Source organism: Faecalispora sporosphaeroides DSM 1294, assembly GCA_000383295.1.
Classification (GTDB): domain Bacteria; phylum Bacillota; class Clostridia; order Oscillospirales; family Acutalibacteraceae; genus Faecalispora; species Faecalispora sporosphaeroides.
On sequence record KB911066.1, the window covers coordinates 400,919 to 458,589 of the forward strand.

Consider the following 57,671-nt stretch of genomic DNA (forward strand, 5'->3'; position numbering starts at 1 on the left):
GCACCCGCTTTTTTGCGCAGCTTGGCTTGCCCGGATTCGGCTTTTATGACGACCGTTCGGACGATGTCAACAAGCTGACAAAACAAGACTTGATCAAAATCAGAGATTGGTTTATTCGCGGCGCCGAGATCTGCCTGAAGGCTGGCCTTGATGGGATTGAACTGCATGGTGCGCATACCTTTTTTCTGAATATGATGGCTTCGTCCTATTCCAACAAACGAGAGGATGCTTACGGCGGCGACTTGACCGGAAGATTGACTCTGGCAAGGGAAATTACGGAAGCGATCAAAAGCTTCAGCGGAGATGACTTTATTTTGTCGTACCGAATGGGTTGGGGAGGCGACCTGGATATAGATGTTCAGACTGCGCAAGCTCTGGAGCATATGGGAATTGATATGCTGCATGTGTCTACCGGCATACCGAAGGATAGAAAACTGCAGCTGCCTGCGGGTTTTGAGTATAATGACGTAGTTTACACCGGATGCCATGTCAATAAGCATGTGAGCATCCCCGTCATCGCGGTAAACGGTATTCAGACATTGAGCAGAGGAAATGAGTTGATTGAAAATGGCGGCTGTGATTTTGTCGCATATGGAAAGCCCTTTTTCGCCGATTCGGATTTTATAAAACATTCCGCGAAAAACAGCGATTACAAGCCCTGTTTTGAATGCCGCGAATGCAAATGGTTTACAGACGGTGAAAAATGCCCGGCACAAATAATCGCTAAGGCTCATGCCAATTAACCGCGCAAGGCGACGATAGAGGAACGTATTTTTATTAGCTTTATAAAAAACCGCTGTTCGGCCGGTATGTTCCGCAGCAAAATGCTGGAGCGAGAAACAGAGCGTTTTCATTTTGAAAGCGTGCCGGCCCGCATCGGCAGATGAAGCGTTCAAAGAACTGCATTGAAGCAAAAAAAAGCCTGCAACCATTAAGTTACAGGCTTCTCTTATTTGGTGGAGATAAGCGGGATCGAACCGCTGACCTCTTGAATGCCATTCAAGCGCTCTCCCAGCTGAGCTATACCCCCACAAAACAATTCCGTGGAAAATTCGTCGTTTTTCGCTGAACTGCCTGACTATAATATCATGATGTGTCCAAAAAAGCAAGGCTTTTTTTTAAAAAAATAGCTTTTTAGGAATTTGCCCAATCATACAGTTAAATCTTATGAAATCATGATAAAAAACACCCCGATTCCGTGCGGCGGAGCAGGTCTTTTTTCAGCCCGTGCGGATGATACAGATCCGCTTGATATCTCGTTCTGATGTATACTGAGTTTTCTTTTCCGCCGCGCGGATGACAAATTTGCTGCAGTTTGCTATAATGAATAATCGGCTGATTATTGGGGCAAAACTTCATATGAATCAGTGGAAGAAGGAGGTTTTATCTATGGGTATATTCGCTTGGGTCGTTATTGGCGCACTGGCCGGGTGGATTGCAAGCAAATTTATGAATACCGATGCCTCTATGGGCGCGTTTGCAAACATCGTAGTTGGCATCGTCGGCGCATTAATCGGCGGTTTTTTAATGAACGTGCTCGGCGGTGTGGGAATCACCGGATTCAACCTGTGGAGCCTGTTGGTTGCTGTGATTGGCTCTATGATTCTCCTGTGGGTCCTGAGGCTGTTTAAAAATCGTTGAGGAAGGCGGTACCCGCCCCGCTTTTCTGCAGCCAGGAGCGTCGGGCCAATGGCCCGACGCTCCTGGCTGTTATGCAAAACTGTATGGCGTAAACTCTGAGAAATGGTTTTTGCAGCGGGCACTGTCGCCGCTCCGCGCGGCGGTCAGCCCTTCACCGCACCGCTGGTCATGCCGGAAATAATCTGCTTCTGGAAGAACGCATACCCCAGAACGCTGGGCACAATCGCTATGATAATCGCCGCATACATCGATACATAATCCGTTGTAAACTGGTTGGTAAAATAACGGATCCCGATCTGGATCGTTTTATTCTGCGGCGATGAGGTCAGCAGATTGGCGTAAACAAATTCATTCCAACAGGTGATGAACTGAAACGTGGCCGCCGTAATCAGCCCCGTTTTGGAAAGCGGCAGAATGATCTGAAAAAAGCGCCCGAAAAATCCGCAGCCGTCGATGTACGCCGCCTCCTCGATTTCGCGCGGCAGAGAATCCATAAATCCGCGGATAATGATGACCGCAATGGGCAGACCGATCGCCGTGTACAAAATCCGCAGCGCGTTCATGGAATCGAGCAGGCCGATCCTGCTGAAAATCGTAAAATACGGAACCATCAAGGCATTGAGCGGAACCATCACGCCGGCGGAAAAAATGGCGAAGAAGATTTCTTTTCCTTTAAAGTCAAAGCGGGAGATCGCATACGAGGCCATAGCGGCCACAAACACATTCGCCGCGGTGGCAATCACCGCAACCGTTACGGAATTCCAGATCATCTGCCCCAAATTTGCCTGAGAAAACGCGTTGATATAATTCTGAAACTGCGGAACGGCCGGGAAAGAAAACGGATTATTGAAATACTCGGCGTTGGTTTTCAGCGATGTAATCAACAGCCACAGCAGCGGGAACAGCGTGTACACCGCAAACAGAAGGATGATAACCCATTTGAGAATCAGACACAACACGCCACTGGCGCTGTTACCGGCTTTTCCTTTTACAATTCCTTCCATAACGCTCCCCCTATCTTCTCTTTTCCGCAAACAGCCTGCGCACCACAATAATCACCAGCGTGCCGGTCAGAATCAGCATCATGCTCGAAGCATTGGCGCCGCCGTAATTGTTATTGCGCATCTGATTGTACAGGTACAGCACCAAGACCGAGGTACGGTTGGCCGGGCCGCCGTTCGTGAGCAGATACAGCTGCTCGAAGGTGCGCAGCGCGTACACGGCTGCCAGCGTTACGCAGGTCATGATGGAGTACCGAATGAGGGGAATCGTTATATGCCATTCCATCTGCAGGCGGCTCGCGCCGTCGATGGTGGCTGCTTCGTAATAGCTTTCGTCAATATCGCTGATCCCGGCCATCAGGATGACCATAAAATACCCGATGTAGAATAGGCCGTACACCAGCACACAGGGAAATGCCGTTTTGGGGTCTCCCAGCCAATTGCGGGTCGAATCCCCCAGGCCCACCAGCTTGAGCAGGCCGTTCAACAGACCGAATTCACTGTTGTATACCGCCGACCACAGCATGGCAATGGCAATGCCGGAGATCACCTGCGGCAAAAAATAAACGGTCCGAAAGATTTTCCATCCGCGGGGCTTTGTAGAAAGCACCATCGCCATGATCAGTGCCAAGGGAACCTGCACCAGGCAGGCACCTGCTACCCAGATTAAATTATTTCTGGCGCTGCGCCAAAAAACCTTATCTGAAAAAATCTTGGCATAGTTCTGCCATCCGCTGAATTCCGGCGCAGTGATCCCATTCCATTTAAAAAAGCTGGTGACGCCAACGGAAAGGATTGGGACGATAAAAAATACCAGAATCAACAAAAGCGCCGGTGCAAGAAAAAGAACGATGCCGATCCTGTCCTGCTTTGTGATCTTCATAGTAAACTCCCCTGTTTCCTTTTCAAAGAAAGGCCGCGGGCAGCACAAGAAACACGATCCCGCCCGCGGCATAACCGATGTCGCCCGAAAACCGGATTTGTCAGCTGTTGCTGTCCTTTACTTCCTTCAAATGCTGCACAAATTCAGCAGGGGTAATGTCGCCGATCACAAGGGATTCCAGCGCCGCAGGGAACTCATTTGCCACAGCCGTGGGAACAGAGCCCTGAAAATGGCCGATCATGAAAGACGCCGCGGCGCTCTGCTTTACGATCTCGGCCTGCAGCGGGTCTGCGATTTTTGAGGCATCCATTTTAATGGCGAACAAAGCGCCGGAGGAGTTTGCAAGCTCTACCACACGTTCGGGATCGCTGACATAGCGCAGGAACGCTTTGGCCGCCTCGGCCTTCTGCGGATCATCCTGCTTGCCCGCCACCAGATACGCCTGAATGGTGCTGATATACGCGCCGCCGTTTTTGCCGCCGTAGCTCAGGCCGGGTGCAAGCACCAGATTGTCGTACAGGCCCTGCACGCCCTCTTTCTTAATGCGGCCCAAAATCCAGGAGCCGTTGGTGTAAATGGCGGCACGCTCATTGAAGAAGTGGCCGTTTACCACAGTGGCGTCCGCACCGACCGCGTCGGACGAGGTGTTCTGGAACAGTTTCACCATGATCTCCGCCGCTTTTTCAAACGCGGGGTCATCAAAGCCGTTTTTATAAACGTCCGCGCCGCCGCAGGCCGCCAGAGCATAAGAATACCAAAGCATGGAGGTCCACGCGTTGGCGCTCGTCATCTGCGTTGTCGGGAAAATGTTCTTCGCCTTGAGCTTGGCGCAGGCGTCCCAGAATTCATCATATGTAGTGGGAATGGACGTTACGCCGGCTTCTTCCAGCAGCTTTTGATTGTACATGATCGGAACAACCGCGCTCTCATAGGGCATCGCATAGTTTGCGCCGTCGATCTGCGCTCTCTCGACGATCCCGTCTTCAAAACGGGAAGCCATGTCGGATTCCGCCAGTAAATCGGTCAGGTTCATCAGCTTGCCCGATGAGGCGTACAGCTCCAGATCCGGAAAATCCTGCACGGTAAACAGATCCGGTGCAGCCCCGGTGGAAATCAGGGTGCGGATCTTATCGCGGTAGGCGTCGTAGTCCGTCTGCTCCTCCAGTTTAATCTGATACTTCCCGGCATATTCGGTGTTAAAGCCTGCGACCATTTCACCGAACACCTTTGCCTTGCTGTCGGAGCCGACCCAAATACAGGGGAACGTCAGAGTGACCTCCTGCCCCGCCTGACTGCTGCCGGCGCCGGATGCCGTTCCCGTCTGGCCGCTGCAGCCCGTAAAGGAAAGCACTCCAATCGCTGCCGCCAAACTGAAAGCGATCCACTTTTTCATTACACTACCTCCTAATACATTAAAATACGCTCAGATTTCTCGATCGAAACAAATCTGGCCCCGCCGTTGCAGCAAGTTATTTAAGTGCCTAAACTTAATCCTGTTTTTCCTATTCTATTCTGCTTTGGCGGGTGCCTCCCCGATTCAAATTATATCTTAGAATTTGTGTAATGTAAACAATTTTTATTGAAATACTCCAAATTTGTTTACTCTACTATTTTTAAATATCACAATTTGTGCTATATTATTAAATCTTTTAATTAAATTGATTTTTGATTGCTTTTCCCTTTCAAATTATGCTAAGATCAAACCAAAAGAATAATCTGCCCTGTTTCAAATCACGCAGTCTTACGTTCGGCGGACATTTTTTTGCAATTCACTTAACGATTTGAAAATTTAAAATGCAATGAGGGAGGTTGGAATGTGTATACTGATCTGGTAAAGAAAAATCCGGCGCTGTCTCTGCTCCCCGTTACCGACGACTCCTTCCGGCAGTATGGCCGGATTGTAGAGGAATACGATTTTACCCCGTGGCTCAAAACAATGGAGCAAATCGCGGTTCCTGAATCGGGTAACGTTTATGTAGCCGACGACCCCAGGCTTACCGACACAGAGCTGGCCGCCGCCGTAAAAGAAAAGCTGAACGGCTCCATGCCGATCGAGGTCGGCTACTGCATCGGCAACGGCAGCCGCCTGAACGCGTTGGAATACCACAAGATGCCGGAGCTGGATCTGGCCGTGACCGATCTGGTGCTCTTGCTTGCCGACGCCCGCGATATCCGCGACAACACGCTCGACACCTCTTTGGTAAAGGGCTATTATGTTCCCGCCGGAACCGCGTGCGAGCTTTACGGAACCACGCTTCATTTTGCCCCCTGCAGGGTAAGCGACGAAGGATTCAAATGCGTTGTCGTTCTGCCGCAGGGCACAAATTTGCCCTTGGAGCGCCTGCCTGAAAACGCCCGAGGGGAGGAGCGCCTGCTCTGGATGCAGGGAAAATGGCTGATCGCACACCCGGAAAGCGCCCCCGCCAAAAATGGCGCTTACGCCGGGCTCACGGGAGAGAACATTCCGGTTCTCTATTAATTTAAAGCACAGGAAGGAGGGCGTACCGATGCCCAATGCGCGCGAAAACGGAGTCAATATGCTGGCAGTAAAAAAGCAGAACCGCGGCTCCATTCTGCAGCTGATTCACCTGAGCGGCAGCATCTCCAGAAAAGAAATTGCCTTGCGGCTTGGCCTGACGCCCGCCGCCATCACGATGATCACCGGCGAGCTGCTCGACGAGGGCCTGCTCTGCCAGGTGGAAGCGGAACGGGAAAAAAGCACCAACCGAAAAGGGCGGCGCGAGGTGCTGCTTCAGATCAACGGTGCCCATTACGCCGCGCTGGGAGTGTATATTACCCGGCACAAATTCCGGGTACTGTGCACCGACCTGAACAACACCATCCTGTTTGAGGATTTGATCTATACCGGCGACTGCCGCCGCAAGGCCCCGGCCATTCTGGAAAAGCTGACGCATACGATTCAGGCGAAGCTTGCGGAATACAATGTGCTTTCCACCAGAACGATGGTGGGGCTCGGCGTGAGCATCAACGGCATTGTGGACAGCGTGAGCGGGATCAGCGTCAATCCGTTTCAGGTATGGGAGGAGCGCAATATCCCGGTCGCTTCCATTTTATCGGAAAAGCTCCGAATGCCCGTGCTGCTGACCAATAACATCTGCGCACTGGCGCATGGGGAAAGCGTGCTTTCGAGCCACCGCCGGATTCACCCGATGCTGTTCATCAAATACGGCCCGGGCCTTGGCGCGGCCTACACGCTGGGGGACGGACAGTCCAGCGTATTCAACTACCGGGCGATTCAGCTCGGCCACATGATCGCCGACCCGAACGGCGCGCCCTGCGTATGCGGCAATCAGGGCTGCCTTGAGACAATCATCCATTACGATTCGATCGAAAACACGATGAAAAGCATGCTCAGCGAGCAGCGCACGCCGGCGCTGTGGGATCTGACCGGCGGCGACGCTGCGAAGGTGACAATTCAGGAGGTCATCCGCGCCTACAATGCCAAAGACCCCGTCGTGGAGCAAACGCTCGACCGGGTGATTTTCTACCTTTGCCTCGTGATCAAAAATATGCTGACGCTGTTTGACCCCGAAAGCGTGGTGCTGTACGGGGAGCTGTTTGAAAACGAGCGCTTCCGGCAGTCTTTGCAGCAGCAATTGACCCGCTATGCCAATACTGAACGGGTCAGCTTCAGCCATTACAACATGGGGCTGGAAACGCTCGGTCCCGCCGCCACAGTGGAAAGCCTGTTCTTTGAAAACGGCGGCCTGTTGAGCAGCGAAGAAAAGGAGCTCTGACTTTGTTTCCCATTCAAAAATCCCGCGAGCCGAAGTTCGGCTCGCGGGATTTTTGAATGGGAAAACAGGCGCAGACATGGTAACGGGAGTTGCCAAAAGCGATCCGCTTGCAGGGAATCATTGACCCACATGGTAAACAGATTCTTCAATTGCGCTCACCCTCTGTTTTGCGCCTTTCAAAAACGCCTGCCGCCATTCCTCCAGATTCTCGGTAAACCCGGTGGTGAGGAAGGTTTCTGCCATTTCACAGCCCAGAATCCCGGCGATGATCCAGCCGCCCATGGTGAGGATATTCGCGTCGTTGATGGCGCGGCATTTTTCGGCCGCATAGGTGCTTTCGCAGCAGGCTGCGTAAACGCCCTCGAACTTATTGGCGACGATCGCCATGCCCATGCCGGTGCCGCAGATCAAAATGGCGCGCTCGAACTCGCCGTTCTGAATTTTCTGCGCCGCGATCGGCGCCACCTCAAAAAAAGGCTTCGGCTGCTCCGGATCAAGCGTGCCGCAGTCGGTCATTTCGTAGCCTTTGCCGGTGAGATACGCTTTGACCTCTTCTTTCAGGACAAACCCGGATTTATCCGATCCAATCAATACCTTCATCTCAAATTCTTCCTTTCTGTCACTTCATGCGCCGCACGGACGATCTCCTTTGCCGTGAGGCCGAATTTTTCTTTCAGGTAGTCGGTCAGGCCCACCTCGCCAAAGCAGTCGCGCACCCCGACCCGCCGCAGGGGAACCGGGCAGTTCTCCCCAAGGCATTCCGCGGCGGCGCTGCCGAGCCCGCCGATGACGGAAGCGTTTTCCGCCGTAACCACCGCTCCTGTTTTCATCGCGCTGCGAAGAACCGCTTCTTCGTCAAACGGTTTGACGGTATGTACATTCAGCACCTCGGCGCTGATCCCCTCACCGGCCAGCTCCTCAGCCGCCAGAAGCGCCTCGGCCACCATGATTCCCGTCGCAAGGATCGTGACGTCCCCGCCCTCGCGCAGAAGAAACGCCTTGCCGAGCGTGAGCTTATCGTCCTTAGAATAAATCCGTACCGCGGGCCGGCGCAGCAGGCGGATATACACGGGGCCGTCGTGCGCCAGAATCTGCGGGAACGCCGCGCGCAGCTGGGCGCTGTCCACCGGCTCGTAAACCGTCATTCCGGGAATGTTCCGCATGATGGACACATCCTCCAAGCTCATGTGGGTGCCGCCGTTCAGCTCCGCCGTGATTCCCGGGTCGCTGCCGACCATCTTGACGTTCAGTCCCGCGTAGGCGACCGAAAGCGTCACCTGGTCGCACACGCGGCGGCTTGCGAACGCGGTAAAGGAATGCGTGAACGGTATTTTCCCCATGGCGGCGAGTCCCGCCGCAACGCCGATCATATTCGCCTCGGCTACGCCCACATCGATGGCCCGGCCCGGCATCTGCCGGGAGAAGCGTTTCACACTCGAGGCCGCCATTAAATCCGCGTCCAGCGCGACGATCCTGTCATCCTTCCGGGCGTATTCCAGCAGCAGATCCACATAGGTATCCCGCAGCCAATGCTCCTCCAGCTTCCCCTCAAACGGCTGATTCATTTTACGCTCCCTCCTTTTCCAGCTCGGCGACCGCCGCTTTCCACATTTCTTCGGTCAGCTTCATATTGTGGGAGGAGAGTTTTCCCTCTGAAAAAGAAGCCCCCTTGCCCTTGATCGTGTGCAGCAGGATCATGGAGGGTTTCCCCTGCGCGCGCTTGGCCTGCTCCACCGCGCCCACAATCTCATCGGTGTTGTGGCCGTCGATCGACTGCACATGCCAGCCGAAGGCACGCCATTTGTCCTCCAGCGGCTCGAGCGGATTGATCTCCTGCGTATAGCCGTCGATTTGCATTTTATTGTAATCGGTAAAGGCGACGAGAGAATCGAGGCCCCTTCCGCCCGCAAACATGGCGGCCTCCCAAATTTGGCCCTCGTCACTTTCGCCGTCGCCGATGATGGTATAAATCGTATTCGGCAAATGGTCCATCTGAACCGCGAGCGCCATTCCGACCGCGGCGGAAAAGCCCTGCCCCAGCGAACCGGTGGTCATATCGATGCCGACGGTGCGCCGCATATCGCAGTGGCTGGGGAGCATGGTGCCGGGGCGGTTCAGGGTATCGAGAAGCTCTACGGGGAAATAGCCCTTCAGCGCCAGCGCGGCATACAGGGCCGGGCCGCCGTGCCCTTTCGAGAGCACCAGCCGGTCGCGCTCCGGCCAGCCGGGATTTTGCGGATCGATCTTCATCAGCCGAAAATACAGCGCCGCGAGAACCTCGCAAATGGAAAGACTGCCGCCGACATGCCCGACACCGAGCTTCCCAATTTCCTCCAGCGTCAGCCTGCGGATGACATTGGCCTGGTGCTGCAAATCGATTTGTTGTTCGCTCATCTTTCTCCTCCTATTGGAATCACAGTATGGAACGAAGCAGCGCCGTCACCGTCCGCTCGTTCATCTCCGCCGGGGTCAGCCGGATGATCGCCGCCTCCAGCCCGACCCGCGCGATCTGTTCGATATCTTCCTCCCGCACCCCGACCTCGTGCAGTCGTGTGCGCATGCTCATGCTGCGCATCAAATCTTCCACCGCCTGCGCCAGCGCCGGAACGTCGGCAAACCCAAGCCAGCCGCACAGCTCACGCATTTTCTTCTGCTTCTTTTCTTCGCTGACGCGGATAAAAGCAGGCAGCGTGATGGAGCACGCTTCGCCGTGACTCAGCCCGAATTCCACCGTCAGCGGGAAGCTGACCGCGTGAATCCCGGTGGTGCGGGTCTGGCTGAACGCGACGCCCGCGAGCGTACTGGCCAAGCTCATGTTTCGCCGGGCCTGCGCATCCTGCGGGTGATCGTACGCCGTTTTGATATTGTCCAGAATCAGCTTCATTGCGCGCATGGCAAGCATGTCGCACATCGGCTGTGATTCCCGGTTCCAGTACGCTTCAATCGCGTGGCAGAACGCATCCATCCCGGTGGAGGCCGTGACCGCCGCAGGCAGCGTGTGGGTCAGGGTGCTGTCGACCAGAGCGATATCCGGCCAGAAAAGCGGACTGAGCATAGGAACCTTCTTCCCGGTTTTACGGTTGGTGAACACACCGACATTTGTTACCTCGCTGCCGGTGCCCGCCGTGGTGGGAATGCAGATCAGCTGCGCTTTGCGGTGTTCCAGCTGTTTGGTTCCGCCGCCGTAATAGTCGTAAATGCTGCCCGGATTGCTCACAAGACAGGCAACCACCTTTGCTACATCCAGCGAGCTGCCGCCGCCGAGGCCGATCACGCACAGAGCGCCCGTTCCCCGCGCGGCCTGCGCCGCCGCATCCACACTCTCGCAGGAGGGGTTCGGCTCAATTTCACTAAAATACGCCACTTGCCTGCCGCCAAGACCTTCGCCGATTTTTCGGGCAACTCCGCTTTGATATAAAAATGGATCTGAAATCACCAGTACGCTTTCCCCCTTGACCTGATCTCCCGCGTGAAAAGCTGCGCCGTCTTCAAAAATGATTTTGGTCGGCATCGTAAACTGAAAAACCGTATCCATGCTTTCTCCCCTCACATTCAGATAACGCTTTTAACTGAATCGCGTGTTTTGCCGCAATCCCGTCGTTCTACTTTTGATTTTAGATGCCGCCAAAAGAAAAGTCAATTATTTTTTAATTGTTTTAATTAAATAATTTCACCCGCTTTTTGTGCTTTTTTACCTTCTGATTTTTTTGACAGCGATTTGGCCAGACCCTGATGCGGCTTATTTATTGAAACCGTTCCAAAGCACTTCACGCTCCTGAATTCCCGATTCGTTTTCTGATCATCCTTAAAAACCGGCAGTACAGCTGTGCTTTCTTTGGAAAATGAACTTTTGTGGGCCCCTGCGTTCCACCCAGTTCCCACAGGACTGCCGGCAGAAAATTCGTGTTGCCGGAAATGAGACTTCTTCTCATCCAAAAATTTCAGCTTTGATTTAGTCGTTTTATAGATTGACATTGATCCCCGCCTATATTACTATTTAATTAAACTTGTTAAAAATAGTTTCAATCCACGCGGCAAGGTAAAGCGACCGGCGTTTTGCAGTTCGCTTAATTAACATTTGGGAGGCCGTTTATGAGCATGGAAGAACTGCTGTTCGGGCTGCTTTCTTTTGTCACGCATGTCGTCGAATCGATTACGGGGTTTGGCTCCACCGTGCTGGCACTCCCGTTTGGAATTGCTATTGCGGGCGTGTCGGTCGCGGTGCCGGTGCTCTGCCTGCACGCGTGGCTGCTTTCCGCCTATGTTGTCGCGACGGATTTTCAAAAAATCCAATGGAAGCAGTACGGCATTGTGATGCTGTTCGTGCTTCTCGGCCTGCCGATCGGCATGTGGGCGTTCTCCGCACTGCCTGAAATGGTGCTCAAATCCCTGCTGGCGGTTTTCATGATCCTCGTCGCCGCAAACGGAATCCGTCAGGGGATAAACAAAACAAAATCCGCCGACACCATACCGCAGGGCTTTCGCAAATACATACTTTACTTTCTGCTGTTCCTTGGGGGTGTTGTTCACGGTGCTTTTAGCTCGGGCGGCCCGCTGCTGATCATCTATATCACGCGTACCATTCATGAAAAAAGCAGGTTTCGTGCCACCATGTGCTCGTTTTGGTTCAGCCTGAATTTGATTTTGCTGATCCGCTATATTGCAACCGGCGTTTTCACTGGAACAGTTCTGCGCATGAGCCTGATCACTCTGCCGTTTTTGGCGGCCGGTATTCTGCTCGGCACCTGGATTCATCAAAAAATTCCGAACCGGCACTTTCTGCTTATGGTATATATCATACTGCTTTTGTCGGGCTGTTTTATGGCCTACTCCTCTCTGCCGGCACTGATCGCCGGGTGAACAAAGAAAGTGAGGCACAAATCATGCAAGCCTGTTGGAATCATACCTCCTGGATTCTGCGTCATAACGATACCATTCTGCTCGAGTCCTCGCCGCAGCGGCCGATGATCTATGTGGGAGTCGGGCAGGAAAGCGTTGAGATGTACCGCGGCAATTTCAAAATAGAGGATTACTTATTGGAACGAATGCCACTTCGCGTCACCGTGGCCGAAGCAACGGATTCCGGCTGGACACTGGATTTGGAAGGGCGGCTTCGCGTTCAGGTGATGCTTCAGGGCGAGCTTGCGGAGCTGTCTTTTGAACAGCTCGATCCGGCCATCAACCGTTTTTGGCTGCGTGTGTGCGCCGACGCAGACGAATCCTGCTACGGCTGCGGCGAGCAGATGTCTTATCTGAATCTGCGCGGCCGGCACTTTCCCCTGTGGACGTCTGAGCCCGGCGTGGGACGCGACAAAACAACCTATATCACCTGGCGCTCCGACGTGGAGAACAAGGCCGGGGGCGACTATTACAACACCAACTACCCGCAGCCCACCTACGTTTCGTCCCAGAAATACTACCTGCACGCGGACTGTACCGCCTACGCAGATTTCGACTTTCGGAACGCGCTGTTCCACGAGCTGCAGTTCTGGGCGGTGCCAAGCCGCGTTCGCATTGAAGCCGCCGACAGCTGGGAGAACCTGCTGTATCTGCTCAGCGAATTCTTCGGCCGCCAGCCGCTGCTGCCCGACTGGATTTACAACGGCGTGATTCTCGGCGTGCAGGGCGGCACCGAACGCGTCTTTTCCCTTGCGGAGCGCACTTTGCAAAGCGGCGTTCCCCTGGCCGGAATCTGGTGCCAGGACTGGGCTGGGAAGCGCGAAACCTCGTTTGGCAGACGGCTGCAGTGGGACTGGAAGCTCAATGAGAAGATGTACCCCGGCCTGCCGGAAAAAATCCGCGAATACAAGGAGCGCGGCATCCGTTTTCTGGCTTACAACAACGGATATCTGGTGAACGATGGCGAGCTGTATCAGGAAGCAAAAGCAAAGGGCTATCTCGCTCTTGCCGCGGATGGCAGTGATTATCTGGTGGATTTTGGCGAGTTTTACTGCGGCGTAGTCGACCTGACAAATCCCGAAGCCTTTGAGTGGTACAAAGACTGTATCAAAAAACAGATTCTGGCTCTGGGAATCGACGGCTGGATGGCCGATTTCGGGGAATATCTGCCCACCGACGTCAAACTGTTCAACGGCGTTTCCCCCATGCTGGAGCATAATCACTGGCCCGCTCTTTGGGCGCGCTGCAATTATGAGGCGGTCGCGGAAAGCGGAAAGCTCGGCGAAGCCGTGTTCTTTATGCGCGCCGGAGCCACAGGCTCGCAAAAATACTGCCCACTGCTCTGGGCCGGGGATCAATCCGTGGATTTCAGCAGGCACGACGGCCTTGGCACCACAATCACGGCCGCATTGAGCGCGGGAATGTGCGGCTGCGGGCTCAGCCACAGCGACATCGGCGGTTACACATCGCTGTTCGGCAATCGGCGCACCAAGGAGCTGTTCCTTCGCTGGGCGGAGATGGCGGTGTTCACCCCCGTGATGCGAACACACGAGGGCAACCGCCCCGATGAAAATTTTCAGGTATATGACGACGAGGACGCACTCCGGCAATTCGCCCGGCTTGCCAAAATCCATGTGGCGCTGAAGCCTTACCTCACACAGCTTGTGGAGGAAAACGCGGCGCGCGGCCTGCCTGTACAGCGCCCGCTGTTCGTGCATTATCCAGAAGATCGCGCGGCCTATCAAATCCAGACGGAGTATCTGTTCGGCCGCGAGCTTCTCGTCGCCCCGGTTCTGAAAAAAGAGGCCTGCAAATGGCGGGTATACCTGCCGCAGGACAGCTGGGTGCATTTGTGGAGTAATACGGAGTTCGGCGGCGGAGAGCATCTTGTTGACGCGCCGATAGGCTGCCCGCCCGTGTTTTATCGAAAAGAAAGTGAGTACAAGCGCTTGTTCCGCGGGCTGGCAGAGCTGTAATGCAGCATTCACAAGCCGGTACGAAGTGATTTTTCCCGGGAAAAAGTCTGCGGGGGAACGGTACAATCCGCGGGCACGAAGCATCTATCGCGCACAATCGCAAGGACCAACGAAAGGTGGAATTGTTATGTCGGAATATCAGGTGGCCTATTTGCCCATTGGGGTGCCCACGTTTCATCTGGAAAGCGCTCAATCCGAATTTGAAAAATCAGTCGGACTGCTCACTTCTTTATCGACTCAGGTGGTGTGTCCGCAGAACATGCTGCTGACGATCGAGGAGCTGAACGCGTTTTTGGATACGATCTCTCCCCAGCTTTTGATCATCCAGAATATCACCTTTGCCAATGCGGCCTACGCAAGCCAAATTCGCTTTCGCTTCTCCTGCCCCACCCTGCTGTGGACGCTGCGGGAACCGGTGATCGACGGCGGGCGGCTGCGCCTGAATTCTTTAACGGGCGCCTATTCCGCCGCAAACGCCATGCGCGCACTGGGCGACGATCGATTTTCATATGTATTCGGCGCGCCCGAGGAGGAAGCGGTAATTCATCAAATCCGCGCGTTCCTGCGTGCCGGGAAGGTTTACCACAAGCTCCACTCGCTGAAAATGGCGGCGGTGGGCCATACGCCCCAGGGCTTCGGCTTTGGCCGCGCACTCGATTCGGAGCTGCTGCACACCTTTGGCGTTACGCTCGAATCCATTGAAACGCGCGAGCTGATGGAAAAGGCCGTGAGCTACACGGAGGAAGAATGCGCTGACTGCCGCAAAGCCGCCGAGCAGGCCATGGTGGGGCTGGAAAACACGCCCGCCCAAAACCGCGACGCATTTGTGCGGCTGTACAAGGCCTATGACGACTATGTAAAAGCAAACGGGATCGGCGCGCTTTCTTCGCGCTGCTGGCCGGATTTTTTTACCGCCTATGGCACGCCGGTATGCTCCGTTCTGGCGCTGCTGAACGACAATCTGGTTGCCGCCAGCTGTGAATCGGATGTTTACGGCGCGCTGTCGATGTACATCGGCACCCAGCTGACTGGTCTGCCGACCTTTTTCGGCGATCCCGTTTCTCTGGATGAAGCGGAAAACACCATTACATACTGGCACTGCGGCACTGCCGCCTGCTCTTTGGCCCGCACGGACACCGGCGCGCAGGTAGGGGTTCACCCGAACCGGAAGATCGGCCCCACGATGGAATTCGGATGCAGGCCGGCAGAGCAGGCAACGGTTTTTCGCGTGGGCCGAAAACCGGACGGAACCTTCCGGCTGTTGATTCTGCCGGGCCGCGCGCTTGATAAGCCAAAGCAGTTCTGCGGAACCTCTGTGGTGGTACAGCCGAAGGCCGACGCTCTGCGTGTGGTGGAAAGCAGTGTAAAAGCCGGTTGGGAGCCGCACTTTACCATGATTTACGGAGATGTAAAAGACGAGCTGCTGGTGCTGGCCGATATGCTCCGACTTGAAGCAGAAGTATATGAATAAAGCGTCTTTCGATTTAAAAAAGAACAGCAGAAAGCGGTCAGGGCGAATGCCTTGACCGCTTTCTGCTGTGATAGAGTCTGAATTTAACAGAGTACCTCTGAACTTATGTTGCGGAGAGCGTTTTGAGGTATCAGCGATTTCCCCCATGCTGGAACAAATCTTCCATTCCGACAAAGACCTCCGCCGTCATCGTAATCCCCAGCTTATAGCAATGCTATAATATTTACGCAGCATTTGCTTTCGGGCATTTGTTGGTTGGGGGAAGCGGTGCCTTGCTTTGTGGGTTGGACGCCGCTTCCTTTTATTTTTCTTTGAGGTTACACAAGTTGGAATAGATCAGCTTAATACCAGCCCGTATCACCTCTGACCTCGACATCTTTGTCATTTTACAGCAGTAGTCAAGTGTTTCCAGCTCTTTGTTCGTCATCCTCGTTTCCACTTTTTGCTGCCGCGCATTACCAGATGGGGGCCGACCTGTGCGTGGACTCAAATTATCACCTCACTTATCGTCCTGACAATAATATATTATATTGTTGTATGGACGATAAGTCAATATAATTTTATTAAAAATTTCTTATTATAAAACTGTCTGCTGACACAAAGCCCCCTGCATTCTTCCATAAAGAATGCAGGGGGCTTGACATTCGTAAAAACAAAGCGCCGCCCCGGCGCAAATGGTGCCGGGGCGGCAAAAATGAGTGAGAAATACGGATTAGAACAACCCGGAAATGCGGCCGTTTTCATCCACATCGATGTTCTCGGACGACGGCTTCTTCGGCAAGCCGGGCATCGTCATCACGTCGCCGGTCAGAGCGACGATGAATCCGGCGCCCGCGGATACCTTCAGGTTCCTGACGGCGATCTCGAAGCCTTCGGGAGCGCCCAGAGTCTTCGCGTCATCGGTAAAGCTGTACTGTGTTTTCGCCATGCAGATCGGCAGATTGCCAAAGCCAAGCTGCTCGAGCTGCTGCGCCTGCTTCACGGCCGGGCCGGTCAGTACGGCGCGGCTGCCGTGGTACACTCTCTGCACGATCGCGTTGAGCTTTTCTTTGATCGACAGCTCGGCGTCGTACACATAGCTGAAGTTGTTCGGGGCCTCGCACAGACGAATGACCTCTTCCGCCAGCTCTACGGCGCCGGCGCCGCCCTTTGCCCAAACCTCGCTGAGGGCGACCTCAACGCCCAGCTCTTTGCACTTACTGCGGATCAGGTTCAGCTCGGCTTCGGTATCTGTTGGGAAACGGTTGATGGCGACCACGCAGGGCAGGCCGTACACCTTTGTGACGTTCTCCACATGGCGGAGCAGGTTGGGCATACCCTTCTCCAGCGCCTCCAGATTCTCGTTGTTCAGGTCAGGCTTTGCAACACCACCGTGATGCTTGAGCGCGCGGGCCGTCGCGACGATAACCACCGCGCTGGGAGCAATGCCCGCCATGCGGCATTTGATATCGAGGAATTTCTCCGCGCCCAGGTCGGCGCCGAAGCCTGCCTCCGTAACGGCATAATCGCTCAGCTTGAGCGCCATGCGGGTCGCCATGAGGGAGTTGCAGCCGTGGGCAATGTTCGCGAACGGGCCGCCGTGGATGAAGGCCGGGGTTCCTTCCAAAGTCTGCACCAGATTCGGCTTGATCGCGTCCTTGAGCAGAGCGCACATCGCGCCCTCTGCCTTGAGCTGAGCCGCGGTGACGGGCTCTTCGTTGTAAGTATAGCCGACGATCATTTTGCCAAGGCGCTCTTTCATGTCGCTGATGGAAGAGGACAGGCACAGAACCGCCATGATCTCGGAGGCAACGGTGATGTCGTAGCCGTCTTCACGGGTAACGCCGTTGGTACGCGGGCCAAGGCCGTTCACAATGCTGCGCAGCTGGCGGTCATTCATATCGACAACGCGCTTCCAGGTAATGCGCTTGGGGTCGATGCGCAGCTCGTTGCCCTGATAAATGTGGTTATCCAGCAGAGCGGCCAGCAGGTTGTTCGCCGCGCCGATCGCATGGAAATCTCCGGTAAAGTGCAGATTGATGTCCTCCATCGGTACTACCTGGGCATATCCGCCGCCGGCCGCGCCGCCCTTTACGCCGAATACCGGGCCAAGGGAGGGTTCGCGCAGAGCGACAATCGCCTTTTTGCCGATTCGGCGCAGGCCGTCGGTCAGGCCGACGCTCGTGGTGGTCTTTCCCTCACCCGCGGGAGTCGGGTTAATCGCCGTGACTAAAATCAGTTTGCCGTCCGGTTTGTCCGCCAGATCGCTCAGGAGCTTATAGTCCACCTTTGCCTTGCCCCGTCCGTACACCTCCAGATATTTCTCGTCGATGCCCGCGGTCTTTGCGATGTCCCGAATGTCTTTTGCTTCGTATTGCTGTGCAATTTCAATATCAGATAAAAAGCCCATTGTTACAATTCCTCCTGATCCATTTATAAATTCGGCCCCCGAACGCCGTCATAGCCGCCACACACGGCCTGCCGGGCGTTTGAAACCACTCTTTATTCCAAAATACCACACCGAATTCCTCGTTACAATAACCAAATGACCGCAAAACGTCCAATTTGACGATAATAAGACGAAAAGCCATAGGGATTCCAGACGCTAAAACCGTCAAAAACCCAGCGGACATCCCGTTTTTAAGAGAAACCGAGGTATTTCAAACGAACTGCTCCGGCTCTTTCCTTACGTCGAAAACAAAAGGCTCATGTTCAGAAATCCGCGCCAAAAAGGACGAATACAGCCAAACGGGCAAGTTCCGGGGGTGGAAACGTACTCATTTTCAATCGATGGGAACGCGAATGTCAGGAAAGAAAAGACACCTGCGCCACCATCAGCCGAACGGGGGAATCCCCCTTGTTCCGAATTTTCACAGCTACGGTGGGCGCGCCGGCCTCCGTTTGCAGACGGGCTGCGTCGCGCGGTGAAAGAGCGACGGTCTCCCCTCCTGCACCGAGCTCAGCGGCTCCCTGCACACACCAGCACAGCAGAACGCTGCGGCCCGGTTCGCCGCTTTGGCAGCAGAATTCCGCAGTCTGCCCCACGCCGACAATCAACGCAAACGCATTGCCCCGGCAGACGCCCTTTCGGGTCATCAGATTATAATCCACAACCTTTCCGCGGCTGCGGGTCTCCCACGCGCCGTCAAACGCGGCGCATTCCAGCTCCCGCAGAATTACCGGCGTTTCGCTTCCCTCATAAAAAAGGGAAAGCTCCCCCTCTACCGGCGCGATGATCCGGTCATAATCCGGCAGAGAGGTAAAGTTTGATTCCTCAAGCTCCACCGTGGCTGAGCTCAGCCGAAAATGAAAGCTGCGGTCGGCATACAGCGCGCCGGGCGGGTCGATGGCGATCTGCGTTGTTTTCCCGCCAGACCACTCGCTCACCACAAAATCCTGCGGTGTGATCTTCTCCAGTTTTGTCATTTTGTCCCACTCTCCTTCTGTAAAACAATGTGAATAAAGACGCTTTTCTCACACTATATCCGCTCTCTCGTCTAATAAACGTCACAAAGGAGGGCGTTCCATCGAAAAAGCCGGTTTCGGTGGTTGCACTTGCCGAAATCTTCTATTATGATTGTTTTGTAGCCGATTCCGTTGCCGGATTCCCGTTCTCAGCGCGGATTCATCCACCATAAAAATTTCAACATAGAAACGGAGCCGATCATTATGATGAACAAAATTCTGGAATGTGTACCCAACTTCAGCGAAGGACGCGACCTGGAAAAGGTTGAGAAAATCGTCTCCTCTTTCCGCGGAAAAGAAGATGTAAAGCTGCTGGACTACAGCACCGATAAAGACCACAACCGCTGCGTCGTCACCGTAGTGGGCGAGCCCGAAGCGGTGCGCGACGCAGTGATCGAGGCCATTGGCGTTGCCACCGAGCTGATCGACATGACCAAGCACGAGGGCCAGCACCCCCGCATGGGCGCAACCGACGTGGTTCCCTTCATCCCCGTGCGCAACTGCACCGTAGACGAAGCCAACGAGATCGCCAAACAGGTCGGCGCCGCCATCGCGGAGAAATTCGGCGTGCCGAGCTTCCTGTATGAGAAGTCCGCTACCGCTCCCCACCGCGAGAATCTCTCCGAGATCCGCAAGGGCCAGTTCGAGGGCATGCCCGAGAAGATGAAGGATTCCAAATGGAAGCCCGACTTCGGCCCGGATCACATTCATCCCACCGCCGGCGTAACCGCGATAGGCGCCCGTATGCCCCTGGTTGCCTTTAACATTAACCTCGACACCCCCAACCTCGAAATCGCCACCCAGATTGCCCGCAAGGTTCGCTTCATCGGCGGCGGCTTCCGGTTTGTCAAGGCGATGGGCGTTATGCTCGAGGACCGCAACATTGCTCAGGTCTCCATGAATCTGACCGACTACACCAAATCCGCCGTGTACCGCGTATTTGAAACCGTTAAGATGGAAGCCCGCCGTTACGGCGTCAACGTGGTAGGCAGCGAAGTGATCGGCCTGGTTCCCATGGCCGCTCTGATCGACTGCGCAGAGTATTACCTGCAGATCGAGAACTTCAACATGGATCAGGTTCTGGAAACCCGCCTGTAAGCAATCAATTTTGGAGGGAAACATACCAATGGAAATGAAAAATATGACCCTTGAGGTCTTTTGCGCCACTACCGCCTCCAACGAGCCCGCGCCCGGCGGCGGGAGCGTTGCTGCTCTGGCCGGCGCACTGGCCGCCGCCTTGGCGGAAATGGTAGCCCAGCTGACCATCGGCAAAAAAGGCTATGAAGAGGCCGCGGACGAAATGAAGGCGATCATCCCTGAGGCTGCGGCGCTGCGCGCGGAGCTTCTCGATGAGATCACCCGTGACAGCACCTCCTTCAACGCTTATATGGAAGCGATGACTCTGCCGAAGGACACCGACGAGCAGAAGGAAGTTCGCCGCAGCGCAATGCAGGAGGCTTTGAAAAAGGCCGCCGAGGTGCCGCTGCATGTTGCCGTAACCGCGGCAAAGATTATGCCGATGGCCGCCACTATGGTGAAAAAAGGGAATGCCAACGCCGTAACCGACGGCATGGTGGCCGCGATGATGACCCGCACCGCAGTGCTGGGCGCTCTGCTCAACGTGAAGATCAACCTCGGCTCCATTAAGGACGAAGCGTATGTAGCGGATATGAAGGCAAAAATCCACGAGATTGAAACCGCTATCATCCGCGATGAAGCCGCCGTTCTGGCAGCCTCGCCCCTGAAATAGGAAGCGTCTCCTCTCAAAGGCACCGAACAGAAGAAGTGAGCGACAGGAACGGTCTGAGAAATCAGGCCGTTCCTTTTTGCGGTCTTAAAAGCACATCCAATAATCTTACCAGTGGTCTGTAATCTTTTCCGTTTCATACCGATTATCCCCTTTGGCTTCCTCATAGCGCCACCCGGTATCGGTTTTCGCAAGAATCTGGTCGGGATACTGAAGATTCAGCGGAACGTCCGACGGGGAATCATAGAACCCCGTGTAGGAAGAGGATGGAGCCAGACCAAAGCCGCCGCACAGAAACTCGACCACTTTGCTGTCGGAATGATAGACGATCTCCCAAACGCCGGAGACAGAAGCGCCCTCCGCGCTTCCGCGCTCTATGACGGAGGAAGCAACCTCTGTCAGCTGCGCTTCGTTATTTTTCACCCGGGAGACAATGGCCCCTTTGCTGCTGGGATACCAAACCGATACAAGGGAAATGCTGATGAGCAAACAAACCGTAAGAAACAGGATTGGGATCGGATGCCTCCGGATAAAAGCTTTCATCGTGAATTCCACCTCTTGATTTTCCTGTCATTTCCATAGTACCGTTATCATACCACAGACGCGCCGATCGTTCCACCCTCAAAAAGCCTGCGCGGGCTGTGATCGTTTTGACGCAAAACGCTGCCGTCAGGCCAATTTTCGACGCATAAAATCAACCAAAGTTGTTTCTGAAAACAAAAACAAGGCGTTTGCTCCTTTCCTTTTTTAAGAGTGCAAACTAGCAAAGAAGAAAGGAACCGTTCCATATTTTGATAAAAAACCAGCTATATCAGGATTATTTCGGCTCTAAAATGAAATGATGCCCTTTCCTATTTTTCATTTTTTCATATAATCTTTATTTACAGCTCCGAAAGAGCAATATTCAAAACTTGCTTTTGTAGAATATTCTACCCATATCGTCAACTTTCGAGCATATTTTTAATTTTTTTGATAGAATTTGAAATTTTTTCGGGAAAATAAAGCCATTTTCTTATTTTCAAACTATATGGTTCGACGCAGGAAAAATCAGGGAAAAGACACGTTCCCCCAGAAAACCCAGTCAGAATGCGCATTCTATTGTTTGCTAGCAGATTAGCACAGTAAAATTCCATCTTATTTCCGTCTTATTCATAAAAGCAAATTAAGGCTCAACAAAGAGAGACAAGCGCCGTTTTTCTCCCTGATCATAGCGGAAATACTTGCGGCATATAATAAAATAGACGGACAAGTCTCTGGGAATTCCAGAAAAAAAACGGCATTTTTCCCCGTTTAGAGGCTTCCCGATATAGCCTTCGATTCACTCAAATTCGCGCGTTTTAAATTGAGTTTAGTACGGTGATTCATTAGCTTGCTACCAAATCATTCAAATAATGAAATAAAGCAAATTTGGAATATTTAAGTCAAAAACACAGGTGTGAAAACCTGCGCTTTTTTCATTCCGTCTAAGAAATAAATCCACCCGGGTTAAGTGGGCAAAAGCCGCATTATATCTGGTTTTTTTAAGGATTTTGAGGCATGAAATTCCACCTGTCAGAATCACAACTTTTTTCTATTGATCAATCTTTTCAATTTTTTCACCTTTGTCCCCTTCTCTTTTGTGTCTTTTCCCCGTAAAATAAGAGTGAGCGTAAATTCGAGGCCAACAATCCGGGGTTCGACTACCCCGAAATCATGATCTTTTTTGATTCATTTTGTCGGTTTTGATGATTTATTCCGGTTTGCGATCGTTTTTACCCAAGTTTGTTCCTTTTTGGTCTGCCTCTGTAATTCAGCAATTTTTGCAGCCTGTTTTTTAGTAAAACCAGAGGATTCACTTAGACGTTTCTTTGACATGCGGCGATGTATAATCTGGTCAAATGATTTGTGTGAGTTGCATTGAAACCAAAATGGTAAAAGGAGATTGTACATTATGAAAACTGTTATTTTGACCGGCCAGGATCTGACCCTGGAAGAATTTGCGCTGGTTTGCCGCGAGGACGTGCCTGTTGCCTTATCGGAGCAGGCAAAACAGAATATCATCGATTCCCGCAAGGTTGTGGACCAGATCGTTGACGAGGATCGCGTTGTATACGGCGTGACCACCGGATTCGGAAAGTTCAGCGACGTCGTCATCAGTTGCGACGAATGCAAGCTGCTGCAGAAGAACCTGATCATTACTCATGCGGTTGGCGCCGGCAATCCGTTCCCGCGCGACGCGGCCCGCGGTATGCTGCTGCTCCGCATCAACAATATGGCAAAGGGCTTTTCCGGCTGCCGTATGGAAGTGGTAGACGTTCTGATTGAAATGCTCAACAAGGGCGTTACCCCTCAGATTCCCGAGAAGGGCTCTTTGGGCGCTTCCGGCGATCTGGCCCCCCTGGCGCACATGGTTCTGCCGATGATCGGCCTCGGCAAGGCGGAGTACAAGGGCGAAATTCTCGACGGCGCCGAAGCGATGAAGCGCGCGGGCATCCCCGTTGTGGAGCTGAGCGCAAAAGAGGGTCTGGCCCTGATCAACGGCACTCCCGCAATGACCTCTACCGGAGCTTTGACCGTCTATGACGCTCTGGAGCTGCTGAAGGTTGCCGATGTTGCCGCTGCTTTGAGCTTTGAAGCACACAACGGCGTAATCGATGCCCTTGACGAGCGCATCCATGTGATCCGCTCCCACAAGGGCCAGTTGGACACGGCCAGAATTTTGCTGCAGCTGCTCAGCGGCAGCAAAAACACCACCCATCAGGGCGAGATCCGCGTTCAGGACGCCTACTCCCTGCGCTGTGTGCCGCAGATTCACGGCGCGAGCAAGGACGCCATCAACTTTGTCAAGCAGAAGGTCGAAATCGAGATCAACTCGGTTACCGATAACCCGATTATTTTGAAGGACACCATGGAGGGTATCTCCGGCGGCAACTTCCACGGCCAGCCGATGGCGCTTCCCTTTGATTTTCTGGGAATCGCGATCGCGGAGCTTGCGAATGTTTCCGAGCGCCGCATCGAGCGCCTGGTAAACCCCGCGCTGAGCGGCCTGCCCGCCTTTTTGACCAAGGACGGCGGCGTAAACTCCGGCTTTATGATCGTTCAGTACTCCGCCGCTGCTCTGGTTTCTGAAAACAAGGTTCTGGCGCACCCCGCCAGCGTTGACAGCATTCCCTCCTCCGCAAACCAGGAGGATCACGTCAGCATGGGCACCATCGCGGCGCGCAAGGCCCGCGAGATTCTGGGCAACGCCCGCCGTGTTCTGGCAATGGAGCTGATGTGCGCCTGCCAGGCAATCGACATGCGCGGCGACAAGGGCATGGGCGCAGGCACGAAACCCGCCTACGACACCATTCGCTCTCTGGTGAGCAAGCTGGAGGAGGATCGCCCGCTGTATGAGGATATCAACCTGTGCGAAAGCGCCATCATCGACGGCAGCCTGATCTCGCATGTAGAAGAAGGCGCCGCGAAGATCGAGCTGTAATTCATAGAAAGAACAAACCTGAGCGCCGCCGGCAGTTCTGATCCAGCGCGAGAGCATTCCCCGTAGGAGTCCGGAGTTTGGGCGGAGATGGTTCGGCGCACAATGAATTGATTTGGCGCTTCCCAAAACTGTTGTTTTGCTCTTGATGGGTCGCCCGAAAGAACGGGCGGTGTTCGGTTTTTTCTTAACCCCCATGGTTCGTGCGGATAGCTCCCGCGGCGAATGAGATTCACAGCATACACAAAAACGCAACGAAAGGGGAAATGAAACGCACTGTTCACGCTGTGTTTGCTGACCGGCCGCAGCCTTGCGAAAAGGCCCGTGCCGGAGCTGAGAAGGCTTACCTTTTGCTTTCTCGGTTTGTGCTCTGTGAATCCTCATACTGCCAACGGGGCTTGTGGCATAAAGAGGGGATGTTTTCTGTATTGGTTTTACAGTGTTTCCCTTTATTAACAAGAGGAGGTTATTTTATGGTTTTAACAAACCCGGTACTCATTGCCGTAGTTGTACTGCTTATTTTGTGCTTCTTGAGAGTGAACGTTCTGCTGGCTCTGTTTGTCTCTGCCGTTACCGCTGGTCTGGTTGCAGGCATGGACGTCTCGACGACAATGACGACCTTTATCACCGGCATTGGTGAGGACCCCGAAACGGCCCTGTCTTATGTGATGCTGGGCGGTCTGGCCGCCACCATCAGCTACACGGGTGTTTCTGATATTCTGGCGGTTAAAATCGCCAAGCTGGTCAACGGAAAATCACTGGTATTCGTCTTTTTCCTGGGCTTTATTTCCTGCTTCTCGCAGAATCTGATTCCTGTACATATCGCTTTCATCCCGATTCTGATTCCGCCGCTGCTGATCGTTATGAATAAGATGAAGATCGACAGAAGAGCTGTGGCCTGCGCCCTCGCGTTTGGTCTGCGCGCTCCCTATGTCGCTATTCCTGCCGGATTCGGTTTGATTTACCACGGCATCATTTCAAACAACATGAGCAAAAATGGCATGGAAATCGACAAAATGGATGTTTGGCGTTACACCTGGCCCCTCGGCGTTGCCATGCTGGTCGGCTTTGTTCTGGTCGTTTTGTTCTTGTATCGCAAGCCAAGAGAGTACAAGAACGTGGAAGGCTTCGCGGTTGATCTGGATACCGTTGACACCACCATGACCTTTAAGCACTGGGCTGCGGTGATAGCCGCCGTCGTCACCCTGGTGATTCAGCTGGTTTGGGGCTCCCTGCCGCTGGGCGCTCTGGTCGGTTTGGCCATTATGTTTCTCACCAAGGCGGTCAAATGGGCCGACATGGATAAGATCATTGACGAAGGCGTTCAGCTCATGGGCTTCATCGCATTTGTTATGCTGGCCTCCAACGGCTTCAGCGCCGTACTCCGCGACAGCGGCGGCGTTGACCAGCTGATTCAGAGCTCTTTGGGCTTCATCGGCGGCAGCAAGCTGCTCGGTGCGTTCGTCATGATGCTCGTCGGCATGTTCATCGTAATGGGCACCGGTACTTCTTTCGGTACCGTTCCTGTGCTGGCGGTTCTGTATGTACCGCTTTGCGCACAGCTGGGCTTCAGCGTTGGCGCAACCACGCTGCTGATTGCCGCCGCTGCTACCATCGGCGATACCGGCTCCCCTGTTTCCGACACCACACTCGGGCCGACGGCCGGACTCAACGCGGACGGACAGCACGACCACATTTGGGATACCTGCGTACCAACCTTCATCGCATCCGATATTCCAATCTTTATTTTGGCAATCGTTGCTCCCCTCTTGATGTGATCGGGATTCTCAAAACAAACGGAGCGCCGTGGAAATTTCCGCGGCGCTCTTTCTTTATTGGGAAATCCTTTCTCCCCTCGAAAGGCAAGGGGAAACTGAATTTAAACTGCCGTAATCCTAAACGATTTTGAAAGAATTCTTGCAAGAGATTTAAAAGGTGTTATGGTGCGGATAGTTCATCAATCAGGAGAGATTTTTATGACTTATGAAATAGAACCTATATCGGCAGGCCGGGCTATGGCGATGCGGCGCACCGGCCCATACGGCCCGGGCAACCACGCTCTGATGGAACCCTTCAAGGAATGGGTCAGGTCCAATGGCCTGTTCACCGAATAGGCAGTCATTCTGGGGATGTCACAGGAGGACCCCCAGACCACACCGCCGGAACACTGCCGCTGTGACGTCTGGAAAAATATGTGCCGGCAAAGCTGCAAAAGCATCTGTGTGAAATCTGCGTCCCGGTGTGAATGTACTTTTCCGTACAAATCATCCATCAGCAGCCCCGTCCGCAGCGTTCTGTGGACGGGGCTGCTAACAGGGGGATGGTCTCCGCGTTGATGCCGCCGATCACAACCATCGGAAGGCTCACGGCGGAACGGCTTTTTCGAGCGAACACCCTCCAAAATGCCCTCGACCCGCTCTAGCCATTTTTTGAGTCATGCCATATCTTCCCCTTCGTTTTATTTGCTCTCGGGCATCAGTTCGACGTCGAGCCCCTCAAGAATCCGGTTCATGGTGCGCACGGCGCACATCTTCCCACACATGGAGCAGCTGTGCTGATCCTCCGGCGGGACACTCTCAAAATAAGCCCTTGCCTTCTCCCCGTCGAGCGCGAGCGAAAAGGTTTCTTCCCAGTCCAGCCGCCTCCTGGCTTCGCTGATGCGGTAATCCGCCTCGCGCACGTGTTTGATCCCTTTGGCGATATCTGCCGCGTGGGCCGCGATTTTGGACGCGATGATGCCCTCCTTCACGTCGGAGAGATCGGGCAGGCGCAGGTGCTCCGCGGGGGTGACATAGCAGAGAAAATCCGCTCCGTTCGCCGCGGCGATCGCCCCGCCGATCGCGGAGGTGATGTGGTCGTACCCGGGGGCGATATCTGTCACCAGCGGCCCGAGCACGTAAAACGGTGCGCCGTGACACAGCCGCTTTTCGAGCTTCATGTTGGCGGCGATCTCATCCATCGCCATGTGGCCGGGGCCCTCTACCAATACCTGCACGCCGCGCTCCCACGCACGTTTGGTCAGATTGCCAAGCTCCGTCAGTTCGGCGATCTGAGAAGCGTCTGTTGCGTCTACGATACTGCCGGGGCGCAGGGCGTCGCCGAGGCTGATCGTGACGTCGAATTCGTGCAGAATATCAAGCAGCTCGTCGTAATGCTCGTAGAACGGGTTTTCGTTCCCGGTCATTTTCATCCACGCGAACAGCAGCGAGCCGCCGCGCGAAACAATATTCATCTGGCGCCGCTCCCGCATAAAAATCTCCACGGCGCGGCGGTTAAGCCCGGCGTGAATCGTCATAAAATCCACACCCTCCTCCGCGTGGGCGCGCACCACCTTCAGAAAATCCTGCGCCGTGATCTCTTTCAAATCCTTTTCCAAATACCCCACCGCGTCGTAAACCGGCACGGTGCCTATCATGGCGGGGGAGGTTTCGATCAGCTTCTGCCGGAATTCATGTGTCTTGCCGTAGTTGCTCAAATCCATAATGGCTTCGGCCCCGAAGCGTTCGGCAAGGCGAACCTTATCCATCTCGACCCGGTAATCCACACAGTCGCCGGAAACGCCAAGGTTGACGTTGATCTTCGTGCGAAGCCCCTTCCCCACACCGTGCGGACGCAGCACCGTATGCCGCACGTTGGCCGGGATGACAACCTGCCCGCCGGCTACCAGCTCCAAAAGCTCCTGCTCCGCCATAGCCTCTTCCTGCGCAACCTGCTGCAGCTCTTTTGTGACAATTCCCTTGCGGGCGGCGTCCATTTGTGTTTGAAATTTCATTTTAGTTCCCCTCTTTTCCCTGTAATCCGTTCTGATAAAGATCGTAAAAATGATGCGTGGGGCCGCAGCCCTTGCCAATCGCGAGCGAATGGCGGATCGCGGCGGTAACATACGCCTTTGCTTCTCGTACCGCATCCCCCATGGGGTAGCCCAGCGCCAGATTGCAGGCGATGGCGGAGGAATACGTACAGCCCGTGCCGTGCGTGTTTTTGGTCTGGATTCGCGTTTCGCTGAATTGGTAAAAGCACTCGCCGTCGAACAGGATATCCAGCGCGTCGCCGTCGGCGTGGCCGCCCTTTACCAGAACGCCCTTCGCCCCCATGGCGTGGATTTTCTTCGCCGCGCGCTCCATATCCTCCGCTGAGTGAATCGCAAGCCCGGTGATCGTTTCCGCTTCGGGAATATTGGGCGTGAGCAGATCGGCCAGCGGCAGGATTTCGCGGATCAGCGTATCCATCGAATCCGGCTGCATCAGGGGGCAGCCGTTTTTTGCCAGCATCACGGGGTCGATCACCACATTGTTCGGGCGGTACTCGCGCAGCTTTTCCGCCACGGCCAGCATACAGTCGGATTTGGAGAGCATGCCGACCTTTACCGCGTCTGTGCCGATGTCCTGAAACACGGCGTCGATCTGCTTCCCGATTATATCGGGCGAAATGTCCTGCACGCCGAGAACCTCGCACGTATTTTCCGCCACCACGGAGACGATCACGCTCATGCCGAAGGTGCCGTGCGCCGCAAAGGTTTTCAGGTCGGCCTGAATTCCCGCGCCGCCGCTGCAATCCGAGCCGGCTATGGTCAAAAGCTTTTTCATAGTAATCCCCTTTCTCTCCTTGAAACAAAAAAGATGCCTGCCGACTTGGCAAGCATCTGTTCGATCGATGTTTTGCTTCCCTACGCCAGTGTTAACTAACAGGTTCAAAGGGTCAGGTTTTACCTTCTCAACTCCGAAGAGTCCCCCCGCAACAGATTCAATTGTGAATGGTCTTTTTCTTTAAAACATCCCTGGAGCTTTCTTTCTCCCGCCTACGGCGGGAGAAAGAAACGGTTGGTTTTATGGATACACCATTTTAAAATGAAACAAAAAAGTGCTTTCCCTTAAGAAGGAAAGCACCGATTGTTCGATCTCTGTTTGCTTCCCTGCGCCAGTGTTAACTGACAGGTTCAAAGGGTCAGGTTTTAACCTTCTCAACTCCGAAGAGTCCCCCCGCAATCTATTCGATTACTCATAACTTAGCACGTATTTTCTTTTGTGTCAATACCAAATGGGAAAATATACAGTCAGCCGATTTGGAATCAGCCCCATACCTCGTTTGCAATTTCACGTACCAGACGCAGCTTTGCCCACTGCTCTTCTTCCGTGACTTTATTGCCCTCTTCGGTAGAAGCAAAGCCGCACTGGGGGCTCAGGCACAGACGATCCAGCGGTACAAACTGCTCTGCCTCGCGGATTCGTTTGATGACTGCTTCCTTATCCTCCAGCTTGGGGGATTTGGATGTAATCAGGCCCAATACAACAAGCTTGTCGCTGCTGACATACTTTAACGGCTCAAAATCGCCGGAACGCTCATCATCGAATTCCAGATAATACGCATGCACATTCTCGTTTGCAAACAGTTCTTCGGCCACGGCGGCATAGCCTCCGCTGGCAGCCCAGGTAGAATGATAGTTGCCGCGGCAAACATGCGTTGTAATGGTCAGATCCTCCGGCAGATTCGCGATCGCAGCGTTATTCAGGCGGATATACAGCTTTTTGAGATCATCCGCACTTGCAGTACCGTTTGTTCTGGTCGCCCAGTATTTTGCGTCGCAGAGCATCCCCCAGGTGCAGTCGTCCAGCTGAAGACTGCGGCAGCCCTCTTGATACAGCGCCAGAATGAAATCGTTATAAGCCTTTGCAAGGTCGCGGTACAGCTCTTCGCGGTCAGGATATACCTGATCCAGATGCTGCTCGTTCTCGCCGCGCACCAGCTCTGCCAGAAACTGAGCCGGAGCGGGGATTGTCTGGCGGGTGAGTACCCTGCCGCCCACTGTCTCTTTTAAAAAGCGGTAGTGTGCGAGAAACGGGTGACTCTGAAACCGGATTTTTCCGCTGACTCTTGCGGAATCTGCGCGGGTTTCTTCCGCGTGGAACAAATAGCCGCGGCTCATCGTAACGTGATCGATGCCGTCAAATCCCCACATGAAATCCAGATGCCAATAGCTGCGGCGGAATTCACCGTCTGTAATGGACTGTAACCCTACTGCGATTTCTTTTTCCACCAGCTCGCGGATGCAGTCGTCTTCCACCTTTTGAAGTTCTTCTTCGGAAATACTGCCGGCTTCCAACTGCTTTTTGGCCTCTTTCAGGCGTTCCGGTCTTAAAAAGCTGCCTACAATATCTGCGCGAAAGGGCGCATGTTTTCTCTCTGTCAGACTCATATGGAAACTTCCTTTCTCGAATCGGTTGTTATCATTTGCGGTTTTTTATGGTGCAAGTATACCATAGAAATCTGTGTTTGTATAATACATATCTGTTTTGACTTGATATAGTTTCAAACTATATCTTCATCTCACTCTGCTTATTTGTCTTGAATAGAAAGCAATGGTCACAATCAGATTCCTTCTTTCTAAACCGGCAACAAAAAGAATTTGTAAGCCCAAGAAAAGCCCGCCGACGGCGCAAGGCCGTCGGCGGGCTTTTGGAATACAGGGAAAAATCAGAATTCCGGCAGAGTAACGGCGATTTCTTCCGACAGGCTCACCGGGCCGCCCATGCGGCAGCGGACAATTCTGCCGTTTTCGACGGCGGCGGCAGCCTCGATCACGCCGCCGGGCTGGTGCAGGCGGAAACGATGCTCGCCGTCGCCCCGCTGCAAAGCCAGAAACACCGCGACCGCCATGGAACCGCTGCCGCAGCTGCTCTCCCAGATCAGGGAATCCGTGTCGCACACATACACAACGGGCACCATGTTTTCTCCGTTCAGGAAAAGAATTCCGTAGGCGCTGGCGGGCGCGGCGGCCTGAACGGTGCGGAGCAGCTCCCGCACAAACGCCTCCTCCTTGGCCTCCCCGGGAACGATGGCATGCACAATGCCGTCAAAGCAGACGGCGCTGTATTCCCGGCCGTCAAACGGAACCCGAATGGTCGCGGCAGGCAGAGGCATTTCCGTTTCGCACCGGCCGCCCTCCCGGTCAATCCGCACGGTAAGGGGCTGCTCGGCGCCGCTGACCTCTACCGTTACGGTATCGGGGTTTCCCGGCAGTTGTGTGCTGAGCAGGTACCCAAAGCTGCGGGTCGCGTTGCCGCAGAACTCGCCGCCCATCATCTGAATGCGGCCCTGTGCTCCCATGCGCGGCGGCACCTGAAACGCTACCTGCTCCGCGCGGTACTCCTCCATGGACAGCAGCTTTGCCGCAACGGGGGCATACTGCTCCGGCGGCACATCGCCGAGTACAAAAATGGTGATATTGCCTGCGGGATCGGCTACTCTGATCGAAAACTTCACTCGAAAGCCCCTTTCCTGCATACCGGTCACTCCCCGGTATGATCTTTTGCCCTTACAGCAAGGTGAAAACAGCGCGGATCGGATTTCGTTTTGTCCCCTCGCCAAGGCCGGGGACAAAACGCTTATCTTTTCGGATTCGATTTGTATTTGCTACAGCATACCATGTGCGCGTCTTTTTTCCATTTAAATTGTCATATCCGCCAGCTCCAGCGGCAGGTATAATTCATAGGCCCCCGGCAGGTGCCCCATGTGTTTTTCGGCGTTTGCGCAGCACGCTTCATAGCCCTCCGGAATCACGTCCGTAAACTCCTCGGGATAGTTCTTGATCAGGATCGCCTTGATCCGCTCCAGAATGCCCAGGGACATGGGCGAGGCCAGTATCTGCGCATGCCGTTCGGCCTCCGCGAGCAGGAGCTTGGAATCCTTAAAATTCCCCTCGGCGGCGTACAGCAGCGCGCAATAGGATTTGGTGATGCCGCGCCCTACCAGAATGCTGGAGGCGTCGTACAGCTTATTCGCGGTAAAGAAACGATCGGCCGCCTGCTCTTTTTTGCCCATTGCGAGCAGCGCGCGTGCCTGATTGGAATAGAAGGTGGGGTTTTTGGGATATTTGCGGTCGCTGCAGATTTCCAGCGCGCGGTCGTAATATTCCAGCGAGTGCTCAAAATTCTGCTGCTTGCGCTCCAACTCGCCCAGGTAATTATAGCAGGCCGCGAGATTCAGCACGTAGTTCTGAGCGTCCAGCGACGCGGATTCAAACCGGTTGATCGCCTGATTCAGCTGCTCGCGGCTTTCGTCGTAACGGCCGCACATCAGCAGGTACAGCCCGTACAGCCGGCATTCGATCGCGTAATCGATCCCAAGGCGATTCTCCTTCGCGATCTCCATACTCTTCTGAATGTTTTCGCACATCAGCCCGGTGTCCCCCACCTGAATCCCGTAGAAGGTGAGCTGGCGCAGGCAGGCAATGTGCATCTGCGGGTGCTCCTCCAGGTATTCGGCATGGCTCAGGCTGCGGTGAATCGCGTCGAGCCCCTTTTTGTACTGCCCCTGCGAAATGCAGTATTTGCCGATGACAAGATACAGCCATGTTTCCATCTCAGCAAAATCCAGCGCGTTCGGCTGGTAGTTGTACAGGCGAACCAGCTCCGCCGTCAGCTCGTCGAAATACTTGGTGAGCTGCTTCGGCGCCTTCAGTGCCGAATCCTTCTGCAATTGCAGAATCGGGTACAGCTCGTAGTTAAAGCGGGAGTAATCCGAAAGGCTCAAAATCTTATACTGCAGCACCTTGGCGTCGTTGCCCGCCTGCGCGTAGTGGTAGATCACGCGCTGGTACCAGCTGTTGTTGCGAACCAGCTCGGCCGCCTCCTCATAATAATTGGCGACGCGGGCGTGCAGCAGCCTGCGCTTGGAGGGCGAAAGCTGCGAATGGACGAAATCCTGCATTTTCGCGTGGCGGAACTGGAAGCGGATCTGCCCATCCGACACTTTTTCGCGAATCAGGCTGCGCTGCTTGAGATCATCCGTCAATTCTATGATTTCCAATGTATTGCGGTTGAAGATATATTCGACGATATCGAGCGTGATGGATTCGGGGCAGACCGAGATGGTGTCGAGCAGCTGCCGCGAATCGGTGGAAAGCTCCTCCAGCCGGGCCAGCAGAATATCCTGCGGATTCGTCGGCATGTGTACGCCGGATGCGCCCGCATCCTGCGTCAGGTAGCTCATAAGCAGATCGAGGAAAAAGCCGTTGCCCTCCGAATCCTGATAAATGTGGCGGATGATCTGGTCGTTCAGAGCGTCCGGCCCCAGGCGGTCGACGAGAATATCCTTGACCACCTGCTCGCTGAAGGGCTCCAGCAGAAGCTGTGTGGCGAATTTTTCGCGCAGCAGGGCATTGATCTGCTTTTGCAGCTGCGGGGGCTGTACATCCAGGCAGGTGCAGATGCACATAATATTGGGGTTGCGCTCGCGGATAATCAGCGAAAGCAGCTCGAGGCTGAGGTTATCCATAAACTGGATGTTGTCGAAAAACAGGATGATCGGCGTCTCCTCCCCCACAAGAGAAAACAGCTTGAGCACGCTGTTGCGGGTGGTGCGGTAGTTGTAAGAGATCATGATGTCCTCCGGCACCTGCACCGAAAGAGGCCGGTCTCCGAACAGCGGGAACAGCGTGTTGATGTGGTTCATGTAGTTTGCGGGAACCGAAATGTTGTGGCTGCGAATGTATTGATCGAGCTGCAGCATAATGGTGTTCCAGGGCTGGAGGATAAACTCCCGCTCCTCCTGAAAGCAGATGGTTTTCAGCACGATGCAGGAATCCTCGCCGATGCTGTCGAAAAAATGATTGATGAGGTATGTTTTCCCCACGCCGTTGTCGCCCAGAACAAAAATGGCCGTGGGGGTTCCCAGCAAAAACGAGCGGTACGACTTCATCAGGTACTGCATCTCTTCCTTGCGGCCAATCACGTGCACCATCGGCTGCTCGGGCTCCTCGGTGCTCGACTGCGTCCACGCGCTGAGCAGCTCGCGGTGCAGCTGGGCGAGCTCGTTGCACGGCGCGATGCGCAGCTCGGCGTTGAGCAGCTTGCTGATGTTCTGGTACACCTTAATCCCCTTATAATACAGGCCGTTTCTCTGGTAGCATTCCATCATCAGCTGATAGACGCGTTCGTCCAGCGGGTCTTTCTTGACGTATTTGGCAAACAGCGATTCCGTCTCGGGAACATCCTTGCCCGCGGCGTGAATCATGCTGTCGTACAGTTGGCGCAGATAATACTCCTTGAGCTCGGTGCGCTCCATATCCAGCCAGTTTTCAAACGCGTCCGCGTTCTTCAGGCTGAAGCCCTGCATCAGCTCGCCATCGCACAGCGAGAAATCGCAGTTCTTCATGAAATTGTCGTAATCGATGTCGTAGCTGAGCTCGGGGTTCAGCGTAAGCAGGTGCTTTTTCGGCGAAACGATCAGTTCCAGATCAAACGTCTTTTTAATGGTATAAAGCGTGTGGCGCAGATTCTTTTTGGCAACCTGCGAATCGTCGGAATCCCACAGCAGATTCGCCGCCTGTTCCCTTGAAATCGTCTTTTTCAGGGCCAGGCAGTACAGCAGCGCTTCCGCCTTTTTAAATGGAAGCAGAACCTGCTGTCCGTCTAACAAAACTCTTGGTGTCTGCAAAAGCTCAAAAGAAATAGTCGGCATAACGGAAACCCTCTTTCTCATATTCAACAAAAAAACAGAACGAATCGGCTTAATTTTCTCCTATAAATTTAATTATACACGATTTCTCATCAAAAAGCATCTATGAATTCAAATTTTTTTGAGTCGGCATCGCATATTATAGACGTTATTTAGACAGCGCTGTGCTACTATATAGTTGCAAAGGAGGTTCTACCACATGAACAATATTGAGATCGGTAATGCTATGACAATCAAACTCGACCCCGTTCTGCCGGAATATCCCACCTTTAAAGAGGGGGTTCGCCGCGCGCCGAAGCGTGAATTGACCTTGAACGAAAGAGAGATCAAGCTCGCTCTGAAAAACGCGCTGCGTTATATTCCGGAAGAGCTTCACGAGCAGCTTGCTCCGGAGTTTTTGGAGGAGCTGATGACACGTGGCCGCATTTACGGCTATCGCTTCATGCCGAAGGAGCGCATCTACGGCAAGCCCATCGACGAATACAAGGGCAACTGCGTAGAGGGCAAGGCGTTCCAGGTCATGATCGACAACAACCTGGACCATGCTGTCGCTCTGTACCCCTATGAGCTGGTCACCTACGGTGAGACCGGCCAGGTCTGCCAGAACTGGATGCAGTATCAGCTCATCAAAAAATATCTGGAAGCGCTGACTGACGAACAGACGCTTGTTATGATGTCCGGCCACCCGATGGGCCTGTTCAAGTCCCACAAGAACAGCCCCCGCGTCATTATCACCAACGGCCTGATGATCGGTATGTTCGACAATCCGCACGACTGGGCCAAGGCCACCGCAATGGGCTGTTCCAGCTACGGCCAGATGACCGCCGGCGGCTGGATGTACATTGGGCCGCAGGGCATTGTTCACGGCACCTTCAACACCCTGCTCAACGCGGGCCGCAAGGTTCTGGGCATTCCGCAGGACGGCGATCTGAGCGGACACCTGTTTGTCACCTCTGGCCTGGGCGGCATGAGCGGCGCGCAGCCCAAGGCGGTTGAAATCGCCGGCGGCGTGGGCATTGTTGCCGAAGTGGATGCTTCCCGCATTGAAACCCGCCACAGCCAGGGCTGGGTCGGCAAGGTTGCCGAAACCATTGAAGACGCTTTTGCCTGGGCAAAAGAAGCCATGGAAAAGAAAGAGGTTCTCTCCATCGCTTATCACGGCAATATTGTAGATTTGCTGCAGTACGCCGTAGACCACAACATTCACATCGACCTGCTCTCCGACCAGACCTCCTGCCACGTGCCGTACGACGGCGGCTACTGCCCGCAGGGAATGACCTTTGACGAGCGCACTGAAATGCTGAATTCCGACAAGGAAACCTTCTGCAAGAAGGTGGACGAATCCCTGATCAAGCACTACCACCTGATTAAAACGCTGGTTGAGCGCGGCTCTTACTTCTTCGATTACGGCAATGCCTTTATGAAGGCCGTATTCGATGCCGGCGCGAAGGATATTGCCAAAAACGGCGTAGACACGAGCGAAGGCTTCATCTTCCCCTCCTATGTGGAAGATATCATGGGCCCGATGCTGTTCGACTATGGCTATGGCCCGTTCCGCTGGTGCTGCCTTTCCGGCAAGCCGGAGGATCTGCGCAAAACCGACCACGCCGCCATGTCTATTATCGACCCCAACCGCCGCGGCGCAGACCGTGATAACTATATCTGGATCCGCGACGCGGAGAAGCACAAGCTGGTGGTCGGCACCCAGTGCCGCATTCTGTACCAGGATGCGCTCGGCCGCCGCGACATCGCCCTGAAATTCAACGAGATGGTCAGAAACGGCGAAATCGGCCCCGTCATGCTCGGCCGTGACCACCACGACACTGGCGGAACCGATTCCCCCTTCCGCGAGACCTCGAACATCTACGACGGCAGCAACGTGACCGCAGACATGGCGATTCAGTGCTACGCCGGCAACGCGGCCCGCGGCATGAGCCTGGTGGCCCTGCACAACGGCGGCGGCGTGGGCATCAGCAAATCCATTAACGGCGGCTTCGGCATGGTGCTCGACGGCAGCAAACGAGTAGACGACATTCTGATGGCTTCGATTCCGTGGGATACCATGATCGGCGTGGCCAGAAGAAGCTGGGCCCGCTGCGAGCACTCCATTGAGACCGTTGCGGAATACAACCAGACCCGCCAGGGCCAGGATTATATCACCATGCCCTATATCGCCTCTGACGACCTGATCGACAAAACCTACGACAAAATCGTGAAATAAGAAAGCGGAGGAACCGATCATGAGCAAAAAACTGATCTGCCATGCCGCAGAGCTGGTCACCTGCGCCGGGAAAGGGCCGAAGCACGGCAAAGACATGTCCGACATCGGGTTGATCCGGGACGGCGCGGTTCTGACCGACGGCGACAAGATCGTTGCTGTCGGCACGACCGAGCAGCTGAAACAGCAGTGCAGCGGAATCGACTGCGAGATCATCGATGCGACGGGCAAAACGGTTATGCCAGGATTCGTGGATTCTCACACGCACTTTGTGTTTGGCGGCTACCGCGCGGATGAATTCTCCTGGCGCCTGAAGGGCGACAGCTACATGTCCATTATGGAACGCGGCGGCGGAATTAACGCGACTGTTTCCCAAACCCGTGCGGCGTCGCTGGAAGAACTGGTGGAGGTGGGCCGCCACCGGCTCGACCGCATGCTGGAATTCGGTGTGACCACCGTGGAGGGAAAAAGCGGCTACGGGCTGGATAAGGAAACCGAATTAAAGCAGCTTCGCGCCATGAAGGAGCTCAACAGCACGCACTGTGTGGACGTTGTCTCCACCTTTATGGGCCCGCACAGCGTTCTGCCGGAATACAAGGGCCGCGAGCGCGATTTCATCGATTTTCTGCTCCATGAAGTGATGCCTGTGGTCAAAGAAGAGCACCTTGCTGAATTCGCGGATATTTTCACGGAAAAGAACGTGTTTTCCATTGAGGATTCCCGCTACTATATGACACAGGCAAAGAAGATGGGCTTTAAACTCAAGATTCATGCCGATGAAATCGTTCAGCTGGGCGGCGCGGAGCTGGCAGCCGAAATGGGCGCTATTTCTGCCGAGCATCTTCTGCAAAGCTCCGACAAGGGGATTGCCGACATGGCCAAGGCCGGCGTGATCTGCAATGTTCTGCCCTGCACGGCGTTCTGCCTGAAGGAGCCGTACGCAAACGCCCGCAAAATGATCGACGAGGGCGCGGCGGTTGCCCTAGGCAGCGACCTGAACCCCGGCAGCTGCTTTACCAACTCCATTCCCCTGATGATTGCACTCGCCTGCATTTACATGGGCCTGTCGATTGAAGAGACCATCACCGCCCTCACCATCAACGGTGCGGCCGCGGTGGACAGAGCCGACCGAATCGGCAGCATTGAGCCCGGCAAACAGGCGGATATCATTGTGCTGAAATACCCTTCGATTCATTTTCTGCCCTACCATACTGCCATTAACCTGGTCGAAACCGTCCTCAAAAACGGTGAGATCGTTCACAAACGGTAAACCCTCTCCTTACAGCAGAGGAAAATTCGGCGGAGCAGCAATCTGCCTGCCACTCCGCCGAACACTCCTCGCTCTTCAATTTTCCAATACGTTTATGCACAAACGGTGCATGACTTCTGCCCTAGGAGCAACATTTTCCCGGTTTTTTTGGCGGCCGGAATACCTGCCAAAGAACCGGAATCATGTTGCTCCTCCTCTTTTTTCGCAGCTTTCCGCACCCTCCGGGGCAGAACTCTCCCGGAGCAGCATACAATAAACCAACGAACAGGCATTACCAAATGGCAGATGGAAAGGAACGACTTCTTCAGAAACCGCTCAATTGGAAACGAAAGCAGGCAGCCCTGCTGGTCGGCGGGCTGCCTGCTTTCGTTGAGTTATTTTATGGTAATGATAAAAAGGAGGTGTACGCAAAATCATTGGGGCAAGGTCAGGCGTTTTGGCGCTGTTCCTTGATTTGGGCCTCGATCTGACCCATGGTGTGCAGCATCATCAGCGCGCCGAGGCGCACCGTAATTCCGGAGGGGTCAAACGAAGGAGCGATTTCTACCAAATCTGCCGCGACGATACGGCCCATTTTGGCCACTCCGGAGATAATGTCGCACACCTGGTCAAACAGCAGGCCGCCGGGATACGGCGACGCCACGCCGGGCGCAATCGACATATCGAAACCGTCAATGTCTACGGTAATATAATAATTTTTTGCCTTGGGAACTCTGGCCAGCACGCCCTCCACCCCTATTTGGTCGGCTTCACGCGATGAAATGAGAACGCTGCCGTACGCTTTCGCGTCGTCAAAGTCTGTTTTTTTGCTGCTGCCAATACCGCGCAGGCCAATCTGAATCATGGGGCCGATGTGCTTCATTTCAGACAGACGGCGCATCGGGCTGCCGTTGCCGTAGCGGAGCGGGCCGACGTGATCGTTCCAGTCGAGGTGCGCGTCGAACTGCACCACGCAGATTTCTTCGCCAAGCTCCTCCAGCGCATTGCCCACCGGCGCGCTGATCGAATGGTCGCCGCCGAGTACAATCGGCACCGCACCGCGTTTTAGAATGCCCCGCACGCCGTCCGAAATCGCGTCGAAGGTGTGCTGCGGGTCTGCCTGAAGAATATCTGCGTCGCCGCAGTCCACAATCTTTAAAGGAGCGGCCAGGCGCTGGCAGTCATGCTCAAAATCGTAATAACCGGCTTCCCCGCGGCTATACTGGGTAGAAGCCTCTCGAATGCGGCGGGGCCCAAGGCGCGCGCCGCTCATATACCCTACTGCAAAGTCAACAGGCGCGCCTAAAACAGCAATATCGGCGTCTAGCTGCTCCAGATCGGTACAGATGGGATATTTGCCAAATGAGCATATGCCGGTAATTGGAAGATTTAAGCGCTGCATGAAAGTTCCTCCTGTCATAATTGTATCAACAAATGATTTTTCACGGCCCCTTGCGGGCCTCTTTGAATGTGTATTTATTATAGCACCCGGCCCGGGAATCTGTACAGCGAACTTGTTTTGTGGTATAATCCATTTGCTTACGATTGTTCGGCAAAGTGCCGCTTATGCTTTACAAAAATGTTTTGAGCGAGAAGGAGCCGTTCCATGGATCAGACGGATATCAGGATTATGAATATTCTGCAGCAGGACTGCAAGACCCCGATGCGCGAGATCGGGCGTCGGGTGGGCCTGACCGCGCCTGCCGTTTCGGAACGGATTGCCCAGCTGCGCGATTGCGGCGCGATTCGCGCCTTTCGGGCCAAGCTGGATTTTGCGGCGGCCGGTAAAAAGCTGGCGGCCTATATCATGATCAACGTACCGCCGGACACCTACGGGCGCTTCTGCGCCTTTGCCGAGGAGAACCCGGTCATTACGGAGCATCACCATATTATTGGACCGTACAACGCTCTTTTGAAAATCCATGTCGCCGATTCCGAGGAGCTGGAAAGCCAGCTTTCAGAAATCCGCTCCTTCGGCATGTCGCAGACCGCAGTGGTGCTCAAAACCTATTTTGACCAAAAGCCGCTGCCGGAGTGACGCTGTTCGTATTTGCCGACCCGCCGCCAGCCTTCTTTCTGCCGTATGCCGCCCGGGTTTTGAAAAGAATTTGAAAAAGCATCCCGTGTCCCGGGATACGGTGAAGGCGCCAATATACACCTGTAAAAAAAACAGGCAAAACCGCGCACAAAGGGAGCCATGGAGCATCCAGTTGCCCCATGGCTCTTTCTTACACCGTTCTTTTTTACCGGGACGCAGCCGATACGTCAGTCTTTATGCTGGTGCTGCCCATCGTTCTTCTGCTTGTTCAGATACATCAGCCGGTCGATTCGAGTCAGGAAGGAGGAAGCCGTCAAGCCCTCTTTCCGGTCAAAGCAGTCACAGCCGATCGTTAAGCCGATCTTGTAGGGGACGATATTCCGGCGATTAAACATCTCAATATTCTCGCGAAGCCTTTCCAGGATTTCTTTCAGCTCGCAGGGCTCCTGAATCTCCATCACCACCACAAACTCGTCGCCGCCGTAACGCGAGATGAAATCCTGTCGGCGGAACGTCTGCCGCAAAATCCGGGATACGTTCCGCAGCGCCTGATCCCCGCTGTCGTGCCCGTACTCGTCGTTGATCTTTTTAAAGGAATCCAAATCGATCATCAGGCCGGCCAGCAGGCGGTTATCTCTGGTTTTGACCTTCACGGAGAGGTAATGGTCGAGATACCGGCGGTTATAGAGCCCCGTTAAATAATCGGTTCTCAGTTGGTCGTTCTGAACATTGATGTACAGCATCAATATGGAAAGCGTGGTGCAGGTCCAGATCAAAACGCCCCTCGGCATAAAGAGCTGAACCGCCGCGCCAACGGTTGGAAAAAGCCCGAACAGAAAAAAGGCTGAAGAACTCCTTGAAGTTCAACCGCTTTCGGTTGAGAAACAGCAGCACGCTGGTGGCAAAAACATAAATCAGACAGAGAATCATTAAAATGACGATGTATTTGCCGCGGTGGTACGTATTATATTCGTCGAGGAAAAAATAGATATTCCTGAAAACACTGACAACGGACAGCACGAGATTGAGTCCCACCGGGATCAGCAAAAGACACATGTAGCTGCGTATGCGCTTTCGGCTTCCAAAAATATAGAAATCCACATACAGGTACCAAAGCAGGCAGATCACCGGGTTGAGGGCGTTATAAACCACCATCGTGCCATAAGACAGGATGCGGAACACACGTCCCGGTCTGCCGTCGATCATCCACATCAGCGTGTCCAGAAGAAGCATTGCGGCAACAGCACAGATGATCGACAAAAAAAGCCGCTGATCCGGAAAATACTGGTGATCCTGACGGCGTACATTCCGAAAAACAAAAAACAATATGATTAAAGCGTAGCAGTTCATCTCAATAAATTGAACAATCAGGTTCACTGTAACGACGGCTCCTTCCGGATATTTTCCTCCGAGTCCTCCCCTAAGATCGTTCGGGACGCGAAAAATCGGCGGGCGGTATCCTCACGGTTCATTTTGATAATAACAGCTAAATTCCGGCAATGCAAATAGTGAAACCTATTTTTGTGATTATTTTTCACTAGAAGGGCAGCCCTCATTCTCTTTTTCAGCCTTACGGTGCAAAGCGCGCAGACCGGGGAATCTCGCTTTCTCGATTTCGCGGTGCGACCCCACAGATTTGCATCCAATCATATAAAATTTCAGGTTGACAAATTCCTTACTTCGCACTATGATTTAAAACATACATGATATATATGAATTTTAAACCGGGGCGATTCCTCTGCCGAGCGGGAGAGAACCAGGCGGGCGGCTTTGGCCGCGGGCAGATCATTCATCACACAGCGATCCATTTGAGGAGCAGAATACGAGGTGCAACCATGCTGACAAATAAAGAACGGTTAATCGAGCAATTCACCAAACTGATTGCCATTGACAGCCCCACCCTTGGGGAACGACAGATGGCCGACTACCTGAAGGGCGAGCTCACCGCACTGGGCCTTACGGTGCAGGAGGACGACGCGGGAGAACGGCTGGGCGGAACCAGCGGGAATCTGTATGGATTTTTAGAGGGGGACAGCGACCAACCGCCGCTTTTGCTGTGCTCGCACATGGATACGGTGGAGCCGTCGCACGGGAAACGCGCCATACTGAAGGACGGCGTTCTGTACAGCGACGGGCGCACCGTTCTGGGCGCGGACGACTGCTCGGGAATCGCCGCGATTCTGGAAACGCTGCGCGTGATTCGGGAGAAAAAGCAGATTCACCGCCCGGTGGAGGTACTGTTTACAGTCGCGGAGGAAATTTACTGCAAGGGTGCGGAGCAGTTCGATTTTTCACGGGTGCGCTCCAAAGAAGCCTATATTCTCGATTATTCCGGCCCCGCGGGAACAGCGGCCTGTCAGGCCCCGACGATCCTGTCCTTCACCGCCGTGGTTCACGGCCTGTCGTCACACGCAGGCTTTGCCCCGCACAAGGGCATACACGCCGTTCAGGCCGCGGCCAGTGCGACAGCCGCCCTGAAGCTGGGGCAGATCGACCCGAATACGACGCTGAACATCGGTACGATCCAGGGCGGAAAGGGGAACAACATCATCCCCGACCTGTGCACGGTTACCGGCGAAATCCGCAGCTATTCCCACGAAACGGCGCTTTCTCTGGCAGAGAAGGTACATAAGCAGTTTGAAACCTCCGCGGCGGCATTCGGCGCCACGGTGGAATTTGAGAAAAAGCTCGGCTGCCGGGCCTACCAAACACCGAAGGATCACCCCGTAACAGAGCGGTTCCGGCGGGCCTGCCGCGAGTTGAACCTGCCCGGAACGCTGGAGAAAACCTTTGGCGGCAGCGACAACAACGTATTTGCCCAAAACGGCATTGCGGGGCTTGTCGTATCAAGCGCGATGTACCGGTGCCATTCGCTCGGGGAATACGCCCCCGTGGAAGAAATCGTTCAGCTGGCCGAGCTGACCCGGCTGCTGATTACTCTGGAATGATTGAGAGAGGCTTATGAAAAACCCGCTGAATTACCAAACAACCGAATACGACTGCGGCCCCACCACACTGCTCAACGCGATCAGCTATCTGTTCCGGCGGGAGGAAATCCCGCCGGACATCATCAAGCACATTATGCTTTACTGCCTCGACTCCTACAACGGAAAGGGAGAGTTCGGGAAGAACGGAACGTCGCGCATGGCGATGATGTTTTTGAGCGACTGGCTGAACCAGTTCGGCAAGGTAAAAAAATTCCCTATCCACTGTGAATACCTCACGGGACGGGATGTGTGCGTGCACCAGAACAGCAAAATCGTCTCTGCCTTACAGCAGGGCGGCGCAGCGGTGGTGCGGCTGCGCTATGGCTACTGGCACTACGTGCTTTTGACCGCCGCCGATGAAGAAAGCATTTACCTGTTCGACCCGTATTACCGAAAAAAGCCGTTCCAGCAGCAGGGAGCCGAGATTATTTTGGACATGCCCCTGAGCAGAAACCGCCGGGTTTCCTATGCGCTTTTGAACAGCTCCGGCCGGGGACTGTATGCGCTCGGCCCTAACGAAACAAGAGAAGCCATTCTGCTGTTCAACACGGAAACGCAGAAAACGCCTGCGAACACCATCGAGTATTTTATCTGACGAAGCCTGTTTCAAGAGGGAGCGAAAGCGGGGCTTGCCGGCTTGTGGAAGAAGCAGCCGGCGCAATAGAAGGCGCATGTCTGCCGTACGCAGCTGAACTTTACAACACTTTGCCGACAATTTGGCGGGAGCGAAACTGTGCTCCCGCTTTTTTGCGTGATTTCGGGTGTACAGGCTCCACCAAGGGGTCTCTGTGCAAAAAATGGGCAAAAAAGCCTTGGTTTCGCGTCGCGAAACAAGGCTCATTGACAGCAAGCTCGGATTTTTTAATGCTCCCGCGCGTCCGCGGCCAGCCGTACCGGCGCGGCGGAGGAGGATAGCGGCATGGTGCGGATGCAGGCGCGGTACACACAGCGGAACAGCAGCAGGCTTGCCGCCAGCGAAAAAATCTCCGCAATCGGGAAAGCGTACCAGACCGCGTTCAGCGAAAGATGGGCCAGCAGATGCGCCGCAGGCAGCAGCACGATCATCTGGCGCAGCAGAGAAATGGCAAGGCTGTAAACGCCCTTGCCCAGCGCCTGAAATACCGTGCTGAACGTGATGCCCACCGCGGCAGGCACAAAGCAAAGGCTGATAATCTGCAGCGCCGGAACACCGATCTGCACCATTTCAGGGGACGCCTCAAAAATCAGGAGCAGAGGCCCGGGTATCACCCAGAACAGGAGAACGCCAGCCGCCATGATCAGCGCGCTGACCACAAGGCCGATGCGGATGGCCTGCACCATTCTCGGCTGCTTTTTCGCGCCGTAGTTGTACCCCAGAATCGGCATCATGCCCTGCATCAAGCCGAACACCGGCATAAAGACGAACGACTGCAGCTTAAAGTAAATACCGAACAGCGCCACCGCCGTATCGGTAAAGCGAACCAGAATCAGATTCATGCCCATTACCATCACCGACGCGATCGACTGCATGATGATGGTGGGGATGCCGACCGCATAAATTTCGCGGACAATTTTGAAATCCGGGCGGAAGCCGCGGAAATTAACTTCGATCTCGTGCTTTTTCTTCATCAGAACGGTCAATGATACACACATGGCGATGCACTGGGCCAGCACGTTGGCGATCGCCGCGCCGGGCACGCCCATGGCGGGAACGCCGAACCAGCCGAAGATGAAGATCGGGTCCAGAATCAAGCTGGTGAGGGCGCCGATCAGCTGAAAGACCATCGGGTAGATCATATTGCCGGTCGCCTGCAGCGTCTTTTCCACGTTGATTTCCACGAACACGCCGAACGAGAAGATGCAGATGATCTGAACGAACCGAGTGCCGTCCTCAATAACGGTCGGGTCTGTGGAGAAGCCCTCGATGAATCGGCGGGCAAAAAACAGACCGAACAGCGCAAACAGCGCCCAGTTGACAAGGCCGAGCAGCAAACCGTGGGTTGCGGCGCTGTTGGCCTCCTTTTTGCGGCGCTCCCCCAGCCGGCGCGAAACCAGCGAGTTTATGCCGACACCGGTGCCGACGCCAAAGGCTACCAGCAGGGACTGGATCGGGAACGCCAGTGAAACCGCCGTCAAGGCCTCCTGACTGATTTTAGCGACAAAAAAGCTGTCTACAATATTGTAAAGGGCCTGCACCATCATCGAGAACATCGCGGGCACAGCCATGCCCGCAATCAGCCCGCCGACCGGCGCGGTTCCCATCTTATTTTCTTTGATTTCTGTTTTGATTGTTTCCATGTGTTCACTCCTGAAATACGTTATCATGTTTTTTTGATCCGGTTGGGCCTGAACAAGCAAATTTTCCCCCTTGTTTTCTTCCCGCAGGGAAAGCGGCGGAAGGGATTTTTTCTTTACTTCTGGGCCTGTCTATGCTATAATTTTAGTTCACAAAGTATGAATGATGGGAGGTTATCAGTTTGAGTAACGAAAACGAAAAAGAGAATACCACGAAGTTTCCCACCTACCGCGGAAAGCCCCTGGTGCGCTGCGGCGACGTGATTTACTATGGAAGCATGAAAGACAAATACGTGGTAAAATTGGAAATTAAGAGCAAAAAACGCGTGCTGGATATGGACGTTGCCGACAAGGTCGGCATTCAGTTAATGTATACCAACCCCGACATTCGCGCCCGCAAGCAAATTGTAAAATCCAGTGAAAAGGAAGGGCTGTACCTGGCCATGGACATTGCCGACGCCTGGCTGCAAAGAGCTCTTTCCGAATAACGCAATTCGGATCGCTTTGGTCAATATTGAGAAGCCACCCGTTTCTCACACGTTTGAAACCGCCGGGAATGCTCCCGGCGGCTTTTTGTTTGCATCTTTTTTGGGGGAAGGCTGAACAGCCCACCCCCGCTTTGTTTGTCAGACCTTCTGAATTTTCCCGATATCGCGGCGATAGTGAGCGCCCTCGAAATGGATGCCGGAAACCGCACGATACGCTTTTTCCAGCGCTTGTTCCAGCGTTTCCCCCGTGGCGGTCACGCCGAGCACACGCCCGCCGTTTGTGACGAACTCCTCGCCGTGCAGCGCGGTGCCGGCGTGATACACCGTGGCCCCCGGCACCTGCCCGTCTTTGGAAAGGCCGCTGATCGCAATGCCTTTTTTATACTGCGCGGGGTAACCTCCCGAGGCCATCACCACGCAGGCCGCCGCCTGCGGCGACCACTGAATCTCCTGCTCCTCCAGACGCCCGTCGATGACGGCCTCCATAATGTCGAGCAGGTCGCTTTCTAGGCGCGGCAGAACCACCTGGGTTTCGGGGTCGCCGAAGCGGGCGTTATATTCGATCACACGAGGGCCCTTCGGGGTAAGCATCAGCCCGAAATACAGGCAGCCCTTAAACGGCCTGCCCTCGGCGTTCATGGCATGGATGGTGGGAAGAAAAATGGTTTCCATGCACACGCGCGCCGTTTCGTCGTCGTAAAACGGGTTGGGACTGATGGTACCCATGCCGCCGGTATTCGCGCCCTCGTCGTTGTCGAGCGCGCGCTTGTGATCCTTGGAGGACACCATGGGGCGCACGCACTTGCCGTCGGTAAACGCCAGCACAGAAACCTCCGGCCCGGTGAGGAACTCCTCGAGCACAATGCGGCTGCCGGATTCGCCGAAGATTTTATCCTCCATCATCGCGCGAACCGCCTGCTCCGCCTGTGCGTAATCCTGCGCGATCACGACTCCCTTGCCGAGCGCAAGGCCGTCGGCCTTGATGACGACCGGGTAGCTGTTCTCACGGCGGATTTCCGCGAGCGCCGCTTCCGGCTCGGTAAACACCTGGTACCCCGCCGTGGGGATATTGTATTTTTTCATCAGATTTTTGGAAAACACCTTGCTCGCTTCAATCTGCGCCGCAGCCTTGTGCGGGCCGAATACGCGGATGCCCTCGGCCTCCAGCGCGTCCACCATTCCGGCGGCCAGCGGATCGTCGGGCGCTACGACAACCAGATCGACCCCGTTGCTCTTTGCAAACGCCACCACGCCGGGAATGTCCGCCGCCTTGATGTCTACGCATTCCGCGTCTCGGGCGATGCCGCCGTTGCCGGGCGCACACCAGAGCTTCGTCAGCCGGGGACTTTCTTTCAGCTTGCGCACCAGTGCATGCTCGCGGCCGCCGCTGCCGATTACCAGTACCTTCATATTTTCACACACTCCTGTTGTAAACTCATACGGATTCCCGATCCTCTATGCGGAAGAGATTTTCTCCCCCGCCTTCCTGCTTCTCGCAGATCAGTACCGGGTTAATTAGTGGTGGAACAAACGCAGACCGGTAAATACCATGGCAATGCCGTACTTGTTGCAGGTATCGATCACATGGTCGTCGCGGATGGAGCCGCCGGGCTGTGCAATAAATGAAACGCCGCTGCGGTGGGCGCGCTCAATGTTGTCCCCAAACGGGAAAAACGCGTCAGAGCCCAGCGAAACGCCGGTGATGCCCGAAAGATAGCGGCGTTTTTCCTCGCGGCTGAGCGGCGCGGGGCATTCGGTAAAGAACTGCTGCCAGACGCCGTCCGCCAGTACCTCTTCCGCGTCGTCGGAAAGGTACACGTCGATGGTGTTGTCGCGGTCGGGGCGGCGGATATCCGCACGGAAGGGCAGGCTGAGTACCTGCGGATGCTGGCGCAGATGCCACAAATCCGCCTTATTGCCCGCAAGGCGGGTGCAGTGGATGCGGGACTGCTGCCCGGCTCCCACACCAATGGCTTGTCCGTCCTTTGCGTAGCAGACGGAATTGGACTGCGTATATTTCAGCGTGATCAGCGCCACCAGAAGATCACGTTTCGCTTCTGCGGAGAATGTTTTGCTGTCGGTGACGAAATTGGTCAGCAGGCTCTCGTCGATCACCGCGCTGTTGCGGCCCTGCTCAAAGGTGATCCCGAACACATCCTTATGCTCTACGGGGGCAGGAACGTACTCCGGATCGATCCGAACCACGCTGTAAGAGCCCTTGCGCTTTGCCCTCAGAATTTCGAGCGCTTCAGCCGAATAGCCGGGCGCAATAATGCCGTCGGACACCTCGCGGGAAATCAGGCGGGCGGTCTGCGCGTCGCATTCGTCGGAGAGCGCAATCCAGTCGCCATAGGAGGACATGCGGTCCGCCCCGCGGGCCCTGGCATAGGCGCACGCCAGCGGGGAGAGCTCGAGATCGTCGACAAAGCAGCTCCTTTGCAGCTTGGGCGACATCGGCACGCCCACCGCCGCACCGGCGGGGCTGACATGCTTAAACGATGCGGCGGCGGGCAGTCCCGTTGCCGCTTTCAGCTCTTTTACCAGCTGCCAGCTGTTCAGCGCGTCCAGAAAATTGATATAGCCGGGCTTGCCGTTCAGCACCGTGACCGGCAGCTCGCCGCCGTCCTGACGAAAAATCCGCGACGGCTTCTGGTTGGGGTTGCAGCCGTATTTCAGCATCAGTTCCATCCTCTGTTCCTCCCCTTACTGATTCTTATTGATGATCTGGGTTTCCGTTTCGCCGGTTGAAAGGCGAATGCGGCGGGTAAACAGCGAAACCCGGTTTTCCGTGTTCAGGGAATCCCAGATCAGCCGGGTAAACTCCTCCAGCTCCTGCGGAACGCTGACGCAGACCGGCTCCCCCTCAAAGGAGGGAAGCGGGCTGCCGTCGCAGCGGTAAGTATGGATCAGGTGCCCCTGCCCCGGCACCGGCGTTTCGTACTCGAAAAACATGCGCTGCACCGAGGAGGGGTTGCCGCCGGCGCTTTTCAAAATCGAAAGGCGGTAGGCAAAGTCGGTGCCCGCGTTCATCCAGCCGGAAACGCGGGGGGTAAAGTTCGGCTCGTCCGGCTCAAAGGTGCGGCTTCTCAGCGCATCCTCAAACGTTTCGCCGCGGCGCAGAAAATCGCGCACCGTATCGGTCTGGTCGCCGTTTGTCACAATCACCTCGGTGCCGACCACGCGCACCGGCGCATAGATGATCAGCGACGGATCGGACAGCTTTGAGGGGTCGAACGCCTGTGTGCGCAGCCCGTCGCCCTCCCGCACAAACACACGGTTGCGGCTGTTTTCGCTGCGCCCCATAATGAAATAGGCGATCAGCGCATACGCGCCATCCGGAGATTTTCCGAACAAAATTCCGCGCCCGGGGTACCCGTTGCCCGCCAGAGCCTGTTCAATCGTTTTGGTTGTCATTCGGCTTCCTCCCGTTGTTCCTTATTGATTTGCAGCACGCGGTTCCCGGCGACAGAAAGCCGGCCCTCGCAGAACAGAGACACCGCGCGGGGCAGTATCTTCCACTCGGCCTCTTCCATCACTCGCTTCTGCAGCGTTTCCGGCGTGTCGTCGTCGCGAATCTCCACCGCCTGCTGCAGGATGATCGGCCCGCCGTCGCACACCTCGTTGACAAAATGGACGGTTGCGCCCGTCACACGCACCCCGCGCAAAAGCGCGGCGCGGTGCACCGCGAGGCCAAAATACCCCTCCCCGCAGAAGGAAGGGATCAAAGACGGATGAATATTCATCATCCGGTTGCGGTAGCGTGCAATCACCGCATCCCCGATGATCGTCATGAACCCGGCCAGCACCACCAAACCGGCCTCACAGCGCTCCAGAAGCGACAAAAGTGCATGGTCGTAGGCAGTTTGGCTGTCGAATTCTTTGCGGCGCAGAACCTCGCAGGGGATGCCTGCCTGCGCAGCACGGGTCAGAGCGTATGCATCCGGTCTGCTGGAAATGACGCACGAAAGCCGCCCGCCGGAGAGTTCTCCCCGGCGTTCGGCATCGATCAGAGCCTGCAGGTTGGTTCCCCCGCCGGAAACCAGCACCACAATATTCAGCATAGAACAACGCCCTCCGTGCCCTGCTCCACCCGGCCGATTACGGACACGCGTTCGCCCGATTCCCGCAGCAGCGCGGCGGCCTTGTCCGCTTCGTCCGGAGACACCACAAGACACATGCCGATTCCCATATTGAAGGTATTGTACATATCATGCTCCGGAATATTGCCAACGGACTGCAGCAGGTGGAAAATCGGCAGAGAAGGCAGAGCGGCCTTTTCCAGCTTCGCGGTCAGGCCCTCCTTCATCATGCGCGGCACATTCTCGTAGAAGCCGCCGCCTGTAATGTGAGAAACCGCCTTCACATTGCATTGCTTCATCAGATTCAGAACAGACTTAACATAAATCCGGGTTGGGGTCAAAAGCTCCTCGCCCAGCGTTTTGCCCAGCTCGTCCACATGGCGGCCGATGTTGCCGGAATCCAGGCGGAACACCTTGCGCACCAGCGAAAAGCCGTTGGAATGCACGCCGGAGGAAGCAAGGCCCAAAATCACATCGCCCGGCTGCATCTGTGAGCCGTCGATGATCTTGGAGCGGTCTACCATGCCCACGCAGAAGCCCGCCAGATCGTACTCGTCCTCGGGGTAAAAGCCGGGCATTTCCGCCGTTTCGCCGCCCACCAGAGCGCAGCCGGACTGCACGCAGCCCTCCGCCACGCCGGCGACGATCTTCTCGATTTTTTCCGGGTGATTTTTGCCCACCGCGAGGTAATCCAGAAAAAACAGCGGCTGTGCGCCGCCGCAGATCACGTCGTTGACGCACATGGCCACGCAGTCGATGCCGATGGTGTCGTGCTGATCCATCAGAAAGGCAAGGCGCAGCTTTGTGCCCACGCCGTCGGTACCCGAAACCAGAACCGGCTCCTGCATGCCCGAAAGATCGGGACGAAACAAACCGCCGAAGCCGCCCAGGCCAGACAAAACCCCGGGCGTCGTCGTTCTGGCCACGTGGCTTTTCATGAGCTCCACCGCACGGTACCCGGCGGTAACATCTACCCCCGCCGCTTTATAGCTTTCGCTGAAACTTTTCATACCCTTCCCCCCATTTGGCGCTTACAGAGCCTTTACGGCCGACTGAATTGCCTCATCCTTCTTTTCAATTTCATCCGCCATTTTCTGCTTCATCTGCCCGAGCCGATCGGCCAGCGCTTCATCCGCAAGGGAAAGCATCTGAACCGCCAGCAGAGCCGCGTTGTCCGCCCCGTCGATCGCCACCGTGGCAACCGGAACGCCGCTGGGCATCTGCACGGTGGCGAGCAGCGCGTCAAGGCCGTCGAGAGTGGAACACTTGATCGGGATCCCGATGACCGGGAGCGTAGTGTGCGCCGCGAGCACTCCCGCCAAATGCGCCGCCTTGCCCGCAGCGGCGATGATAACGCCGAAGCCGTTCGCTCTGGCATTTTTTGCAAACTCCGCGGCCGCAAGCGGCGTTCTGTGAGCCGACATCACGTGCACCTCTGTCGGTACTTCATATGCTTTGAGCCGCTTAATCGCGGCGGATACAACCGCAAAATCACTGTCACTGCCCATAATAACCGCAACTTTTTTTCCGCTTGACATGAAACAGCACTCCTTTTTCAAATCATCATTTTGAAGTCTCAACTGCCGGAATTTCATCCGCCTCCTGAGAAACGAATTTTGCGCGACGCCGGATTTGACAAACAAAGCGGCGCACTGGTTTTGTTCCGCCCAAAATCAGAACGGGGCTGACCCGCCGGCGATTTTCACGCAGAACAAAAAGCAGACCGCACCCTTACAGGGTGCAGCCTGCCCATTTATTCAGGAACCCGGTTCCATCCGGCACATTTATCCAGACTGGCGAAAATCAACAGAACCGATCTCATGCCTTTCCCTCCGGTCTCTCCTGAATAATCCATCCCTTTCAGTTTAGGTTAAAAACACGTAAAATGCAATAGAAGCGGCTTCAAAAATCATATTTTCGTAAGGTTATCATGAGCTTTTCTCAGGAAGCACCGCCTATTTTGTCTATTTTGCGCGGTTCGGTTTTTCACCCTGCGGATCGTCTGTGAAGAACTCCTTCACAGAGGTTGCGAGACCGGCCAAACTTTGAATTTCGGACGGAATGATGATCTTTGTGGCCTTGCCGTCGGCGGCCTTCTGGAACGCCTCGAGGCTCTTGAGCGCGATGACGCGGTCGCTGGGAGCCGCGTCGTTCAAAAGCTTTAAGCTGTCGGCCAGGGCCTGCTGAACAGACATAATGGCCTGCGCCTCACCCTCGGCCTCCAGAATATGAGACTGCTTCTGCGCGTCGGCAGCCAGAATCGCCGCCTCCTTCTGGCCCTCGGCGATCAGAATTGCGCTGCGCTTCTGGCCTTCGGCGTCCAGAATAATGGCGCGGCGGTCGCGCTCGGCCTTCATCTGCTTCTCCATCGAATCCTGAATCGCGGGCGGCGGAAGAATGTTCTTGAGCTCCACGCGGTTGACCTTGATGCCCCAGGCATCGGTCGCTTCATCCAGCACGATGCGGATTTTACTGTTGATAACGTCGCGGGACGTCAGGGTGGTATCCAGCTCCAGCTCGCCGATGATGTTACGCAGCGTGGTGGCACTCAGGTTTTCAATCGCGGAGATGGGGCGCTCCACGCCGTAGGCGTACAGCTTCGGGTCCGTGATCTGAAAATACACAACGGTATCGATCTGCATCGTCACGTTATCTTTCGTAATAACGGGCTGCGGCGGAAAATCGATGACCTGCTCCTTGAGGGATACCTTTTTGGCAATCCGGTCAATAAAAGGCACTTTGACATGCAGACCGGTCTCCCAGGTTGCGTGGTAGGCTCCCAGCCGTTCCATAACGTAGGCATGCGCCTGCGGAACGATCTTGATATTCGTGATGATGACCACCACGACAATCAAAACCAGGGCCCATAGAATGATCCATCCCATAGTGAAACCTCCTGTTAAATAGAATACAGTTTTTTAAGATTCGGGCGCCACGATCAGCTTGACCCCTTCAATGCGCAGCACCAGAACATTATGTCCTGCCGGGATCACAGCGCCGCTGTCGGAACGGGCGGACCATACGCTGCCCATTACCGTCACCTGACCCTGGCCTTTTTCGTTATCGATTTCCGACATGACGATACCGACCTTGCCGACATAGCGGCCGGCGTTCGTTTCTTCTCGTTTGACCTTCAGCGCTTTTTTGATCAGCGGACGGGTCAGCGCCAGAGAAAGCGTTGTAACCACCGCAAACATCCCTGTCTGAATCCAGATCGGCGCACCAAAAAGATTCGCGATCAGCGCCGCAATGCCGCCGACCACCATCCAGATGGATACCAGCTGCACGGTCACGGCCTCCAGAATAGCCGCTCCGACAATCACCGCCAGCCACACAAAAGGATAATAAGCCTCCATCGTTTCGCACCTCCCGAACAGAATACTGACTGTATGACAATGCTATGACTTTAGTTTACCATAAATGCGCATTGAAATCAAATTTCAGTATTGATACCATTCGCAAATCGATGAAAAACAGTTTCCTTTTCTGTAAAAATTTAGCTTTTGCTCTTATTTGTTTTTTATACGTGCAAACGGATGAATCCTGCTGGTACCATTTTAATCTGCCCCCAGCCCGCTACGCACCGTTTGATTCTCTCGCATTTGCAGGCGGCGGTAGCTTTCCGTCACCTCGTCGATGAACTCCCGCTCGGCGTCTGAGAGCTTCCCGCCGCGCTTGGTCACGATGCCGAATACAATATGCTCCGAACAGTTCATCAGCGGAACCGAAACAACCCCGTACAGGGAATTCTGGCCCGAAAATTCCGAAATTCCAATCGTGAAAAAGCCGCCGGTCGAAATCAGATTCATCTGCTCGGCGCGGTCGCTGACATACACGATCCGGGAGGAATCGTTCAAATCCAAGTGAAGGTTTTCGGCGGTGATATGGTAGATAAAATCCTCGAACTGGCCTATGTATCTGACAAACCCGTAATTCTTCAGCTCCGAAATATCAATGCCGCTGCTGCCGTTGAGCAGCTCGTGATTGCTGGCCAGACACACATACGGCAGAAAGGTGGCCAACGGGTGAAACTCCAGCTCCTTATCGGAAAAAAGCTTCTGCATGATATTCGATTCCTGAGACGCAAAGTGGATCACCCCTACATTCGCGCCGCCGCTGATCACGTCGTCTATCACGTTCATCGTGGAGTCCTCGTTGAGCCGGTAGGAGTAATTCTCCAGATTCCAGTGTCGGCAGCATACCCGGTTAAAGCACTCCGCCGTATGTGAAAATTTCGTCATGGAAATGCTCATCACGCTTTTGCCGGCCTGTATCTCACTGCTGAACTGTCTCAGATTTTCAATTTCGCGCAGGATGACCTCACAGTGCTTCAAATACTTTTTCCCGTTCTTCGTGAGCACACAGCCCTGCTTTGTGCGCTGGAACAGCTCGAACCCCGCCTCCTCTTCCACCTCTTTGATGATGTGGCTCAGATGAGGCTGAGAAATGTACATCACCTTCGCCGCTTGATTGATCGACCCATAGGCCGCCACGGCCTGAAAGTATTTCAAATACTTGATCTCCAACAAAAGTTCCTCCTTTACAATCTGCATCTCAAGCATATGAAACAGAAAAATCGCCTTCTTCGTTCTACTTGAAACAAACCTCAAAACAAGATCGTCCGAAAGAGCATGGCTTCCCGTGCGGCGCCGGCACAGCCGGCGGTTGGTTGACGATTACCGCCCATTCGCACCGGAAGAGTGCGCCGCGGGACTTCCCCCGCAGCCTGAAAGCCATCCGGTTTTCAGGCTCATCGACGATATCGCAATTTCATATCTATCACATTTGGTAAAGTTTGTAAAGAGCCTGTTTTGGAGAAAACGATTTCCTTTTTGCCCTCTAAGGCAAGGGGCTCTTCCCGCTTTACAATGCATACCGCATGCCGCAAAACCATAGGTGCTCCCCTTATATGGATTTGCTATAGACATTATCCTCAAAGCGAATTACCTTTTTTTCCGTTTTCATGGTATTATAATGACATTCCATAAAAAACATCGCATTCAAGGGGTAATTCTATGATGATGCCACAAGACATTGACCTTATTTTACAGGAGGCTTTGCTCTACGGCAGAAGCTTTCTTTCCCGCGGTAAGGTTGCCGACTATATTCCCGAGCTGGCCAAGGCCGACCCCTCGCATCTGGGAATCTGCCTGATTCTGCCGGACGGCACTACCTGCCGCGCAGGCGACTGGAACGTTCCGTTTACAATGCAGAGCATCGCCAAAACCTTTTCGCTGATTCTGGCGCTTCAAACCGTCGGCTATGAAAAGGTATTCAGCAAGGTGGGAATGGAGCCTACCGGCGACTGCTTCGACAGCATCGTGCAGCTCGAATCCAAGCAGCTTCCCCCGTTTAATCCCATGATCAACGCCGGAGCAATCGTCACCGTAGGCTGCATCGATCTGCCCGATCCCTTCGAGGCGTTTCTGGATCTGGTGCGCCGCCTTTGCTTTCACGATGCCATCCGCCTGAACGAACAGGTTTACCTTTCTGAAAAGCACTCGGGGCTGCGCAACCGCTCGATCGCCTACCTGCTGCAAAGCGACCATATTCTGGAGGGCGACCCGGAGCAGATATTGGACCGGTACTTTCGGATGTGCTCGGTAGAGGTAACGACGGAGGATCTGGCCCGTTACGCGCTGATTCTGGCCAACGACGGCCTGGACCCCGTCACCGGCGGGCAAATGATAGACGAGTGGATCGTGCGCATTGTGAAAACGCTGATGCTGACCTGCGGCATGTACGACGAATCCGGTGAATTTGCGGTAAAGGCGGGAATCCCATCCAAAAGCGGAGTAGGAGGTGGAATTGTAGCGGCGGCGGAGCAAGGGATGGGAATCGCCACCTATGGCCCGGTTCTGAACAAGAAGGGAAACAGCATCGGCGGGATCCATATGCTGGAATACTTGTCCGGCAAACTGAACCTGCACTATTTTGCAAATAAGACTTGCACTTCGGTGTAAACAAAAGAAGGGGTAAAAAACATATGAGCGTATTCGCAGATCAACTGAACAGACTTCTCGACACGACAAACGGCTTTTTGTACGGCAGTATTCTATTGGTTTTACTGTTATTCAGCGGCGTTTACTTTTCCATTCGGACACGGGTCGTGCAGTTTAGAATGGCAAAGGAGGGAATTCGGCTGCTGTTTCAGGAAAGTGACAACAAAGAGGCCGTTTCGGGCTTTCAGGCCCTGATGGTTTCGTGCGCTTCCCGTTTGGGGGTAGGCAATATTACCGGCGTGGCCTCCGCTATTATTCTGGGCGGCCCCGGCGCCATTTTCTGGATGTGGATGACGGCGGCCCTTGGCGGCGCTTCCGCCTTTGTGGAAAGCACTCTGGCGCAGCTGTATAAGGTAAAAACGCCCGAGGGCGGTTTTCAGGGCGGCCCCTCGTACTATTTGGTGAAAATATTCAAACGCCGCTGGATCGGCGTTGTGTTCGCAATGTCTTTGATCATCACGTTTTCCTACGGCTTTCAGATGCTGCAGGCCAACGCGGTTACCGCCGCCTTTCAGCGGAACTTCGGCGATTCCACGGCGGTCTCTTACGGCGTTGCCATTTTCATGGCTCTGCTGACCGCTTACGGCGTATTTGGCGGCCAGAAGATCGTTGCAAAAATTTCAGAGGTGATTGTTCCGATCATGGCAATCGGCTTTTTGGTCGTCAGCCTTGCGGTTATTGCGCTGAACATCAAGAATCTGCCCCATGTGTTCTCACAGATTTTCTCGATGGCATTTGATTTCAAATCCATCTCCGGAGGATTTGCGGGCACCGCAATTTCGATCGGTCTGCGCCGCGGTCTGTATTCAAATGAAGCCGGTATGGGCAGCGCGCCGAACGCGGCGGGCACGGTGGACGACACCCACCCCGCAAAGCAGGGCTTGGTACAGATGCTGGCCGTTTTCATCGACACTCTGATTCTCTGCACCGCAACCGCTCTGCTGATCCTCTGCCCCGGCGTCTCTTGGGAAGGAAAGGACGGGGGCTACGCCATGCCTCTGGTGCAGGCCGCCGTACAGTCTCAGTTTGGCGACTTTGGCATTTGGTTTGTCTCTATTTCGGTTCTGTTCTTTGCGTTCGGAACCATCATCGGCAACATCTATTATATTGAAACCAACGTGTATTATATTTGGCACCGGGCTCCTTCCATGCTGTTCCGGCTGAGTATTGTGGCTGCCGTATTTGTCGGCTGCCTGATGAAAGCGGAGCTCGCCTGGAATCTGTCGGACTTTACCATGGCGATTATGGTTCTGCTCAATTTCCCCGCACTGATGATTCTGGCCAACACCGCCATCAAGGTCTTAAAGGATTACGAAGCGCAGAAAAAGCAGGGCAAAGAGAAAATCTATTTCTACGCGCCCAGCATCGGAATTCACGATACCGACTGCTGGAATGAAAACCGGGAATCCGAGCCGAAATCCGTTTCCGCCGAAACGGCAGTCAAGAAATAAACCGGCACTGGATTTTTGGAATGAACCTGCTCATCCCTCTCTTATGATCCATAGAATTTTGGAAGGCAGCAAGAGCCCTTTGGGGCCCTTGCTGCCTTCCCTCCAATTCAGTCTAATCTTGAAGTCCGGAAAGGATTGATCGTTGGATTTCTT

Annotated in this window: 50 protein-coding genes, 1 tRNA gene and 2 riboswitches (2 of these 53 running past the window's edge); of the genes, 20 read left to right on the plus strand and 31 right to left on the minus strand. The window is 54.6% G+C overall.

The window, feature by feature from the left end:
- Positions 1 to 743, plus strand: the 3' portion of a protein-coding gene (locus G340_RS0102100) for an oxidoreductase (protein WP_020072001.1). It extends 280 nt beyond the left edge of the window; 743 of the gene's 1,023 nt are visible here — the last part of the coding sequence; its start codon lies off the left edge, out of view; its stop codon occupies positions 741 to 743.
- Between the two features lie 211 nt (positions 744 to 954).
- Here G340_RS0102100 and G340_RS0102105 read toward each other — a convergent pair.
- A tRNA-Ala gene (locus G340_RS0102105) sits at positions 955 to 1,030 on the minus strand.
- 329 nt (positions 1,031 to 1,359) lie between these two features.
- Here G340_RS0102105 and G340_RS0102110 point away from each other — a divergent pair.
- Entirely contained in the window at positions 1,360 to 1,641 is a 282-nt protein-coding gene (locus tag G340_RS0102110) for a GlsB/YeaQ/YmgE family stress response membrane protein (protein WP_456151858.1), read from the plus strand.
- 143 nt (positions 1,642 to 1,784) lie between these two features.
- On the opposite strand, the gene G340_RS0102115 is transcribed toward G340_RS0102110, so the two are convergent.
- The 3 genes from G340_RS0102115 to G340_RS0102125 all read right to left on the minus strand — a co-directional run bounded on the left by G340_RS0102115 (position 1,785) and on the right by G340_RS0102125 (position 4,918).
- Positions 1,785 to 2,645, minus strand: a complete 861-nt coding sequence (locus G340_RS0102115) for a carbohydrate ABC transporter permease (protein WP_020072003.1) — start codon at positions 2,643 to 2,645, stop codon at positions 1,785 to 1,787.
- A 10-nt stretch (positions 2,646 to 2,655) separates the two neighbouring features.
- A complete protein-coding gene (locus G340_RS0102120) occupies positions 2,656 to 3,525 on the minus strand; it encodes a carbohydrate ABC transporter permease (protein ID WP_020072004.1) in 870 nt (289 codons plus the stop codon).
- 100 nt (positions 3,526 to 3,625) lie between these two features.
- Positions 3,626 to 4,918 carry an ABC transporter substrate-binding protein gene (locus G340_RS0102125; protein WP_020072005.1) on the minus strand — a complete coding sequence of 431 codons (1,293 nt, stop codon included), beginning with the start codon at positions 4,916 to 4,918 and terminating at the stop codon, positions 3,626 to 3,628.
- A 423-nt stretch (positions 4,919 to 5,341) separates the two neighbouring features.
- Here G340_RS0102125 and G340_RS0102130 point away from each other — a divergent pair, with 423 nt between their 5' ends.
- A complete protein-coding gene (locus tag G340_RS0102130; protein WP_020072006.1) occupies positions 5,342 to 6,004 on the plus strand; it encodes a DUF4867 family protein in 663 nt (220 codons plus the stop codon).
- Positions 6,005 to 6,032: 28 nt separating this feature from the next.
- Positions 6,033 to 7,283, plus strand: coding sequence for an ROK family transcriptional regulator (locus tag G340_RS0102135; RefSeq protein WP_020072007.1), 1,251 nt, complete (start codon positions 6,033 to 6,035; stop codon positions 7,281 to 7,283).
- A gap of 117 nt (positions 7,284 to 7,400) precedes the next feature.
- Here the strand turns inward: G340_RS0102135 and G340_RS0102140 are convergent, their stop codons facing one another.
- The 5 genes from G340_RS0102140 to G340_RS0102160 all read right to left on the minus strand — a co-directional run bounded on the left by G340_RS0102140 (position 7,401) and on the right by G340_RS0102160 (position 11,258).
- Positions 7,401 to 7,883, minus strand: a complete 483-nt coding sequence (locus G340_RS0102140) for an RpiB/LacA/LacB family sugar-phosphate isomerase (RefSeq protein WP_020072008.1) — start codon at positions 7,881 to 7,883, stop codon at positions 7,401 to 7,403.
- Positions 7,880 to 8,848 (minus strand): transketolase family protein, encoded by a 969-nt coding sequence (locus G340_RS0102145; protein ID WP_020072009.1) that lies wholly within the window; start codon positions 8,846 to 8,848, stop codon positions 7,880 to 7,882. Before G340_RS0102145 ends, G340_RS0102140 begins: the two co-directional genes overlap by 4 nt.
- 1 nt (position 8,849) lies before the next feature.
- A complete protein-coding gene (locus G340_RS0102150; protein WP_020072010.1) occupies positions 8,850 to 9,677 on the minus strand; it encodes a transketolase in 828 nt (275 codons plus the stop codon).
- Between the two features lie 19 nt (positions 9,678 to 9,696).
- Positions 9,697 to 10,818, minus strand: a complete 1,122-nt coding sequence (locus G340_RS0102155) for an iron-containing alcohol dehydrogenase family protein (RefSeq protein WP_020072011.1) — start codon at positions 10,816 to 10,818, stop codon at positions 9,697 to 9,699.
- A 125-nt stretch (positions 10,819 to 10,943) separates the two neighbouring features.
- Positions 10,944 to 11,258, minus strand: coding sequence for a hypothetical protein (locus tag G340_RS0102160; RefSeq protein WP_020072012.1), 315 nt, complete (start codon positions 11,256 to 11,258; stop codon positions 10,944 to 10,946).
- 117 nt (positions 11,259 to 11,375) lie between these two features.
- Between G340_RS0102160 and G340_RS0102165 the strand changes: the two genes are divergently transcribed.
- From G340_RS0102165 to G340_RS0102175, 3 genes are all read left to right on the plus strand, one after another.
- Positions 11,376 to 12,143, plus strand: a complete 768-nt coding sequence (locus G340_RS0102165; protein WP_020072013.1) for a sulfite exporter TauE/SafE family protein — start codon at positions 11,376 to 11,378, stop codon at positions 12,141 to 12,143.
- Positions 12,144 to 12,166: 23 nt separating this feature from the next.
- Positions 12,167 to 14,158 carry an alpha-glucosidase gene (locus G340_RS0102170; RefSeq protein WP_020072014.1) on the plus strand — a complete coding sequence of 664 codons (1,992 nt, stop codon included), beginning with the start codon at positions 12,167 to 12,169 and terminating at the stop codon, positions 14,156 to 14,158.
- 127 nt (positions 14,159 to 14,285) lie between these two features.
- Complete coding sequence (locus tag G340_RS0102175; protein ID WP_020072015.1) at positions 14,286 to 15,629, plus strand: fucose isomerase; 1,344 nt, start codon at positions 14,286 to 14,288, stop codon at positions 15,627 to 15,629.
- A gap of 712 nt (positions 15,630 to 16,341) precedes the next feature.
- On the opposite strand, the gene G340_RS0102180 is transcribed toward G340_RS0102175, so the two are convergent.
- Together G340_RS0102180 and G340_RS0102185 are read right to left on the minus strand one after the other, a co-directional pair.
- Positions 16,342 to 18,018: a formate--tetrahydrofolate ligase gene (locus tag G340_RS0102180; RefSeq protein ID WP_020072016.1), complete on the minus strand. Its 1,677-nt coding sequence runs from the start codon at positions 18,016 to 18,018 to the stop codon at positions 16,342 to 16,344.
- 395 nt (positions 18,019 to 18,413) lie between these two features.
- Positions 18,414 to 19,034, minus strand: coding sequence for a HutD/Ves family protein (locus G340_RS0102185; protein WP_020072017.1), 621 nt, complete (start codon positions 19,032 to 19,034; stop codon positions 18,414 to 18,416).
- A 243-nt stretch (positions 19,035 to 19,277) separates the two neighbouring features.
- On the opposite strand from G340_RS0102185, the gene ftcD reads away from it, so the two are divergent.
- Both ftcD and G340_RS0102195 read left to right on the plus strand, forming a co-directional pair.
- Positions 19,278 to 20,171 carry a glutamate formimidoyltransferase gene (gene ftcD, locus G340_RS0102190; RefSeq protein ID WP_020072018.1) on the plus strand — a complete coding sequence of 298 codons (894 nt, stop codon included), beginning with the start codon at positions 19,278 to 19,280 and terminating at the stop codon, positions 20,169 to 20,171.
- A gap of 28 nt (positions 20,172 to 20,199) precedes the next feature.
- Complete coding sequence (locus tag G340_RS0102195; RefSeq protein ID WP_020072019.1) at positions 20,200 to 20,823, plus strand: cyclodeaminase/cyclohydrolase family protein; 624 nt, start codon at positions 20,200 to 20,202, stop codon at positions 20,821 to 20,823.
- Between the two features lie 105 nt (positions 20,824 to 20,928).
- Here G340_RS0102195 and G340_RS0102200 read toward each other — a convergent pair whose 3' ends face one another.
- Positions 20,929 to 21,243, minus strand: a complete 315-nt coding sequence (locus tag G340_RS0102200) for a hypothetical protein (protein ID WP_326522297.1) — start codon at positions 21,241 to 21,243, stop codon at positions 20,929 to 20,931.
- Between the two features lie 1,507 nt (positions 21,244 to 22,750).
- Here G340_RS0102200 and hutH point away from each other — a divergent pair.
- On the plus strand, positions 22,751 to 24,280 hold the full coding sequence (gene hutH, locus G340_RS0102205; protein WP_020072021.1) for a histidine ammonia-lyase: 1,530 nt from the start codon (positions 22,751 to 22,753) through the stop codon (positions 24,278 to 24,280).
- A gap of 470 nt (positions 24,281 to 24,750) precedes the next feature.
- Positions 24,751 to 26,055, plus strand: coding sequence for a Na+/H+ antiporter family protein (locus G340_RS0102210; protein WP_020072022.1), 1,305 nt, complete (start codon positions 24,751 to 24,753; stop codon positions 26,053 to 26,055).
- Positions 26,056 to 26,735: 680 nt separating this feature from the next.
- On the opposite strand, the gene thiC is transcribed toward G340_RS0102210, so the two are convergent.
- From thiC to G340_RS0102240, 5 genes are all read right to left on the minus strand, one after another.
- Entirely contained in the window at positions 26,736 to 28,049 is a 1,314-nt protein-coding gene (gene thiC, locus G340_RS0102220; protein WP_020072024.1) for a phosphomethylpyrimidine synthase ThiC, read from the minus strand.
- Position 28,050: 1 nt separating this feature from the next.
- Positions 28,051 to 28,863, minus strand: a complete 813-nt coding sequence (gene thiD, locus G340_RS0102225) for a bifunctional hydroxymethylpyrimidine kinase/phosphomethylpyrimidine kinase (protein ID WP_020072025.1) — start codon at positions 28,861 to 28,863, stop codon at positions 28,051 to 28,053.
- A gap of 59 nt (positions 28,864 to 28,922) precedes the next feature.
- A riboswitch (TPP riboswitch) is annotated at positions 28,923 to 29,021 on the minus strand.
- Between the two features lie 147 nt (positions 29,022 to 29,168).
- Positions 29,169 to 29,268: riboswitch (TPP riboswitch) on the minus strand.
- A 77-nt stretch (positions 29,269 to 29,345) separates the two neighbouring features.
- Positions 29,346 to 30,470, minus strand: a complete 1,125-nt coding sequence (locus G340_RS0102230; protein ID WP_020072026.1) for a 5-methyltetrahydropteroyltriglutamate--homocysteine S-methyltransferase — start codon at positions 30,468 to 30,470, stop codon at positions 29,346 to 29,348.
- 278 nt (positions 30,471 to 30,748) lie between these two features.
- Positions 30,749 to 31,537: a hypothetical protein gene (locus G340_RS0102235; protein WP_033402147.1), complete on the minus strand. Its 789-nt coding sequence runs from the start codon at positions 31,535 to 31,537 to the stop codon at positions 30,749 to 30,751.
- Positions 31,538 to 31,720: 183 nt separating this feature from the next.
- The gene (locus tag G340_RS0102240) at positions 31,721 to 34,735 is read right to left on the minus strand and encodes an AAA family ATPase (protein WP_020072028.1); all 3,015 of its coding nucleotides are present in this window, start codon (positions 34,733 to 34,735) and stop codon (positions 31,721 to 31,723) included.
- Between the two features lie 196 nt (positions 34,736 to 34,931).
- Between G340_RS0102240 and G340_RS0102245 the strand changes: the two genes are divergently transcribed.
- The 3 genes from G340_RS0102245 to G340_RS17710 all read left to right on the plus strand — a co-directional run bounded on the left by G340_RS0102245 (position 34,932) and on the right by G340_RS17710 (position 38,690).
- On the plus strand, positions 34,932 to 36,953 hold the full coding sequence (locus tag G340_RS0102245; protein WP_020072029.1) for a urocanate hydratase: 2,022 nt from the start codon (positions 34,932 to 34,934) through the stop codon (positions 36,951 to 36,953).
- A gap of 19 nt (positions 36,954 to 36,972) precedes the next feature.
- Complete coding sequence (hutI, locus tag G340_RS0102250) at positions 36,973 to 38,220, plus strand: imidazolonepropionase (protein WP_020072030.1); 1,248 nt, start codon at positions 36,973 to 36,975, stop codon at positions 38,218 to 38,220.
- Positions 38,221 to 38,498: 278 nt separating this feature from the next.
- Complete coding sequence (locus G340_RS17710; protein ID WP_154653064.1) at positions 38,499 to 38,690, plus strand: hypothetical protein; 192 nt, start codon at positions 38,499 to 38,501, stop codon at positions 38,688 to 38,690.
- Here G340_RS17710 and G340_RS0102255 read toward each other — a convergent pair.
- Complete coding sequence (locus G340_RS0102255) at positions 38,648 to 39,601, minus strand: agmatinase (RefSeq protein WP_020072031.1); 954 nt, start codon at positions 39,599 to 39,601, stop codon at positions 38,648 to 38,650. The genes G340_RS17710 and G340_RS0102255 overlap by 43 nt on opposite strands.
- Before the next feature lie 204 nt (positions 39,602 to 39,805).
- On the opposite strand from G340_RS0102255, the gene G340_RS0102260 reads away from it, so the two are divergent.
- Positions 39,806 to 40,237 (plus strand): Lrp/AsnC family transcriptional regulator, encoded by a 432-nt coding sequence (locus G340_RS0102260; protein WP_020072032.1) that lies wholly within the window; start codon positions 39,806 to 39,808, stop codon positions 40,235 to 40,237.
- Between the two features lie 227 nt (positions 40,238 to 40,464).
- Here G340_RS0102260 and G340_RS18345 read toward each other — a convergent pair whose 3' ends face one another.
- Both G340_RS18345 and G340_RS18350 read right to left on the minus strand, forming a co-directional pair.
- On the minus strand, positions 40,465 to 41,013 hold the full coding sequence (locus G340_RS18345; protein ID WP_326522298.1) for a GGDEF domain-containing protein: 549 nt from the start codon (positions 41,011 to 41,013) through the stop codon (positions 40,465 to 40,467).
- Positions 40,919 to 41,614, minus strand: a complete 696-nt coding sequence (locus G340_RS18350) for a hypothetical protein (RefSeq protein WP_020665328.1) — start codon at positions 41,612 to 41,614, stop codon at positions 40,919 to 40,921. The genes G340_RS18345 and G340_RS18350 overlap by 95 nt, the downstream gene beginning before the upstream one ends.
- A 458-nt stretch (positions 41,615 to 42,072) precedes the next feature.
- Here G340_RS18350 and G340_RS0102270 point away from each other — a divergent pair, with 458 nt between their 5' ends.
- Together G340_RS0102270 and G340_RS0102275 are read left to right on the plus strand one after the other, a co-directional pair.
- Positions 42,073 to 43,185, plus strand: a complete 1,113-nt coding sequence (locus tag G340_RS0102270; RefSeq protein ID WP_020072034.1) for a M20/M25/M40 family metallo-hydrolase — start codon at positions 42,073 to 42,075, stop codon at positions 43,183 to 43,185.
- 13 nt (positions 43,186 to 43,198) lie between these two features.
- Positions 43,199 to 43,819 carry a peptidase C39 gene (locus G340_RS0102275; RefSeq protein ID WP_020072035.1) on the plus strand — a complete coding sequence of 207 codons (621 nt, stop codon included), beginning with the start codon at positions 43,199 to 43,201 and terminating at the stop codon, positions 43,817 to 43,819.
- A 266-nt stretch (positions 43,820 to 44,085) separates the two neighbouring features.
- On the opposite strand, the gene G340_RS0102280 is transcribed toward G340_RS0102275, so the two are convergent.
- A complete protein-coding gene (locus G340_RS0102280; RefSeq protein WP_020072036.1) occupies positions 44,086 to 45,501 on the minus strand; it encodes an MATE family efflux transporter in 1,416 nt (471 codons plus the stop codon).
- Between the two features lie 179 nt (positions 45,502 to 45,680).
- On the opposite strand from G340_RS0102280, the gene G340_RS0102285 reads away from it, so the two are divergent.
- Positions 45,681 to 45,986: a hypothetical protein gene (locus G340_RS0102285; RefSeq protein WP_020072037.1), complete on the plus strand. Its 306-nt coding sequence runs from the start codon at positions 45,681 to 45,683 to the stop codon at positions 45,984 to 45,986.
- Between the two features lie 138 nt (positions 45,987 to 46,124).
- Here G340_RS0102285 and purD read toward each other — a convergent pair whose 3' ends face one another.
- The 9 genes from purD to G340_RS0102330 all read right to left on the minus strand — a co-directional run bounded on the left by purD (position 46,125) and on the right by G340_RS0102330 (position 54,618).
- Entirely contained in the window at positions 46,125 to 47,396 is a 1,272-nt protein-coding gene (gene purD / locus G340_RS0102290; RefSeq protein ID WP_020072038.1) for a phosphoribosylamine--glycine ligase, read from the minus strand.
- A 105-nt stretch (positions 47,397 to 47,501) separates the two neighbouring features.
- A complete protein-coding gene (locus G340_RS0102295; RefSeq protein ID WP_020072039.1) occupies positions 47,502 to 48,674 on the minus strand; it encodes a phosphoribosylaminoimidazolecarboxamide formyltransferase in 1,173 nt (390 codons plus the stop codon).
- A 15-nt stretch (positions 48,675 to 48,689) separates the two neighbouring features.
- Entirely contained in the window at positions 48,690 to 49,400 is a 711-nt protein-coding gene (locus G340_RS0102300; RefSeq protein WP_020072040.1) for an IMP cyclohydrolase, read from the minus strand.
- On the minus strand, positions 49,397 to 50,047 hold the full coding sequence (gene purN, locus G340_RS0102305; RefSeq protein WP_020072041.1) for a phosphoribosylglycinamide formyltransferase: 651 nt from the start codon (positions 50,045 to 50,047) through the stop codon (positions 49,397 to 49,399). The genes G340_RS0102300 and purN overlap by 4 nt, the downstream gene beginning before the upstream one ends.
- Positions 50,041 to 51,075, minus strand: coding sequence for a phosphoribosylformylglycinamidine cyclo-ligase (purM, locus tag G340_RS0102310; protein ID WP_020072042.1), 1,035 nt, complete (start codon positions 51,073 to 51,075; stop codon positions 50,041 to 50,043). The genes purN and purM overlap by 7 nt, the downstream gene beginning before the upstream one ends.
- Before the next feature lie 21 nt (positions 51,076 to 51,096).
- Positions 51,097 to 51,603, minus strand: coding sequence for a 5-(carboxyamino)imidazole ribonucleotide mutase (purE, locus tag G340_RS0102315; protein ID WP_027103822.1), 507 nt, complete (start codon positions 51,601 to 51,603; stop codon positions 51,097 to 51,099).
- A 426-nt stretch (positions 51,604 to 52,029) separates the two neighbouring features.
- Positions 52,030 to 52,950 carry an SPFH domain-containing protein gene (locus tag G340_RS0102320; protein WP_020072044.1) on the minus strand — a complete coding sequence of 307 codons (921 nt, stop codon included), beginning with the start codon at positions 52,948 to 52,950 and terminating at the stop codon, positions 52,030 to 52,032.
- 33 nt (positions 52,951 to 52,983) lie between these two features.
- Positions 52,984 to 53,421, minus strand: a complete 438-nt coding sequence (locus tag G340_RS0102325) for an NfeD family protein (protein WP_020072045.1) — start codon at positions 53,419 to 53,421, stop codon at positions 52,984 to 52,986.
- A 201-nt stretch (positions 53,422 to 53,622) separates the two neighbouring features.
- Positions 53,623 to 54,618, minus strand: coding sequence for a LysR family transcriptional regulator (locus tag G340_RS0102330; RefSeq protein ID WP_027103823.1), 996 nt, complete (start codon positions 54,616 to 54,618; stop codon positions 53,623 to 53,625).
- 480 nt (positions 54,619 to 55,098) lie between these two features.
- Here G340_RS0102330 and glsA point away from each other — a divergent pair, with 480 nt between their 5' ends.
- Both glsA and G340_RS0102340 read left to right on the plus strand, forming a co-directional pair.
- Positions 55,099 to 56,028: a glutaminase A gene (gene glsA, locus G340_RS0102335; protein WP_407635351.1), complete on the plus strand. Its 930-nt coding sequence runs from the start codon at positions 55,099 to 55,101 to the stop codon at positions 56,026 to 56,028.
- A gap of 23 nt (positions 56,029 to 56,051) precedes the next feature.
- A complete protein-coding gene (locus G340_RS0102340; RefSeq protein ID WP_020072048.1) occupies positions 56,052 to 57,518 on the plus strand; it encodes an alanine/glycine:cation symporter family protein in 1,467 nt (488 codons plus the stop codon).
- Positions 57,519 to 57,630: 112 nt separating this feature from the next.
- Here the strand turns inward: G340_RS0102340 and G340_RS0102345 are convergent, their stop codons facing one another.
- Positions 57,631 to 57,671: the 3' end of a pyrroline-5-carboxylate reductase family protein gene (locus G340_RS0102345; protein WP_020072049.1), read on the minus strand. It continues 796 nt past the right edge of the window; the window shows 41 of its 837 coding nt (coding positions 797–837); its start codon lies beyond the right edge, outside the window; it ends in the stop codon at positions 57,631 to 57,633.

Excerpts from the sequence above, each read along its gene's own strand:
- G340_RS0102110 (WP_456151858.1), top strand. The coding sequence starts at position 1,360 with ATGAATCAGTGGAAGAAGGAGGTTTTATCTATGGGTATATTCGCTTGG.
- G340_RS0102115 (WP_020072003.1), bottom strand. The coding sequence starts at position 2,645 with ATGGAAGGAATTGTAAAAGGAAAAGCCGGTAACAGCGCCAGTGGCGTG.
- G340_RS0102120 (WP_020072004.1), bottom strand. The coding sequence starts at position 3,525 with ATGAAGATCACAAAGCAGGACAGGATCGGCATCGTTCTTTTTCTTGCA.
- G340_RS0102125 (WP_020072005.1), bottom strand. The coding sequence starts at position 4,918 with ATGAAAAAGTGGATCGCTTTCAGTTTGGCGGCAGCGATTGGAGTGCTT.
- G340_RS0102135 (WP_020072007.1), top strand. The coding sequence starts at position 6,033 with ATGCCCAATGCGCGCGAAAACGGAGTCAATATGCTGGCAGTAAAAAAG.
- G340_RS0102140 (WP_020072008.1), bottom strand. The coding sequence starts at position 7,883 with ATGAAGGTATTGATTGGATCGGATAAATCCGGGTTTGTCCTGAAAGAA.
- G340_RS0102145 (WP_020072009.1), bottom strand. The coding sequence starts at position 8,848 with ATGAATCAGCCGTTTGAGGGGAAGCTGGAGGAGCATTGGCTGCGGGAT.
- G340_RS0102150 (WP_020072010.1), bottom strand. The coding sequence starts at position 9,677 with ATGAGCGAACAACAAATCGATTTGCAGCACCAGGCCAATGTCATCCGC.
- G340_RS0102155 (WP_020072011.1), bottom strand. The coding sequence starts at position 10,818 with ATGGATACGGTTTTTCAGTTTACGATGCCGACCAAAATCATTTTTGAA.
- G340_RS0102160 (WP_020072012.1), bottom strand. The coding sequence starts at position 11,258 with ATGTCAATCTATAAAACGACTAAATCAAAGCTGAAATTTTTGGATGAG.
- G340_RS0102165 (WP_020072013.1), top strand. The coding sequence starts at position 11,376 with ATGAGCATGGAAGAACTGCTGTTCGGGCTGCTTTCTTTTGTCACGCAT.
- G340_RS0102170 (WP_020072014.1), top strand. The coding sequence starts at position 12,167 with ATGCAAGCCTGTTGGAATCATACCTCCTGGATTCTGCGTCATAACGAT.
- G340_RS0102175 (WP_020072015.1), top strand. The coding sequence starts at position 14,286 with ATGTCGGAATATCAGGTGGCCTATTTGCCCATTGGGGTGCCCACGTTT.
- G340_RS0102180 (WP_020072016.1), bottom strand. The coding sequence starts at position 18,018 with ATGGGCTTTTTATCTGATATTGAAATTGCACAGCAATACGAAGCAAAA.
- G340_RS0102185 (WP_020072017.1), bottom strand. The coding sequence starts at position 19,034 with ATGACAAAACTGGAGAAGATCACACCGCAGGATTTTGTGGTGAGCGAG.
- ftcD (WP_020072018.1), top strand. The coding sequence starts at position 19,278 with ATGATGAACAAAATTCTGGAATGTGTACCCAACTTCAGCGAAGGACGC.
- G340_RS0102195 (WP_020072019.1), top strand. The coding sequence starts at position 20,200 with ATGGAAATGAAAAATATGACCCTTGAGGTCTTTTGCGCCACTACCGCC.
- hutH (WP_020072021.1), top strand. The coding sequence starts at position 22,751 with ATGAAAACTGTTATTTTGACCGGCCAGGATCTGACCCTGGAAGAATTT.
- G340_RS0102210 (WP_020072022.1), top strand. The coding sequence starts at position 24,751 with ATGGTTTTAACAAACCCGGTACTCATTGCCGTAGTTGTACTGCTTATT.
- thiC (WP_020072024.1), bottom strand. The coding sequence starts at position 28,049 with ATGAAATTTCAAACACAAATGGACGCCGCCCGCAAGGGAATTGTCACA.
- thiD (WP_020072025.1), bottom strand. The coding sequence starts at position 28,863 with ATGAAAAAGCTTTTGACCATAGCCGGCTCGGATTGCAGCGGCGGCGCG.
- G340_RS0102230 (WP_020072026.1), bottom strand. The coding sequence starts at position 30,470 with ATGAGTCTGACAGAGAGAAAACATGCGCCCTTTCGCGCAGATATTGTA.
- G340_RS0102240 (WP_020072028.1), bottom strand. The coding sequence starts at position 34,735 with ATGCCGACTATTTCTTTTGAGCTTTTGCAGACACCAAGAGTTTTGTTA.
- G340_RS0102245 (WP_020072029.1), top strand. The coding sequence starts at position 34,932 with ATGAACAATATTGAGATCGGTAATGCTATGACAATCAAACTCGACCCC.
- hutI (WP_020072030.1), top strand. The coding sequence starts at position 36,973 with ATGAGCAAAAAACTGATCTGCCATGCCGCAGAGCTGGTCACCTGCGCC.
- G340_RS17710 (WP_154653064.1), top strand. The coding sequence starts at position 38,499 with ATGGCAGATGGAAAGGAACGACTTCTTCAGAAACCGCTCAATTGGAAA.
- G340_RS0102255 (WP_020072031.1), bottom strand. The coding sequence starts at position 39,601 with ATGCAGCGCTTAAATCTTCCAATTACCGGCATATGCTCATTTGGCAAA.
- G340_RS0102260 (WP_020072032.1), top strand. The coding sequence starts at position 39,806 with ATGGATCAGACGGATATCAGGATTATGAATATTCTGCAGCAGGACTGC.
- G340_RS0102270 (WP_020072034.1), top strand. The coding sequence starts at position 42,073 with ATGCTGACAAATAAAGAACGGTTAATCGAGCAATTCACCAAACTGATT.
- G340_RS0102275 (WP_020072035.1), top strand. The coding sequence starts at position 43,199 with ATGAAAAACCCGCTGAATTACCAAACAACCGAATACGACTGCGGCCCC.
- G340_RS0102280 (WP_020072036.1), bottom strand. The coding sequence starts at position 45,501 with ATGGAAACAATCAAAACAGAAATCAAAGAAAATAAGATGGGAACCGCG.
- purD (WP_020072038.1), bottom strand. The coding sequence starts at position 47,396 with ATGAAGGTACTGGTAATCGGCAGCGGCGGCCGCGAGCATGCACTGGTG.
- G340_RS0102295 (WP_020072039.1), bottom strand. The coding sequence starts at position 48,674 with ATGGAACTGATGCTGAAATACGGCTGCAACCCCAACCAGAAGCCGTCG.
- G340_RS0102300 (WP_020072040.1), bottom strand. The coding sequence starts at position 49,400 with ATGACAACCAAAACGATTGAACAGGCTCTGGCGGGCAACGGGTACCCC.
- purN (WP_020072041.1), bottom strand. The coding sequence starts at position 50,047 with ATGCTGAATATTGTGGTGCTGGTTTCCGGCGGGGGAACCAACCTGCAG.
- purM (WP_020072042.1), bottom strand. The coding sequence starts at position 51,075 with ATGAAAAGTTTCAGCGAAAGCTATAAAGCGGCGGGGGTAGATGTTACC.
- purE (WP_027103822.1), bottom strand. The coding sequence starts at position 51,603 with ATGTCAAGCGGAAAAAAAGTTGCGGTTATTATGGGCAGTGACAGTGAT.
- G340_RS0102320 (WP_020072044.1), bottom strand. The coding sequence starts at position 52,950 with ATGGGATGGATCATTCTATGGGCCCTGGTTTTGATTGTCGTGGTGGTC.
- G340_RS0102325 (WP_020072045.1), bottom strand. The coding sequence starts at position 53,421 with ATGGAGGCTTATTATCCTTTTGTGTGGCTGGCGGTGATTGTCGGAGCG.
- G340_RS0102330 (WP_027103823.1), bottom strand. The coding sequence starts at position 54,618 with ATGCAGATTGTAAAGGAGGAACTTTTGTTGGAGATCAAGTATTTGAAA.
- G340_RS0102340 (WP_020072048.1), top strand. The coding sequence starts at position 56,052 with ATGAGCGTATTCGCAGATCAACTGAACAGACTTCTCGACACGACAAAC.